We start from the raw sequence: 57,671 nt of genomic DNA, 5'->3' as shown, positions 1-57,671 counted from the left end.
ATGGCAGGCATTATTGCTGAAAGCCGCCGCAGTAGGTGATTTCAGCATCTTTGAAAATTAGCTTTTCGTTAAACGGACGCCATTGATGGCTTTATTTATCAACACTTCATTACCATGAACTTAATCAGTTTCGCATTAAAAAAACCTATTACCATCCTGGTACTAGTTGCCGGCCTGTTCTTCTTCGGGATTAAAGCAGTCAATACGATTAAGATTGACATCTTCCCGAAGCTGGACATGCCGGTAATTTATGTGTCGCATCCTTTTGGGGGATATACTCCCAAACAAATGGAATCCTTCTTTGCTAAACAATACATCAATATATTCCTGTTTGTAAATGGCGTTAAAAGTATAGAAACAAAAAATATCCAGGGTCTTACGCTGATGAAGATCAACTTTTACCCTGGTACCAACATGGCGCAGGCAGCTGCGGAAGTGAGTGCCTTTTCCAACAGGATACAGGCCATTTTCCCACCTGGTTCCAACCCGCCGTTTATTATCCGTTTCGATGCCTCCACCTTGCCGGTAGGCCAGCTGGTATTGAGCAGTAATAAACGCAGTAATAACGAATTGCTGGATATGGCAAACGTGTATGTGCGTTCTTCCTTTACTTCCATTCCTGGCCTGATAGGTTCCACTCCATTCGGCGGTAATATGCGTACCGTGGTGATCAAGGCCGATCCTGAGCTGCTCCGTCAGCATAATATGACACCGGATCAACTGGTGGAAGCCATGCGGCTTAATAACCAAACGGCTCCTTCCGGTAACGTGCGTATCGGGAATAATAATTACATCACACCGGCTAATACCACGATCCGTAACGTAAAAGATTTTGAAAACATTCCCTTATTTAAGGGAGATGTACAAAATCTTTACCTGAGAGATGTAGCTACGGTAGAAGACGGGGCGGATGTTACCGCAGGTTATGCGCTGGTAAACGGCCGTCGCTCGGTATACCTGAGCATCGCCAAAGGCGCCGATGCCTCTACCTGGGAAGTAGTGCAGAACCTGAAAAAATCATTGCCGAAGATGCAGGCGCAGCTGCCGGAAGATGTGAAGCTGAGCTATGAATTTGACCAGTCGACCTACGTGATCAACTCCGTAAAAAGTTTGCTCACGGAAGGCACCATCGGCGCGATCCTTACGGGCTTAATGGTGTTATTATTCCTGGGTGATCCGCGCGGGGCGATGATTGTGATCCTTACCATTCCTACCTCCATTATTTCAGCTGTGCTTTTCCTGAGCCTGTTCGGGCAAACCATCAATATCATGACGCTGAGCGGATTGGCGCTGGCCATTGGTATCCTGGTAGATGAAAGTACGGTGACCATAGAAAATATACACCAGCACCTGGATATGGGAAAACCCAAAGCGCTGGCTATCTGGGATGCCTGCCAGGAGATTGCTTTCCCGAAATTGCTGATCCTGTTTTGTATCCTTGCGGTATTTGCGCCGGCCTTTACCATGGGCGGTATCCCGGGATCACTGTTCCTGCCGCTGGCTTTGGCTATAGGATTCAGCATGATCATCTCTTATTTCCTGGCACAAACATTTGTGCCTATCATGGCTAACTGGGTGATGAAAGTAAAGCATCACAAGAAAGCAGATGGCGGCGAGATGACAGATGCAGAAGAATTTGCGGCTGCTGGTCTTTCCGGTGAAAAAGATACCTGGGAACAAAAGAAAGTATTGATAGAGCGCGGCGACTTTAACGGCAATGGTAAGCTTAGTCGCTTCGAACGCCTGAGAAACCGCTACCTGCGCTTTATCAAAAGGATGATGCCTTACCGGAAGCCTATTGTGATTGGCTACCTGGTGGTGGTTTGTGGCATCGTGGTATTGCTGCTTGCCAACATTGGCCGTGATGTACTGCCAAAGGTGAATGGCAGCCAGTTCCAGGTGAGGATGAGAGTGCCGGATGGTACCCGTATTGAACGCACGGAACAGCAAACCATCAAATTGCTGGATGGTATTAACCAGATTGTGGGAAAGGAAAATGTGTCCATTACTTCCGCCTACATAGGTATGCACCCGCAGTTGTTTTCCACGGCACCTATCTTCCTGTGGATGGCGGGCCCGCATGAAGCCGTATTGCAGGTGTCGCTCAGCGAACATTATCATACTAACCTGGATGAGTTAAAGGATAAGATCAGGGAGAAGGCAAAGGTGATTGATCCAACGATAAAACTTTCTTTTGAGCCGATAGAGTTAACGGATAAGATCCTTAGCCAGGGGTCGCCCACGCCGGTGGAAGTGCGGTTTGCGGGCCGCGACCGGAAACTGAGCGAGCAATATGCGCAGAAGCTGATTACTGAATTAAATAAGCTGCCTTATCTCCGCGATGTACAGTTAGGGCAGTCCATTAAATATCCGGCTATCAACGTAAATATAGACCGTATCCGGGCTGCACAGCTGGGAGTAGATATGAACGATATATCCCGTTCCCTGGTGGCTTCTACTTCTTCTTCCAGGTTAACGGAAAAGAATATATGGGTAGATGAAAAAGCCGGTTTAAGTTATAACGTACAGGTGCAGGTGCCGGAAAGTAAGATGAACAGCAAAGAACAGATCGGTGAAATTCCGTTGCTGAGGAATAATTCCCGTCCGTTGCTGAGTGATGTGGCTACTATGTCGGTAGATACCACTTACGGCGAGGTAGATAACCTCGGCGCCATGCCCACACTAACGGTAACGGCTAACCTGAATAATACCGATCTGGGTACGGCTGCAGTGGATGTAAAGAAAGCGATTGCCGGACTGGGTACGCTGCCGCGCGGACTGAATGTAGACCTGATTGGGTTAAGCAATACGCTCACGGACACGCTGGATAGTTTGCAGAGTGGTTTGCTGGTGGCGATTGTAGTGATCTTCCTGATGCTGGCGGCCAACTTCCAGTCGTTCAAAGTATCTGCCGTAGTATTGGCTACGGTGCCGGCGGTGTTGCTGGGATCCCTGGTGTTGCTGATGCTATGCCGTTCTACGCTGAACCTGCAATCTTACATGGGTATGATCATGTCGGTGGGAGTATCTATTTCCAACGCCGTATTGCTGATCACGAATGCAGAGCAGTTGCGGAAGCATAACGGCGATGCGCTGTTATCTGCTACAGAAGCGGCGGCATTGCGTTTACGGCCTATCTTAATGACAGCCCTCGCGATGGTGGTAGGTATGATTCCTATGGCCAGCGGTTTGGGTGAAGCCGGCGATCAGTCGTCCCCATTGGGAAGGGCGGTAGTAGGCGGACTGATAGCGTCCACTTTTGCGGCACTGTTTATTTTGCCCCTGGCGTTTGCATGGGGACAGGGTAAAGCAGGTACACAGAGCGTATCACTGCATCCAAGAGATGAAGAAAGTATTCACTATATCCCATCAGACGAAAAAGCCTGACCATTATCTAATTCTAATAAAATATACTATATGAACAGCGGTTTCCGTATTACATTTCCTTTATTGTCAGCGATGGTGATCATCGCAGGACTGTACAGTTGCAGTACCTCCGGCGCCAAAGAGGGAAAAGACACATCCGCCATTGCAGCAGCGCCCACTGTTGAAGTTTTCTCCCTGACACAGGGCAGCTTGTCTTCTTCTATACAAATTCCCGGAGAGCTGATTGCTTTCCAGCAGGTAGATCTTTATGCCAAAGTGAGCAGTTTTATTAAAAAGATGAGTGTGGATGTGGGCAGTGAAGTATCTGCCGGTCAGTTGCTGGCTACCATGGAAGCCCCGGAAATCAATTCGCAGCTCTCCGGCGCTGAATCCAGGTTAAAGTCGCAGGAAGCGATCTATTTGTCCAGCAAAGCCACCTACGACCGCCTGCTGGAAACCAGCAAAACCCCGGGTACCGTGTCACAGAATGACCTGGACCTGGCCTTTGCCCGGCAGAAATCCGACCTGGCCCAGCTCGACGCTGCCAAAGCCGCGCACCGTGAAGTAGGGGATAACCGCAACTACCTCGAGATACGCGCGCCTTTCAGCGGGGTGATCACTGCGCGTAACGTAAGCGCCGGCGCCTATGTGGGACCTTCCGGAAAAGGTTCTGAAATGCCCATCTTCACCTTACAGGAACAAAAGAAACTCAGGTTAGTGGTAAGCGTGCCGGAAGCCTATACCAGTTATCTCACCAACCAGAGCGAAGTGGCTTTTAAAGTACGATCCCTGAACAATAAGGAATTTAAAGGAAAAGTGATCCGCCTCGCCGGTGCGCTGGACCGCAAACTCCGTTCCCAGCATATTGAAATTGACGTAGCCAATAATGATAAAACGTTATTGCCCGGTATGGTGGCAGAAGTAGCCATTCCACTCACCGGTAATGCCAACAATTTCCTGGTGCCTTCCTCTGCCGTCCTCAATTCCACCACCGGTGTATACGTGGTGAAAATACAGGATAAAAAGACGAAATGGGTACCGGTAACTACCGGTCGCAGTGAAAACGGTAAAACCGAAGTGTTTGGAGAGCTGAACGCCGGCGATACCCTGGTGGCTACCGCCACAGAAGAAGTACGGAACGATGCACCCGCCCCTAATGTAAAAGTTAAGTAGATAGATAGTGGATGAAAGAGAAAAGTCATTCCCGCAAGGGGGTGGCTTTTTTTATTTAGCCAGGAGGTAGATTAACAAAAAAAAGCATTCTAATGTCTTATCTTCATTAAGATAATCCCTTCATCATTAAACCCCCAAAAACCTCATGGAAGCACATAATCTGGAAAGTTCTGTTCCCCAAGCCCGGCCTATCTGGCAAAAAATTATTAATGCTATCGGTGGTAATCAAAAGTTTTTCTGGACTACATTCTGGTTACTCGTGGCCTTTTTAATCCTGCTCACGCCTTTGTTCTATGCCAACCTGGTTGGTAAACTGTATCTTGCGCCGGCCTTTCTCTGGGCATTTGCCTTTCTAATGATAGGCGCAGTTACGGGTTTTATTTTTGGTGTGCCTACTATTATTACCAGCGGCCTGCCTACTGCTGCTGATGCGCAGCAACGAACGCTGACAGACAATAAAAAGGCCGAAAAAATAGTACAGGCGAATACTAATCTCACACAAATATCGGATTGGCTAACCAAAGTGATCATCGGAGCGGGGTTGGTTGAGTTGTCGAAAATACCAGGTTTTATCGAGAACGTATCAATAAAAATGGCTAAGGGAATGATGGTGCCTGGTGTAGTAAATAGCGAGGCATTTGCAGCAGTTTTCTCCGGCGCTATTATGGTACTTTTCTTAAGTTTTGGATTCATCTGCGGTTACCTGGTTATGCGGATTGTATTGACCGAAATTTTTAGTGATTAACTTAAAGCACCTGCTTAATTGAAAGCTATAAATAATTAATTATCATTTATTAAGATTGGGGAGATAAAGCAGTGATATCTGCTTTATCTCCCCAAATCATTTAAATAAAAATCAAAAAAGTAAATCCGGCAAATCAGCATAATCGGCGTAATCAGTGAGAAAGACAACCTCCGCTGAATTTTTCCCGATTGCGTAAATCAAATTCCGTATCCGTCTGCCTCAGCATATCACATGCCCCGAACTTTGCGGCTGCAAATTTTAGGGAACCAGACAATGGACAAAGCTATGATAAGGGAATTTTTAAAAAGAACAGCATGGTGTTTACTGTTCCTGACAACAATTGTATCCGGCACTTTATCCGCCGAGGAAATAGACAACGGTGGCAGTATAAAGGGACTCGTCACCACATCAGATAACAAGCCGGCGCCGGGAGTGGTAGTAGTTTTGAAAGGCACTAAGAAAACAACCCTCACAGACGATAACGGTACTTATTTACTTCGCAATATCACCCCGGGAAATTATACTATCCAGGTATCACTCACAGGATATGAAACCAGCAGTCAGCAGGTAACTGTTGAAAAAGATAAAGCTATTACTGTGGATCTTCAGCTGAATATTTCCGAGAAGAACCTGAATGAAGTAGAGGTGACTGCCTCCCGGAACAAGTATACCAAAAGAAGCAGCGAATATGTGGCAAAACTGCCCTTAAAGAATATTGAAAATCCGCAGGTATACAGCGTTATTTCCAGCGAGCTGATCAAAGACCAGGTGGTAACCCGTTATGAGGATGCGCTGAACAATGCGCCCGGTATCAGCAAATTATGGTCCTCCACCGGTCGCGATGGCGATGGCGCTGGTTATTACTCGCTTCGTGGCTTCGCGGTGCAGCCTACGCTGGTAAACGGCCTGCCCGGCTTAACCAACGGCGGCCTGGATGTAGCCAACGTAGAAAGGATTGAAGTAGTGAAAGGCCCTTCCGGTACGTTGTACGGCAGCTCCGTAATTTCTTACGGCGGTTTGATCAACACCGTTACTAAAAAACCTTATGACCACTTCGGCGGAGAAATCAGCTATACCGGCGGCAGCTATGGCCTCAACCGCCTGACGGCTGATATCAATACCCCGCTGGATAAAGATAATAAAGTGTTGTTGCGCGTAACTGGTGCTTATCACGATGAAAACAGTTTCCAGGATGCGGGCTTCGTGAAGAAACGCTTCATTGCGCCGTCGCTTACCTACCGTGCGAGCGACCGCCTTACGCTGATGCTGAATACCGAATTCCTTTCTTCAGAAAGTACCAACCCTACCATGCTGTTCCTCGACCGTGGTACTGCCTTGTTTGCAAAGAACCTGCAGGAGCTGGGCTATGATAACAAACGCTCTTATACCAGCAATAACCTCAGCATTAAAACGCCTACCTCCAGTGTGCAGGCACAGGCGATCTATAAATTATCCGATACCTGGACCTCGCAAACCATTGTGTCAAGAGGAACCGCCAAATCAGACGGATACTATTCCTACCTGTATGAAGGCTCTGCAGCTATGCCGGGCTTCCCCAATATTTCGCCTACTTTTGCCAGGTATATCAGCTATCAGAACGGTAGTACCAACACTACTGATATCCAGCAAAACTTTACGGGCGACTTTAAGATCGGGCAGTTCCGTAACAGACTCGTAGCGGGCCTGGATTATTTCAGCCGTAAAACACAGGGCAACAGTACCGGGTATGTGATGAATGGACTGATAGATATGGCCGGTAACGACAACGGCATCCTTTCAAGGCAGCACACCGACTCACTGCTGAACGCTACCTCAGTGGATAATTCTAACCTTACACAGGAAACATACAGCGCTTATGTGTCGGATGTATTCAACATTCTGCCCAGCTTATCGGTAATGGCCAGTTTGCGGGTAGACCATTTTAAAAATGGGGGTCTTACTGCCGGCACCAATGAGAAATACGAACAAACTGCCCTGTCGCCTAAGTTCGGTATCGTGTACCAGCCTATCCTGAATACATTGTCTGTTTTCGCCAACTATATGAATGGTTTCACCAACAGCGCACCAAGACAACGTCCCAGCGATAATGTATGGCAAACTTTCCGTCCTGAGCAAGCCAATCAAATGGAAGGTGGTGTGAAAGTAAACCTGTTGGGTGGTATGATCACAGGTTCTGTGAGCTATTATGATATCAAAGTGAAAGATATCATTATGCAAATAGGCGGTGGTCCTACAGCCAGCTTTACACAAGGCGGCGAAAGAACCAGCCGCGGCGTGGAAGCAGAGGTAGTGGCTAACCCGGTAGCGGGTTTGAATATCACCGGAGGCTATAGCTACAACGACAGCAAGTTCGTTAAAACAGATAATAAAGATTACGAAGGCAGACGTCCCGAAGAAGCCGGACCTAAAAACCTGGCGAACCTCTGGGTTACGTACAAATTCCAGGATGGTCCGGTGAAAGGCTTTGGTATCGGATTCGGCGGCAACTATGCCAGCGAAAACATGATCCTGAACAGGCTTACCACAGGCGTATTCACGTTGCCATCCTACACCGTGTTAAATGGTTCCCTGTTTTATAACACCAACAAATTTAATGTAGCCTTCAAACTCGATAACATCGGTAATAAAGAATACTACAAAGGCTGGAGCACTATTGAGCCTCAAATGCCAAGACGTTTTTCCGGAAACGTAACGTTTAAGTTCTAAAGCCAATTCTAAATAAGAAAAGGAGAGGGTGTCCGGAAGGGCATCCTCTTTTTTGCGTGGTTACCAACAAAATTTTCCCGATTGCGTAAACTTTTCCCTTTTCGTCGCCGGACCTTTGCGGAAGTTTTAATCAACCAGTTTAATGTAGATGAACAGATTTCTATTATTTATAGGTACCCTTTTGTGTTCAGCAGCAGCATACGCGCAGAACGGCACCATCCATGGTACGGTAACCACCAGCGACGGCCATCCGGCTATTAATGTTACCATCAGCGTAGAGCGCACCAAACTAGGTAGCATCAGCAACGAAAAAGGTGAATACTCCATCAAAAATATTAAACCGGGTAACTGGACGCTGCGCATCACCTCTGTTGGCTCCGCTACCCAGTTAAAAGAAGTGACTGTAGCCCCCGGACAAACGCAGCAACTGAACTTCACCCTCAACGAAAGCGCTGCCCAGTTGAGCGAAGTAACGGTTTCGTCACGCAACATGAACCGGGAAAGCAGGGCAGTGGCTAAGATGCCGCTCAAAAACCTGGAGAATCCCCAGGTATATAATGCTGTTTCCACCGAGATCATGAAGCAACAAGGCATTACTACCTACGACGATGTAATGCGCAATGTTCCGGGGATCTTCCAAACGTGGCAGTCGACCGGGAGAGCCGGCGACGGCGCTTCTTATTTCGCCCTCCGTGGTTTCGATGCACAGCCATCACTGATCAACGGCCTCCCTGGTCTTACCAGCGGCAACCTTGATCCCGCTGATGTGGAAGAAGTGCAGGTGATGAAAGGCCCTTCCGGCACGCTTTTCGGCGGCAGTTTTTATAGTTACGGCGGTATGATCAATACCATCACCAAAAAACCTTACTATGGCTTCGGTGGTGAAGTGGGCTACAGCGTCGGCAGCTTCGGCCTCAACCGGGTTACGGCAGACGTAAATACCCTTCTCAGCAAAAAGCAAAAGATCGCCATGCGGCTCAATGCGGCCTATACTTCCGAAAACTCTTTCCAAAACGCAGGCTTCCGGAAAAGCTTCTTTATTGCGCCGTCTTTCTCCTACGAAGTAAATGACCGTCTCTCGTTCCAGGTGATGGCCGAAATACTCCAGGAAAAAAGAGCTGTACCACCGGTGTTCTTTCACTCCGATCGTGCTGCTCCACTCGATTTCAAAAATATCGACGAGCTTAATCTCAACGTGAAGGAATCATTCACCAGCAACGAACTTACTATTAAAAATCCCCGGATAAACTTCCAGGCGCAAATGCTGTATAAGCTTTCCGGCAAATGGACTTCCCAGACCGTTGTTTCCGGTGGCAGGGTACAATCCGACGGTGTGTATACCTATATGTGGGACCAGGACCCGGGGGATAAATGGTTTGGCCAGGATTTTCACATTGAAGATCAAACCACCAAAACCATCGATATACAACAAAACTTCAACGGCGATTTCAAGATTGGCGGACTGCGTAACCGCCTGCTGATCGGGGTTGATTACTTCCGCCGCAACGTGGTGGATAAAGGGTCGGGCTGGGCAACCGGCAGGAACGTAAGTCCGCAGGGCGACGTTACCGACTATACAGACCCGTCTAACGAAGAAGTACATCCTGCGGTGCCCCTTACAAAAGATGCGGTATATGCACTGCTCGCAGGCACCGAAGGCAGCAACACGAATGTTACCAACAGCATCTACAGCGCTTATGTATCCGATGTACTGAATATTACGCCGGCGTTCATTGCGATGGTAAGTCTCCGGGCCGACTACTTCGATTCCAAAGGCGATAAAAACGCCACTGATGATGACGGCTACAGCCAGTTTGCCTTATCGCCTAAGTTAGGATTGGTATACCAGGTGGTACCAGATAAGGTATCCGTTTTCGGTAGCTATATGAACGGCTTCTTCAACGTATCTCCGTCTTCTGTTTATGATACAGATGGAAATTACCAGCGCACGCAATCGTTCAAGCCGGAACATGCCAACCAGTTCGAGTTTGGAGTGAAAACAGACATCTTCGCAGATAAATTGTACGCCACGTTATCGGTATATGATATTAAAGTAGGCAACAAAGTGGTGCCCGATAGCAAAAACCCGATGAACTCTACCCAGGGTGGTAAATTCGGCAGCAGGGGATTTGAAATAGATCTGAACGCCCACCCTTTACAACAACTGAACATCATTGCCGGCTACAGCTACAACCATACAAAAGTACTGGAAGGGAATAAGGATGATTTCTACAGTGAGCCAGGCAGAGCACCAGGAGGACAAGGACCACAGAACCTCGCCAACCTCTGGGCCACCTACCGGTTTGCCAGCGGAACGCTGAAGAACCTGGGCATCGGCGCCGGAGGCAACTATGCCAGCCGGTACAAAGTGATAGACAACAGCAAAACAGGCGCGTTCTACTTACCAAGTTATGCGCTGCTGAACGCCGGCGTCTTTTACAATGCAAAACATTTCAGGGTATCCTTCAACGTGAATAACATCACCAACACCGTTTACTACACGGGCTACTGGTCCGTAAACCCTCAAAAGCCGCGGAACTTCGCGGGTAGTGTTGCCCTCAAATTCTAGGCGGAGATTGTCGCGGAGGTTGTCTGAAGCACTGATTACGCTGATTTTACTGATTTACTTTTTTTGATTTTTATAGGATTTAAAGATAATGGGAGATGAAAGCAAAGTTTGCCTTCTGTCTCCCATTATTTTTTAGTAGAAATCAAAAAGTAAAATCAAAAAGTAAAATCAAAAAAAGTAAATCAGTAAAATCAGCGTAATCAGTGCTTCAGACAACCTCCGCTACAATCTTCGCTCCGTGGTATCGGCCGGTGGCGCCTTATCTTCGGCTTCTACGAGCCATTGGGTGAATTTGTATTTTGGGAGTATTTCGCTCAGTTTTTTCTTCAGCCACTTGGAAACTATTTCAAAAACAATAAAGCCGATCACGATGGAGATGGTCCATTCCATGGTGTTGTAGGTGTGTTTGTCTACCACAGTTTTATGGGCGGTGAGGCCCCATAAGTTCCGGATGCTGCGGGTGGTGAAATAATGGGATACCAGGCGGGTAGAGGCCATTCCGATCACAAATCCTAAAAAGTTGCCCACGTAATTATTGTAAATGTATTCCAGGAATTTTCTGATAAGCTTAATTTTCATGTAAGGGATCTTTGCCTGCAAACTAATATCAAAATGCGGGTAATATTTCTTTTCTGATAAATATTTTTCCGGAATGTTAAAATGATGCAGTTGCCGCCGGGGTATCTTTGCGAAAATTTTCGCATCCAACCATGAAGAAATTGCTATACTGCCTGATATTATTACTGCCACTGTACGCATTCTCCAATACAGAAACTGATTTAGGGACTATAAAAGGAATAATAACTACCAGCGATAACCAAACTGCGGCATCGGTAACCGTGGTGATAAAAGGAACATCGAAGAGCGCTATTACAGGACCAGATGGCACTTTCACCATTCACCGCGTACCTGCGGGCGCCTGGCAGCTGGAAATTTCGCTGATTGGATACCAGACGCTTACACAAAACGTAACCGTGGAAAAGGGCCGTACAACAGACGTATCGCTGCGGTTGGAATTGTCTGATACGCAGCTGCGGGAAATTGTTGTTAATACGAACCGTAACAGGTTTGTTGATAAGAATACGGACCAGGTAGCACGGCTTCCGCTGAAGAACCTCGAAAATCCGCAGGTATACCAAACGGTAGGCAAAGCCCTGATGCAGGAGCAACTGATCACGGAGCGTACAGACATTTACCGGAATATTCCCGGCGCAGTGCCTAATTTCGCCGTAGGCGGTTCCCAGGGCATGACTATACGCGGTTTTTCCAATGCCACGGGTATGCGGAATGGAATGGTGACCAGTGCGATTGTGCCTTTGAACCCGGCTATCCTGGAAAGCGTAGAAGTAATCAAAGGACCTTCCGGTACCTTGTTTGGCAGTAACCGCAACATCACCTTCGGCGGACTTTATAACTACGTCACCAAAAAACCATATGATCATTTTGGCGGAAACGTGAGCTTTACCGGCGGTAGCTTTGAGTTTGCACGCTTTACCGCTGATATCAACACCCCGTTGAATGACGAGCACACCATGCTGTTCAGGCTCAATGCTGCCGGTCAAACAGAAGGCTCTTTCCAGGATCAGGGATATGCTAAAAATTATACGATTGCGCCGAGTTTCTCTTACCAGGTGAATGACCGGTTGAAGTTCCTGGTAGATGTGGACATCACCAGGGGCAACTTCGCCACCGGCACCTATGCGGTAAACGATTTCAAAAATGTGACAGCCAGGAGTTTTAAAGATCTTAAAATTGGGTATAAGCGGTCGTATATCAATAACGGCGCGGATATCAGTAATGGGATCAATAATATACAAGGCAGGATAGAATACAAAATATCAAATGCCTGGACTTCCCAAACCAATTACCTGTTTTCAGAAGGCTTCTATAAACATTTTTACTGGACCAACATGACCCTGCTTACCGATTCTACTATGGCGCGCAGCGTCAGGAATCAAAAGCCGGAAACTTTTGGGAACATTCAGCTGCAACAGAATTTCGTGGGCGATTTCAACATCGCGTCGTTGCGGAACCGGCTGGTGATTGGTATCGACTATAACTATAATTATAATAGCCTGAACCGCGTTACGGTCAACTATGACGTTGTTAATATCAATCAGCCTGTGAAAGAACTGAATGCTGGTTTGATTGATGACCTGTCTTATCAGAAAGGATTTTCAGCTACCCGTACCAAATCCAACAGCTACAGCGTGTATGCTTCTGATGTACTCAATATCACCCCGGCGCTGATGGCTATGCTGAGCCTGCGTGTGGACCGGTTTACCACCAGCGGTACTTACACCGTTGCCACAGGAAAATATGCCGGTGATTATAACCAGACTTCCTTGTCGCCCAAGCTGGGTATCGTATACCAGGTCGTAAAAGACAAGGTATCATTGTTTGCCAATTATATGAACGGTTTTGTAAATCTGGCGCCGCTTGTGCAGCCGGACAATACGATCCTGAACCTGAAGCCCCAGAAAGGCGACCAGTGGGAAGGTGGTGTAAAGGTGGAGCTGCTGGACAACAAATTAAGCGGTTCCGCCAGTTATTATAACATTGACGTAACCAATGTTACCCGGACGGAGATCGTGGACGGTAAAACTTTTATGTTCCAGGATGGTACGCAACGCAGCAAGGGATATGAGCTGGAACTGGCCGCCAATCCCGTAACAGGACTGAACATTGTTGCTGGTTATGCCCATAACGAGAACAGGTATACGAAAGCGTCTCCTGCTTTGCAGAATAAGCTGATCGCAGGCAGCCCTAAAGAGGTAGCCAACATCTGGGTAAGTTATCATATGCATTCTGGAAAGATGAAGGGGTTGGGCTTTGGCGCCGGTGGGAATTATGTCAGTGACTCCTGGTTTGAATCCAGCAACACTTTCCTTTTGCCGGGATATACCCTGTTGAGTGCTTCTGTATTTTATGATCAACCGAAATACCGGCTGGCACTGAAAGGCAATAATCTCTTAAATGAAAAGTACTGGGATACCAATGGTATTGCGCAAAAGCCGGTGAACATCCTGGCAAGCGTAACTTTAAAGTTCTAAAAAAAAGCAGGTTGCCGGAAGAGATACTTCCGGCAACCTGCATCAATAAATGTACATGATCAGCTGTTAACCGTGCTGATCACGCCTCTGAAAAACCCGGCCGATTCGGCAATGCCCGGCAACGGATCACTCATATCTTTTTCAAACTCCAGGCTGCATACGCCCGCGTAATTGATTTTCTCCAGTGCCGTTACCAGCTTTTTGAAATCAATGGCGCCGCGGCCCAGTTCGATGGCTTTGCCATCTTTGACTGCCGCTGAAATATCTTTAATATGCAGATCGAAGATCCTGTTTTTATAGGCCAGGATGGCTTTGGACGGTTCTTCTCCGGCGCGGGCGGCATGACCTATATCCAGGCAGAGGCCCAGGCGGGCATCCCTGTTTTTAATAAGGTCGTAGGCGTTTTTAGGGCCGGGATAGAGCTTGTCTTCCGGACCGTGATTGTGTACCGCCAGGCGGATATTATATTCTTTGATCTTTTTTTCAGTATAATCCAGCAGTTCGGGATTGGGCACGCCTACAATCAAGGGAACGCCTACACGTTTAGCGTAATCGAATGCTTCATCTACTGCTTTTTCTGTTTTCATGTAGATAACGCCTACTGCATATACGTTAATACCAGCCGCAGAAAATTTACCCAGTACTTCCTTTATTTTTTCCGGAGAACTGTTTAAGGGAAGATGAATATCTTTTACAGAGATGTTTTTGATATTCACCCGGTTCATCATGGCGATGGCCTGGTCGAGGTCAAATTTGGCAAAGGTGTAACCCGCCATCCCGATGGGCAGCAGCGCTTTCTTTGCCGGGCCGGCAGCAGTGGCGGCAACGGTGAAGGGCGCCATAGTAGTGGCTGCCATGCCGAGCGCTGTCTGAAGCAGGAAATTTCTTCTTGATGACATATGTAGATTGTTTACGTGGTTTTTAGCAAAATGTAGTGGCCCGAAAAATGTGCTCCGGCGGTATCATGGGCTAAGATCTCTAAAAAACTTTGTTTTTTTTAGTGTTTTTTCTGAAAGTGCCTGGTGATTCCCCAAACAAAATGACCAACAAAAATTAACTGTGTTGCCAAAAAAAGCAGGATCAGCCAACGGTAAATAAGTTCAGCGGTTTGTATGTAGTGTATTGCCTGCCCGACCGAAGCGGGGGAGTCGTTCTGCCCGGTATTTTTATACAAATTATCATAGTGGTGAACAATTACGGTAACAGACAATAATAGCAGTAAGGTTAGCAATATGTGCGTCCATGTTAGCGCCCGGTTTGGGAGGAAGCGCATTAAACCGGCATATAGCCCGGCGGCGACTATAAAGCAAAAAGAGATCAGCCAGTAAATCAGGTAGGTGGATATAATGAGCATGGTATCGTGCACGTGGATGTCCGTCATTTGATGGCGGATAAAAAAGGAATAGATGATCAGCACAATGGCAGTTAACAGGAACAACAGGTAAGGGCGTTGTTGAAGAGATAGTATCAATCTTTTCATCATGACGATATTAATATTATAAATATACGGATTCCCTGCATATGTTCAGGCACGTTAATTGCGGCGCCCGAAGCGCACCTAAGCACCTGTTCATGAAGAGATTAGTTTTACTATGGATGGCATTGTTTTACGGCTTAAGCTCCAGCGCCCAGTTCAGCGACTCGGTGCATTACTACGTTAAATACGCTTCCACGGGATCGGTGAATATGACTAACGATGGTAATTCGTACCTGCTCAATAATAATGTAGGCTTTAAGATCAGTAAAAAGAGAATGAATCTGAACATGGGCGCCAGCTATGTGTATGGAAAGCAGGACCACGACATCACCAATAATGACGTTTCTACCGCACTGGATTTTAATATTTACCGGGGAGAAAAGAAGGTGTATTTCTGGGGACTGGCCAACTACGATAAAAGTTATTCCTTAAAGATCAACGATCGCTTCCAGGGCGGCGGCGGCGCAGCTTACGACGTTATTAAACGTAAGAACGCCACGCTCAACCTGAGTGATGGGCTCCTGTTTGAAAACAGCGACCTTATTCTGCACGATACGATCCCTGATGTGTATCATACCTTCCGGAATTCCTTCCGGGTATATTATAAATGGGTGATCAAGGATGTTATTGTGCTGGAAGGCTCCAATTTTTTGCAAAACTCCCTGTCCCACGGCAACGACTATATCATTAAATGCAATAATGCCCTTTCCGTGAAACTCCGTTCCTGGCTGGCCATCACGGCGGCCATGACCTATAATAAGCTAAACCGTACCGACCGCGAAAACCTGTTGATGAATTATGGTCTCACTATAGAGAAATATTTCTAGCCGGGTTTGGTTAAACAGTTCCCGGCAGGAAGCATATTTTATCTTATTTTGGTAGGGAATTGGCACTATGGAGCGTTTATTCCAAACAGTTATCTTACTGGGGGTAGTCCAGGGTTTTATTGCAGGCGGACTACTGTTTTTCTCCACCAGGAAACGGGTGGCGAACCGCTTTTTAGCAGGGTTGATCTTCCTGCTCAGTATGGCCAGTTTTTGTTTGTGCGGTTCCTATTATCACTGGTTCGACGTTCCGCTGCTCAATTTGCTGTCGCAATTACTACCGCTCATTGTGATAATGCCCGTGGGGCCGCTGATGTATTTTTACATACAATCTTTTTGTGATCCGGAATTTACGCTCACACGGCAACGGCGGAGGCATTTCTGGCCGGTGGTCATCGACCTCGGAGCGCCCGTTGCAGCTATCGTATTTGTGGCAGGTGTGTTAACAGGTGTATTGAAGAATAACCCGCAGCCGTGGGGCATCTTTATAGATACTTACAATGTATATTCAGATATTCCACGATGGATATCGCTGGCCATTTATACGGGGTTGTCTTTTAAATTCCTGGCGGTATATAAAAGCAATCGCCCGGCTGACGCCGGCCTGCGCTGGCTGCAGCAGCTCACCTGGCTGTTTGCCGGCTTCCTCACTATCTGGCTGGTATACCTGGTGCCGTATATTATTCCCCGTTATACCGACGTGATACTCGATAAATTTGACTGGTATCCTATTTATGTACCTGTTACTATCCTGATTTACTGGCTGGGTATTAAGGGATATATTATTTCTTACCAGGAAATGGTAACGGCTAAGAAAGCTGAAACGATATTGCCGGAATCGACTACCACGCCTGCAGTATTGTTGCTGAAAAAAGCGATGGAAGAAGACCGGTTATTTCTGAATGCGGCCCTTACGCTGCAAATGGTGGCCAAACATACCGGTTTACCGCCAAAAACTATTTCGGCGGTATTGAACCAGCATCTTCATAAAAATTTTAATGAGTATGTAAACGGCTACCGTATTAACCTGTTCAAAGAAAAATTGTTACAGGAGGATGCTGACCAATTAACTTTCGCTGGCATTGCATATGATTGCGGATTTTCTTCACCTGCTACTTTCCAGCGGGTGTTTAAGCAATTCACGGGCATGTCGCCCTCCGAATTCCGGAAAAGTGCGCATGAAGCACAAAAAGCGGTGCTTTAATTTGTCTCAAATCCGGATATGAGTAGGTGAGAATGCTGTAAACAGGGAGCTTTGCCATTAAAAAATAACCCGGATGGCATCTCGCTCAACTTTTTCGTTCTACGCATTTTTGATGATCGTTTTTTTATTATTGGGTTGCCGCACTACCCGGCCGGCACAAAAGGTTGCAGCGGTCACCTCCCGTGATACCGTGTGGAGTGCTGCAGCAATATCCCGTTTTGAAAAGAAACTGGAACATCTCCGGGAAAAATACCATATCCCTGGGTTGTCGGTGGGCGTGGTAAATGAACAAAAGCTGGTATGGAAAAAAGGCTTTGGCTACGCCGACCTGGAGCAACAAACGGCGCCGGATGAAAATACCGTTTACCAGGTGGCTTCGGTTACCAAAACGTTTGGTTCCATTATTCTCATGCAGCAGGTACAGGCCGGGAAGGTAAGCCTGGATGATCCTATCGGCAAATACGGAATCAACCTGGGCGCCCGCTGGGGTAGTGATCCACGGATCAAAATAAAGCACCTGCTTACCCATACCGCGATGGGCAACATGTTTAACAGCTATAAGCCTGGTTATGTGTTCCGCTATAACGGCAATTGGTATAATCAACTGGGGAAGGTAATTGCGCAATCGTCGGGGCATAGTTTCGGTGAGTTGCTGATGGAGCAGATCATTACGCCGTTGTCGCTGGAAAATACAGTACCGAGTACAGACGACAGCCTGAACTTCACGTTAACCGGTTATGATAAAGCGGCATTCATGCAGCGGGTAGCGAGGCCGTACGACTGGAAGCACCAGCAGTGGCAGCCTGTTACTTTTTCGTATGGTTTTGGCCCGGCGGCGGGTATAATGAGCAATGTGGCCGACCTGGCGGTTTATTCTACTGCTATTGATAAGAAAATGTTCCTGGCAGACAGCACCTGGGAGAAAGTGTTCACGCCTTATGTTACCCCCAAAGGTAAAACCATCCAGTATGGACTGGGATGGTATGTAAAGTATTACAAAGGCATAAAAGTGGTGTGGCATACCGGCTGGTGGACCGGCTATTCAGCCCTGTTTGTGAAGATTCCGGAGAGGGATCTGACATTTATTGTACTGGCCAATTCCCAGGATCTGAGCCGGCCTTTCTATCACATTGTGAAACCTTTGCCGGGGATCGGGATGTTTAATCCTTTCCGGCGCAATCTGAACAAAACACTGCGGGCTTCCGCATTTGGGGAAGCTTTCCTGGATCAGTTCCTGGAGTGAATCCGGGTTAATGTGCGCCCGGATCGGGCTCAAAGTCCAGTGATACAGAGTTCATGCAAAACCTTTTGTGCGTAGGAGGGGGGCCGTCGTCAAAGATATGCCCGAGGTGCGAGCCGCAACGTTCGCAGATCACTTCCGTCCTTTGCATGCCAAAGGAATTATCTTCCTTGTAGATCACGCTGTTGGCTTTGAGTGGTTCAAAAAAACTGGGCCAGCCGCAGGTGCTGGCAAATTTGGCATCTGACCTGAACAAAGGATTGCCGCAAACCGCACAATAGTAACTGCCTTTCACCTCGGAATCCCAGTATTTGCCCGTAAATGCCCGTTCAGTGGCATTTTCCCTGGCGACGGCGTAGAGGTCGGACGGCAATATTTTTTTCCATTCTGCATTAGTAATATGCAGTTTCCGTGTATCCGTTCTGGAGTAGTAAGGATTTTTCACTGGCGCTTGTTTATTGTCGCTGTTCTGGCTATGGCAGGCAATCTGTGTAGCCAGGATCAGTGTTAAAAGAAATATTATTCTCATCTCGCTAAAAAATACTGGTGAATAATACAATAACCCAAAATTACCGCTTTAAATCCGTAATAAAGACGGCTATCCTGTTAGTCGGATGAGCCGCCTTTTCCTTACACAGTCTTTAAAATAAATGTGCCAATACCTTTTCCATTGCTGTTTGCAGCCGGGTGCGGAGAGGCGCCAGCCCGCGGTAGCCCTGGAGGTGCAGTGCAGGGTCAAAGTAGCTTACTGCCGTGGTGTTTTCACCGGTTTCCCGCAATACCAGTTTAAGGGGCGCCTCTATCACTGCTTCGGGGTCATTTTCGAGCAACGACTGCATATATACCGGGTGGAAAAACAACAGCTGGCGGACGGGCGCGGTGGTGATGCCATGACTGGCCAGTATGGCCTGGGGGTTAATTTCGTGCAGCAGCAGGAAGCCGCTGCTGGTAATGGCTTCCCTGGCGCTCCCCAACAACTCGTTAAAAGGTTTGTGGACGGTAACGGTGATGTTATTCGTTTTCATGAACAGCGGGTTTTAGAGGCGTTACCACTTCAGGCCAGTCGACTTCCGTGCCGGCTACTACGTTGAGATAGTTGGTGAAGATATTTCTTACCACGTTGGCAATGATTTCCAGGATGGCGCCATCGGTGTAACCGGCCGCGCGGAGTGTGCTGACATTGGCTTCCGACAGGCTTTGGGGGGTGGCGAGCAGCTGCCGGGCGAACTGCATGGCGGCATCCGTTTTTTCGTCAGCCGCTTTCATTTCCCGCGCATCGCGGATGTCTGCTGCTGTTAAGCCGGTACGGGCGCCGAGGTAGCTGTGGGCCGACAGGCAATAGCTGCACCCGTTATATTCCGCGGCGGCGAGGGCAATCCTTTCCGCCAGGGCGTTGCCGATACTTCCTTTGCGGAGTGCGTTGCTGAATTGTACGTAGGCTTCGAGTACGGCGGGCGATTGGGCCATCACGCCGTACATGTTGGGAATGCGGCCCAGTGAGCGGGCTACCTGTTCCAGTACCGGCTTTGCCTCCGGTGCGGCCGTTGCTGCTGATAAGACAGGAATTGTATTCATGAGAATATGTATTTAGTTATAGACAAATTTGTCTATAACAGGGTGTAAAAATAGCCCTGATCCCAGGGCGATGATAAATATTATGGCTGGCCTATCAGCAACCGGACGGTTTTCTTCGCCGTTTTCACCGGCCAAAGCTCCCGGTATACTTTACTTTCCACAATAGCACCTTCAAACAGGAGGTAAACCGTATCTGCCTGTGCAGCTGTTTGTCCTGGTACAGCCACTAACAACTGATGCAGGTACTTCCGCAGTTTGCGCTTGTGTTCCAACACCTGTAGCCGCATCTCCGGCTGGCTGTCGCCGATTTCCGCGAGCATGTTTATAAAGCGGCAGCCTTTAAAATCCTGTTGTGGCAGCTGCTGCTCCAGAAAATCGAATACGGCGAGAAGTCTTTCCACCGGTGTCTTTTTTTTCTCCACCATGGCGGTAATCCCGGCAAACCAGGCCGTTCTGGCTTCTTTCAGGTAGGCCAGTCCGAGTTCTTCTTTGGAGCCAAAATGGCTGTACAGGCTGGCTTTGGCTACGCCGGCTTCTTCCAGTACCTGGTTAATGCCGGTGGAGTTATATCCCTGTTCGTAAAACAACCGCGCTGCGGTAGCCAGTATTTTTTCTTTCGGATTCCCTGGTCGTGCCATAATGATACAAAGTTAGTGCATCTTTTTAATAATAGACAAATTTGTCTATTATACATTTTCCCTGTTTTTTTTCGGGAGATAATTATCTTAGAGGATATCTTCATGCTTAAATCCTCATCACATTGCTACGTAAAATATTTTTTACCTTCGTTATTATGTTTTTCGGCGGCCTTGCTACACATGCGCAGCAGTACTATCTCTTTGTAGGAAGTTACAATCACAACAAGGAGAAAGATGGCGTATACCTGTTCAGGTTTAACGATCAGACCGGTACATTACAACAGGTATCTGCCACGAAAGGCATTCTCAATCCTTCTTTTCTTACGTTATCGCCTGACGGGAAATATATTTACGCCTGCTCGGAGGCGCAAACGCCAAATGTAGGTGGTGTAAGCAGTTTTGCTTTCGACAGTGTTAAAGAAACGGTGACACTGGTGGACCGGCAGGACAGCGGCGGCGATAATCCCGCCTATGTGGGAGTAGATCCAACGGGCAAATGGCTTATCTGCGCCAATTACAGCGGTGGCAGTCTTTCCATTTTCCCGCTCACCGGCGGCGGACATATAGCGCCCGCCAAACAAACCATTGCTTTTAAAGACAGCAGTGTTGTACGTAGCCGGCAACTGAGCTCGCATATCCACGCGGCGGTTTTTTCTCCTGACGGTAAATATGCTTTTTTCCCGGACCTCGGTGCAGATAAGATCCATGCCTATCAATTGGCACCGGAAGCGGCTGAGCCGCTGCAGCCGGCCAGTCCGCCGTTTGCCCGTACCACTCCCGGCAGCGGTCCCCGGCATATCACGTTTCATCCCCGGCTGCCAATGGCTTATTGTATTGAAGAAATCAGCGGCACCGTTGCGGCATACCAGTACCACGCCGGTAAACTGGATAGCTTCCAACGGGTAGATGCCCGCCTGGAAAAAAAACAGGCCGATTATGGCAGCGCTGATATCCATATCTCCCCCGATGGCCGCTTCCTGTATGCTTCTACCAGGGAAGATGCCAACAGTATATTTATCTATTCCATTAACCAGCGGAACGGACGACTGAAACAAATAGGCGTTGAATCCACGCAGGGTAAACATCCCCGGAATTTTGTGATCGATCCTACGGGCAGGTTTTTACTGGTAGCCAACCAGAAAACGGGGAATATTGTTGTTTTTAAAAGGGATCAGAAAAGCGGGCTGCTAAAGAAAACAGGTGTGGAAGTAACGTTGCCTAATCCATCGTCTTTGCAGATCAGGGCTTACGCCAGATAATAAGGATCAGCATAAGCAACAAGAGATATAATACCCACTTTACTATTTTGTAGGTATTCGTTTTGAAGAAGATATTCTTCTTAATAGTGCCGGTATCATCAAAACGTTCAGTGATCCTGGAAAGCTCGCCGTGGGTGAGCTTTCCCCATAGTTCCCCTGTATCGTTTAACAATTTCAGGGTGGTGACATAAAACATCACCGGAAAGGAACTGCCCGGGAAACGTTTCCTGGTCATCACCGCGGTTGCCACCAGTTCCACGGGTAAGGTACCAATGGCAAGCAGCAACACCGGAATGGTCCAATAGGGTGCAGTAAACAGCAACACCAATGTTATTCCAACGCAAAGCAATATTGTTTCGGGCGTATTCGGCAAATTGCGGTAGGTATAAGGTGGATTTTTTTTACCCAAACGGCTGTTGCCAAGGCCATACCGGTAAGGACGTTTGTAGTTAGCGCGGCCATCATCCCACCAGGGATGCGTAACAGCCGCTTCCGGCAGTGATCTGAAATTCCGTTTGTTGTTATTGTCGCGTACATGCAGGAAGAAATCCACATCTTCACCGCCGCCGGCTTTTGGATAGTCGGTAGAAAAGCGCACATCGCCCACTGCACTTCTTTTTACCATTATATTCGCCGTTGCGCCCCAGGTAAAGGAGGGCTTATTCGCTGCCACAGAAAAGATATTTACATTGCCGTTAACGATAAGCGCCATGGCAAAATCACTGGGTGGTGGCGGCAAATGGATAAGGCCAATGAACCCGGTTTCATCCGGATATGCGGCGGCAGCAGCGGCATACCTGAACAGGAGGTCATCTGTTACCGTTACATCATCGTCCAGGAACAGGATCCAGTCGCCTTTTGAAACGGTTATACCACGGTTCCGGGTACCGGAAGCACCCAGATTTTTTTCATTGATATAAAGAAACACCTGGTCGTTGTCTGCCAGTTCCCGGATACTTTCGGCAGGTACTATATTGGGGTTATCTGCCATCAGGTAAAACTTAATGACAACATTATCCGGCCTCGGCAGGCGAAGCACCGGGAGCACATATTTTTCCTCCAGCCGGAAGGAAGGCATTACAACATCTATGGTGAGTTTCATACTTAACAGATAACAGTAGATAAATCGGGCTACATTCCTTACGGCGCCCAGAGGTCTTCTTCCCGCAGCAGCTTTTTCCTGTAACGTTTCAGCAGCATACGCACATACATCCACCAGCCCATTCCCCTGCGGATCAGTTGTAATTTATCTTTTAAAAATTGTGTGTCTTTATTGCCGGAGGAAAATCCCGTCATGTTATACAGTACAATGGTAACAGGATAATGCTGCTTCTTAAAGGTGCGGTCGCCCCAAACAAGGAGGTTAAGGGCATAATCAGCCAGCACTTTGTATTGCAGGTCGTAGGAATATTTCCGGAAAACGCTTTTCGGGTAGATAATGGATTGATGGTTCATACAATACTTGGCGAGCCGGTATTCACTGAAGCTGCCCTGTAAAAGCGGATATTCAACGGGGCCATTTGTATTGAACCCGGTGCTGTTGCCATAGTAAATGGTGTGATCATCGCTGAGATGTGCCGAGAGTTCACTGAAGCCTGGCAGGAGGCGGTCGTCGCTGCCCAGAAAATATAACCAGTTTCCGCCTGCCATCCGGATGCCCTTATTGAGTGCATCATAGATGCCCTTATCCGGTTCACTCACCCATTTCAACATTTCCAGGCCGGATTCTTTTACGATAGTCAGGGTATCATCTGTGCTGCCTCCGTCTACAATCACCACCTCGATTCCTTTCACAGTCTGTTCCTTCACAGATTGCAGGCATTCTCTGAGGTGCTGACCGGCATTATATGTCGCTATAATTATGCTGATCAATACATCACCGGGTCGTTCATTCATTCGATATACTAGTTGATTACCGGGGCTAAAATTAGGGCTATTTGTTTGTTTTTTTATTTGGTTATTTGGATATTTTGTTGTGATAGCCCGGCATGATGTAACGCCATATCCAAATAACCAAATATTTAAAACAGGGGAATGTTTACTGGTTTACCCTGAACTTTTCAGTAGCCCCGATAGTAGTACGATTGCAGGTCATAGGCTGTGTGCCGCCTTCGCTGGAAACATACTTACCGTTGCTGCCTTTCAGGGAAATGGTGCCATCGCTGTTGCTGATCCAATCGAACTGCTCCCAGGGACCAATAGCGGTACGGTTGCAGTTCATGGCCTGGGTTCCGTTCTCTGAGCATACATAGAAGCCACTGTTTACCAGGGCCACTTTGCCGCTGCCGGCGCTTACCACGGAGAAATGTTCCCATCCCTGCGCCGTGGTGCGGTTGGCGTTCATGGGCTGGGCGCCGTTTTCACTGCACACGTACAGGTTATTGGCGCTTTTGAGGGTAATGGTTTGTCCGACCGGCGCGCCGCCGCCTCCGCCCACTACCGGCGCAGTAGGGCGGGTGGCAGTCAGGCCGATTTGGCCTTTCAGCATTTTACCCCCGTCGCCGGTCAAACGCAGGTAGTAATCGGCGGAGCAAACCACGCCATCTTCATCCAGGGTTACGAAGTTGGAACCTGCGGGAATGAAGGAGGTGTTTTCCGCTGTTTTGGCGATCTGGTTGCCTTCATTGTATTCGTCGAACATAGAAATGTAAATACCCTGGGCGCCTGCCCGTACCATGTTGTAAAACTGGCGCCACATGAAGTCGCCATGTGCACGCTGGTGTTCCTGCAAATCGCCCGGCAGTACGCAGGGCTGATAGTCGATACCATTGTTGTTGCAATAAGCCTGGTCGGGCGTGTTTACATTGGTATAAAAATTATCTACATCAGCGATATTGCCGATCCTGCCTACCATCCACGGTGAAATCATATTCAGCGCGCTGTAGGTGGCGAGGAAGCCGGGTCTGGAATCGCTGGTTTCGGTACGCCAATGCGTAGGTACACCGCCGATTACATAGCAGCCCTGGTTTTTGAACCAGTTGATCACATCCAGGCATACCGCGGCAGACCAGGGGTGATTGGAATCGTTGAAGCCAAAGCCCCAGATACACACCACCGGTTTGCCGTTTTGTTTGGCGTAAGCGGAGGAGGAGGTGTAGGCCGACATTTTAGTAGTCCAGTCGGTTTTGATTTCCGACTGCATGTTAGTCCAGCCGCTCACATCATACATGATGTAGAACTTGCGGCCATAGTTTTCCGCGGCAGTTTTCACTTTTGCGGTAATGGCGTCGCGTACGGGTCCTTCGCTGCCATTAGGGTTAAAACGTTGCAGTGCGGCGGCGTCGATACCGTTTTGCTGCATCCACAGAAAGTGGGTGTTTACGGTTTGGTCGTTGAAAGAAGAGAACAGTTTCGCGGGTTGACCATTTCCCAGGTTGGCCCAGGCGGTTTGATAGGTGCTGCTGTAATCCCTTACATCGGGCCAGGACTTAATGCCATTATTCGTGGAAGAAGGCGATGCGCCCCAGTTCTGCGTCCAATGCCACCAGGCATTGATAGGGGAGCCATCGCCATTGGCGGCAAACCAGCCCTGGTAGCCTACCGTAATTTTGCCGACTACGTCGCCTACAGGAGAGCCCAGCGCGTTGACGCCTGATTTTTTGCCATCGAGCGACTGGAGTGAATTGACGGCTTCTTTTTTGGAGCAGCCAACAGACAATGCAACAAGGGTTGCGAAGAGAAGATGCAACTTGTTTTTCATGTGTGGAACAATTGATGATGATTAGGAATTACTATCGGATTTGCTACCGTGGTTTTCTTAGAATAATGCCGGGCTACAGATAATGAAACGTGGAAGTTTCCTGGTGCAATTAAGGGGAGAGGCACTAATCAGTGCATTAATAAAGGGCTAATAAATCAATTAGGGCTGATTTTTTTTACCCGGAGCCGTAATGCGGTCTCCGGGTAGCGGATATAAATCGAGATCTACTGGCGCTGATCAGGGAAACCCGGCGTGTAATTCGTTAACGGTGTTAAAAATGTAATCCGGTAATGCAGCTTGTAATTCCTGCGTACTGCCGTAACCGTAGCCCACTGCAATGGCGGGTAAACGGTTTTTCTGTGCGCCTATAATATCGTGTTTACGGTCGCCCACCATAATGGTGTCGCCGGCGCTCAGTTGTTGTTCGGACATTACATAGCGGATCAGTTCCGCCTTATCTGACCGGGTACCATCCAGTTCGCTGCCATACACTGCCGTAAAATAAGGCTCCAGGTTAAAGTGCCGGATCACGATATCCGCAAATACCTGTGGCTTGGAAGTGGCAACAAACAGCCGCCGTCCCTGTGACCGCAGCGCAGTGAGTAATTCCGGGATACCTGCATATTGTTCATTTTCATAAATACCGGTTTCTTTGAAATATTCCCGGTAAGCGCCCACGGCCTCCCAGGCCTGTGATTCGCTAAAGCCATAATAATCGATGAACGATTGCTGCAGCGGGGGACCAATAAACGGCACGAGCTTTTGCAGGTCCGGTTCGAAGATGCCTGCCTTTGCCAACGCATACTGAACAGATTTCGTTATACCGGTTTTAGGATCTGTCAACGTACCATCGAGGTCAAATAAAATATTGCTGTATTTCATAACAACCGCAATATAATTAAAAAGAGGACGTTGAATAAGTTGGCGTTATTTCTTAGCTTACAACTGAATACAACTGTCACATGAATGATTTCTTCCGGAACTCCCTGTCCGCTATTACCGTTATTTTCTTACTGGCAGGATGCACCAAAAGTGAATCCCAAACCATTATTGCCACCGGTTACAGTGATGTGGACCAGGTGCTGAGCGATTCTGTGCCTGTGGCTTTCGCCGGTAAGTGTTATGCAGTGATTCATGAAAATGGGAAAACGGTATATGCCAAAGGATTTGGAGGTTATACCGGGAGTACCAGGCAGCTTATCGCCTCCTGTTCCAAATGGTTATCTGCGGCGGTGATCATGAGCCTGGTGGACGAAGGAAAAATAAAGCTCACTGACAGTGTGGGAAAATACCTGCCCGTTTTTACTACTTATCATAAGGGAGATATCACCATTGCGCAACTCTTCTCCCATACATCCGGTTTCCCCGGAAATTCTTCCCAGGGATATGAATCCAATGTATTGATTACGCTTACACAGGCGGCAGATGGGATAGCGCGGAATGTAGCGCTGTTGAATCCGCCGGGTACTACCTTTTATTATGGCGGCGTAAGTATGCAGGTAGCCGGCCGTATCTGTGAAGTGGCATCCGGTAAAAGCTGGAAGGACCTCGCTGCCGATAAGATATTTACGCCCTGCGGCATGACCAATACTGATTTTGGTCTTACTGCCAATCCGCAGATTGGCGGCGGCGCCCGGAGTACACCGGACGACTATATCCGCTTTCTCGACATGATCATGAACAAAGGCGTGGCTGCAAACGGCGCCCGTGTGCTCAGCGAAGCAGCGGTAACAGCGATGGAGGAAAGTCAGACTGCCCACGCTACCGTTACCTATTCCCCTTATCCCGCGGTACTGCTAAATACAAAAGATTTCTATGGCACCGGCAACTGGCGGGATGTAACCGGTCCGGGTGGGGCATTAATTGAAAACAGCAGCCCCGGCGCCTTTGGGAGCCACCCCTGGGTAAACCGCGATAAAAAGCGTACGGGTTTCATCTTCACTTTTATTGCCGCCAATGGCTACCTTTCCACCATGCCCACCTGTTTAAAGATCCGCGCGCTGGTGAGGAATAAATAACGCACTCATTTTACCCGTCTGAAAGTATGTAAATACTATATTAAGTCAATATAGTGTCTGTTTTAGTCAATTTTCAGGGAGCACGGTTACCCCGTTGCCGTTAATTTTGATGGCATACAAATTCCACGGAAGAATCATATACCTATGATCTGCCGCAGTCGGAGATTATTAATAGCAAGCGGGGACACAGCCTGCTACATCAAAAACGTTATCCGAAAAACATGAGTCAGCAACTTTTTTCTTTCAGGCGTATTGTAATTGCCGGCATCGTGTTGATGGCCGGTTTTCGGCCATCAACCGCTGAAGCGCAGCAGCGGCCTTTACGGCTCTGGTATAACAAGCCGGCAAAGGTTTGGGAGGAAACGGTACCACTTGGGAATGGACGCCTGGGTATGATGCCGGACGGCGGTATCGCCCGGGAGAAGATCGTTTTAAATGATATCACGCTCTGGTCCGGCGCGCCCCAGGACGCCAACAATTACGAGGCGTACAAACAACTGCCTGCTATCCGGCAGCTGCTGGCTGAGGGTAAGAATAACGAGGCGCAGGCGCTGATGGATAAATCATTTGTGTGTACCGGCAAAGGCTCCGGGGATGTGCCTTTCGGATGTTTCCAGATGCTGGGCGAGTTATCGCTGCAGTTCAGTTATCCTGCAGCGGATACCCCTGCCCGTTATGAAAGGGCTTTATCATTGAATGAGGCCATTGCCACTACAGCTTATACCATTAACGGGGTCGCCTATACGCGCGAATATTTTACAGACTTTAACGGCGATGTAGGCGTGATCCGCCTAACAGCTGGTAAAGGCGGACAGCTGAATATGCGGGTAGCTATCAGTCGCCCGGAAAGAGCCACCATCGGCACAGAAGGGCAGGAGCTGCAAATGTCCGGCGAATTAAAAAGTGGTACTGCCAACCCTGGTATGAAATACCTGACCAGGGTACGGGCAAAATTAAAAGATGGCCGGCTGCTAACGGACAGGGATACACTGGTTATAAAAGATGCCACAGAAGTGATCCTGTATGTATCCACTGCGACCGATTTCAGAAATGCCGGTTACCGGGAACAAACCAAACAATTGCTGGCTGCGGCCATGCGTAAAGGTTATGGGCAGCAGAAGCAACAGCATATCGCTGCTTTTCAGCGTTTATTCAACCGCGTTAGCATGGAATTGGGCGGCGCCAGTGCGGAGCAGGTGCCTACCGATCAGCGGCTCATCAATTTTCACAAAGCGCCGGCGGCGGACAACGGGTTGCCTGTATTGTTTTACCAATATGGCCGTTACCTGAGCATCAGCAGTACCCGCGTAGGTTTGCTGCCACCTAATTTACAGGGGCTGTGGGCCAACCAGATCCAGACGCCCTGGAATGGTGACTACCACCTCGATGTAAATGTGCAGATGAACCACTGGCCGGTGGAAGTGAGCAACCTGCCGGAGCTGAACCTGCCACTGGCGGAGCTGGTACACGGATTGGTGAAACCCGGCGAAAGAACTGCCAAAGCCTATTATAATGCAGAAGGATGGGTGGCGCATGTGATCACCAATATATGGGGCTTCACGGAACCGGGAGAAAGCGCTTCCTGGGGTGTTACCAAATCCGGGTCGGGGTGGTTGTGTAATAATCTTTGGGAGCATTATACTTTTACCAATGATAAAAAATACCTGGAAGATATATACCCGGTGTTGAAGGGCTCTGCGGAATTTTACAGCAGCATGCTGATAAAAGATGATAAAACAGGATGGCTTGTTACTTCGCCCTCTTCTTCTCCTGAAAATTCTTTTTATCTGCCCAACGGCCAAACTGCCAGTATCTGCAACGGTCCTACTATTGATAACCAGATTATCCGCGAGCTGTTCATGAATGTGATCACCGCTGCCCGGACACTCGGGAAGGATGCGGCCTTTACCAACACGCTGACAGAGAAATTAAAACAGCTGCCGCCTGCGGGCAGGGTGGGGAAAGACGGACGATTAATGGAGTGGCTGGAAGAGTACAAGGAGACAGAACCCACGCACCGTCACATTTCACATTTGTATGGATTGTACCCGGCTTCGCTGATTACACTGGAAGCCACGCCGGAACTGGCCGAAGCCTGCAAAAAAACGCTGGAAGTGAGAGGCGACGACGGCCCCAGCTGGTCCATTGCCTATAAGTTATTATTTTGGGCAAGACTGCACGATGGCAACCGCGCGTTTAAATTGTTTGCAGGACTGATCAAACCCACTTATAATACAGACATTAACTATGGCGCGGGTGGCGGCATTTATGCCAACCTGTTTTCCGCGGGTCCTCCATTTCAGATTGATGGTAACTTCGGCGGTGCAGCAGGACTGGCTGAAATGCTGCTGCAAAGTCATGCCGGCTTTATAGACCTGTTGCCTGCTTTACCCGATGCGTGGAAGGCTTCCGGTACGGTAACGGGACTGAAAGCACGCGGTAATTATACGGTAGATATGACCTGGAAAAACGGCCTGGTTACCAATTACAAGATCCGCGGCGCCGCCACGCATAAAGTAAAAGTAAAGATCAACGGGGTCATAAAAGAGATACAACCAGTGAAAATATGATCAGGAAAATAACAGGATTTATATTAAGTATAGTCGTTACCGTTAGTATACAGGCGCAGGATAAATTTATCACACGTTACGGTCGCCTTGACAACGTAAGGTATCACATCAAAACAGATAAAAGAGCTACCGTTACTTTCCTGGGCGGTTCTATCACCAATATGGAAGGCTGGCGTACGAAGGTGTGCGACTACCTTACGGCGGCGTATCCGGCAACTGATTTCCGTTTCATCAATGCAGGTGTTCCATCGCTGGGCAGCTTGCCGCATGCATTCCGGTTTGAACAAGATGTGCTGGGCAAGGGGAAGACCGACCTGCTATTCCTGGAAGCGGCGGTAAACGACCGGGTGAATGGTACCAATGAAGTAACGCAGCGCCGTGCTATGGAAGGGATCATCCGTCATGCGCTGAAAGCGAATCCGCAGGTGAATATTGTACTGATGGCTTTTGTTGATGAGGATAAGATGGCCGACTATCACGCCGGTAAAGTGCCGGTAGAAGTGCAGGTGCATGAAGATCTTGCCAAAAAATACCACCTGCCGTTTATCAATCTTGCCAAAGAAATTACGACCCGCATTGATGCCCGTGAGTTTACCTGGAAAGATGATTTTAAAGACCTGCATCCTGCTCCTTTTGGTCAGCAGTTATATTTTAACGCTATAAAACGTTTGCTGGAAGAAGATTTCAGCGCACCGGCGCCGGAACGTTTATTATCCGTGAAACTGCCCCGCGCTGCGGATCCGCTCAATTATGAAAACGGCGCCTATGGCGATATTCATGACGCCGTTCATCAGAATGGCTTTCGCATTACTGCTTCCTGGGAGCCATCTGATAACGTAGGTACCCGCCCGGGATTTGTGAAAGTGCCGATGCTTGTGTCGGACACGGCGCGCGCCAGTGTTGACTATCCTTTCACCGGGAGGACTATTGGCATCAGCATTGTTTCCGGTCCGGATGCAGGTGTAATCAGCTATCGTATCGATGGCGGTGCTGTTCAGCAAAAGGATCTGCGCACGCAGTGGAGTAAAAACCTGTACCTGCCGTGGTACCTTATATTGGGCGATAACCTGAAGCCGGGCAGGCATATACTTAGTTTGCAAAAAGAAGGGGATGCTACTGTTTGCCGCGTGGTGTATTTCCTGGTGAACAAATAAGTTAATCCAGCGAAGTAACTTCTCTCTTGTATTCTCTCGGGGTTTTTCCTTTAATTTTTTTGAAGAAGCGGTTAAAGTGCGTGGTATTCCTGTACCCGCACTTATTGGACAATTCCACCATCGACATTTCTTTTTCCTGCAGCAGTCTGCAGGCGTAGCCGATTCTTAGTTCATTTACAAAATGGGTAAATGATTTCTGTGTGCGGCTTTTAAAGAAGCGGCAGAAGGAGTGCACATTGATGCCAGCTACAGCCGCTATTTCCGATAGCGGGATATCTCTTTTGAAGTGACGGAAAATATATTTGAAGATATCATCCATCCTCGACTGGTCTTTATCGTTGTACAGGTTTACATAGTTGGTGCCGGCCAGGAGTTTATATTCTTTGGTGGCCATCATCTTTTGCATCAGGGTCATAAAGGAGATGGTTTGCAGCAAATCCTGCTGTTCCAGCATCTGCCGCATTAATGCCAGTATTTCCGCTTTAGCTTTGCCATGAAACTGGATGCCCCGCTGCGCCTTTTTTAGCCAGGTTTTAACGGTGCTGGTATTGGCAAAGGGACTAAGATGCTCTACCAGCAGGTCCGGTGAAATATACAATGCCAGCGACCTTGCCTGCAGTTTATCTTTTCCTTCAAAATACTTTTGTTCATTATGCCATACGTGAGGGGTACCGGAGCCTACGAATATCAGTTCCCCGCTTTCAAAGTAGCTGATATTGTCGCCAATGATACGGCGGCCGGCGCTTTCCACTACATATACCAGCTGGCATTCGTGATGGAAATGAAACTCCGTGGAAAAATACGGTTGCGTAATTTCCTTGATCAGGTATACCTTTTGTTCGAGGGCTTTATCGCCCGGTATGGCAAAAAGAGGCTTCATATTATCCATCTAAAATAGGTAAATTCAGTAAATAAGTCAAAATAGTGTTGATTTAAGTCAATTTCACCGGGATGACCTACCTTATCCCTGCTTACTTTTGAATTATCCACGGAAAATGAAAAATGATGATACTGCAAGATAAAATAGTGCTGATTACCGGCGGCGCATCGGGCATTGGAGAGACTTGTGCGCAGGTTTATGCAAAACAGGGTGCGACTGTAGCGGTGATTGATAAAGACGCAGCAGCATTGCAGCGTTTGAAGGAGTTGATGGGAGCGCCGCATATTTTCATCCGGGCAGATCTTAACAGCGGTGCTGCTATAGAGCTGGCCATTCACAACGTATTACAAACGTTCGGCGTACTGCATGCCATTCACAATAATGCGGGCATTGCCAGTCCCTCGAAACCTTTACATGATACCACCGACGAAGAATGGGAACAGGTAATGAATGTAAATGTGCGGGGTATCTACTATACCACGCGGTATGGCATTGCTGCGCTGAAAGCGTCCCGTGGCTGCATCCTTAACACCAGCAGTATGGTAGGGGACATCGGCCAGGAAAACCACGCAGCCTATGCGGGCAGTAAAGGAGCGGTGAATGCCCTTACCAAAGCAATGGCGCTCGACTATGCCGCAGATGGCATCCGGGTAAATGCAGTGGCCCCGGCAGGCGTATGGACGCCAATGTTGCGCCGGTGGAGCAGCGAACAGCCGGAGCCGGCGCGTATAGAGCAGTATCTTGATGGCATCCACGCGTTGGGATATTGCCCTGAAGCAGATGAGATCGCCGACGTGTGTGCGTTCCTGTTATCTGAGCAGGCGCGGTTTATTACCGGTTGCATAATGCCGGTAAGCGGCGGGGCAGAACTTGGATATAAGCATACCTTATAAAATAAAGTGAACAATGAAAAAATTAGCTACTTTCTGTTTGTTGTTGCTGGCATTCCAGGGCAAAGCCCAGACAAATGCACAGCTGGATCCCAAGATACTGACCAGCAAAAAAGTTATGGACCAGTTTATGGACCTGCGCTTTGGCCTGTTTATCCACTGGGGACCTGTAACCCTGCGGGGTACGGAAATAGGCTGGTCGCGCCATAGCAAGGTGCCGGCTGCAGATTATGACACCTTGTACCGCCAGTTTAATCCCGTGAAATTTAATGCAGAGGAATGGGTAAAAACGGCCAGCGAGGCAGGTATGAAATACCTGACCATTACTGCCAAGCATCATGATGGCTTCTGTTTATGGCCATCTGCCTATACCGACTATAATATTACCGCTACCCCGTTTAAGAAAGATGTAGTAGGGCTGCTGGCAAAAGCATGCAAGAAGTATAATGTAAAGTTCTGTATTTATTACTCGGTGATCGACTGGCACCATCCGGAATACCCGATAGACAACCCCGATGATACAACGGGGAAGGGTATACGTAAAAACGCACGCATGGATCAGTATGTGGTGTATATGAAGCACCAGCTGAAAGAACTGGTAGAGGGCTACGATCCTTATATGCTGTGGTTTGATGGTCCCTGGGAAAGTGTGTGGACGCCGGAGATGGCGCTGGATGTATATGCTTATCTCAAAACGCTGAAGAAAGATCTTATCATTAATAACCGCCTTGGGAAAGCATTTTCCGGCACCGGTGCATCGGGTACTGCTACCTTCCTGGGTGATTTTGATACGCCGGAGCAGCGCATCGGCGACCTGGACATGAACACGCCCTGGGAAACCTGTATGACCATTTGTGAGCAATGGGCCTGGAAGCCGGATGATAAAATGAAGTCGCTGCAAACCTGTATTCAAACACTGGCAAAGGTAGCCGGTGGTAACGGCAACTTATTATTCAATGTAGGTCCCCGCTCCGATGGCGCCATAGAACCTGCACAGGTAGCACGTTTGAAGGAAATGGGCGATTGGCTCCGTAAGTATGGCGCTGCTATTTATAATACGCATGGCGGTCCTTACAATCCCAACAGTAAGTATGCGGCTACGCGGAGTGGCAATAAAGTATACCTGCATGTTTTTGATGCGGCACAGCAAACCATTGAAGTTCCGGCTATGCCGGGTGTGAAAATTACTAAAGCATACCTGCTGAAAGGCGCTGCAGTGAAGCTGACTACAGCTGCCGATCAGTTCACGATAACACTGCCTGCTGTATTACCCGATGCCAATGACAACGTGGTGGTATTGGAAACGGATAAGCCGGCGCTGAGTGTTGCACCCATAAAATGAAAAAAATAAAATGATCAGTAAGATAGTTGTAAAAGATGCCCGGTTCCCTTTAACAGGTGGCGCCGGCAGTGATGCCATACATCAGAATCCCGTATACTCGTACACGGTAGCCTGTTTATACGACGATAAAGGTAATTGTGGTACCGGCCTGGCTTTCACCCTGGGAGCGGGTAACGAGCTGGTATGCGCTGCTGCGCGGTTCTACGGCGAAAAACTCGTAGGAAAGGAACTGCCGGAAGTGATGGCTTCGTTCGGCGATTGGTTTAAACAACGTTCCGATGAGCAGCAATTCCGCTGGCTGGGCCCTCACAAAGGAGTGGTGCACCTGGCGCTCGCTGCGGTAACCAATGCGTGCTACGACCTGTGGGCCAAACAGCAGCAGGTGCCGTTATGGAAATTGTTGCTGGATCTTACGCCGGAACAGCTGGTGAACACGCTGGACCTGTCCTACCTGGAAGAAGTATTGTCCCGCGAAGAAGCGATCCGGATGTTAACGGAGATGCAGGCTTCCAGGGGCGCGCGGGAAGGCGTGCTGCGCACGGGTTATCCCGCCTACGATACCTCTGCCGGGTGGTTTAATTATCCGGATGATCAGCTGGAGGCGAATTGCAAACGTGCATTGGACAATGGCTTCCGGGCATTGAAATTAAAGGTAGGGGCAAAAGACCCGGAAACGGATATACGAAGAGCGCATATTGTAAGAAATGCCGTTGGCGATGAGATCAAAGTGATGGTGGATGCCAATCAGCAATGGAATCTGCCGCAGGCAATTGCTATTGGTAAAAGACTAACCGATATTAATCCTTACTGGATAGAGGAGCCCACGCACCCGGATGATATCCTTGCGCATAAAACGCTGGCGGATGCATTGAACCCCGTGAAACTGGCGTTAGGAGAACATGTACCCAATAAAGTGATCTTCAAAAATTACCTGCAAACAGGCAGTGCCGGGTTTATACAGGTAGATGCAGTAAGGGTAGGGGGTGTGAGTGAATTTATTACGGTAAGCCTGTTGTGTAAAAAGTTTGGAGTGCCGGTGGTGCCGCACGTGGGAGATATGGGACAGCTGCATCAGCATCTTGTATTGTTCAATCATATCGGGATGGGACATGAGGCGTTATTCCTGGAGCATATACCGCACCTGCGTAAGCATTTTGTTCATCCGGCACTTATTACAGACGGCTTTTACCAGACGCCTGAAACACCGGGCAGCAGTTGTGATCTGCTTTCCCTTAATACATTTCCCGGATGATCGCTACTACCGATATTATCATCAGCATCTGCTATGTGGCCTTTATTGTGGGGCTGGGCTTCTGGGCCGGGTTATCCGGCAAGAAGAATGATTCCGCGGCGGGAGAATATTTCCTGGCAGGAAAATCATTGCGCTGGCCTATGATAGGCATGGCTTTATTTGCTACCAATATTTCCTGTTTGCACCTGGTAAGTCTTGCCCAGAGCGGCTTTGATACAGGGTTGCTGGCGGGTAACTTTGAATGGATGGCCGCCTTTACGTTGATATTGCTGGCTCTTTTCTTTATTCCGTTTTACATCCGTTCAGGGGTGGCTACATTGCCGGATTTCCTGGAGCGGCGTTACAACAGGGCGTGTCGCGACTGGCTGGCGATTGTTTCTGTAGTGTCGGCGATTGTGATTCATATTGCGTTTTCGTTCCTGGCCGGAGGTATTGTGCTGGAAACGTTGTTTGGCATAAACATGTTTACCAGCATTATTCTCATTGCGCTGGTAACAGGCGCGTACACGATCGTAGGCGGGCTCCGGGCGGTGGTGGTAACGGAGTCCGTGCAAACGGTGGTGTTACTGGCCGGCGCAGTGATCATCACGGTATTGTCGTGGTGGAAGGTAGGCGGCTGGCAGCCGGTAGTGCAGGTATTGCAGGAAGGCCACCAGATGGATAAATTGTCGATGTTGCACCCGGCGGGCGATCCGAATGGATTGCCCTGGTATGCGGTATTCCTGGGTTACCCGGTTATTGGCATCTGGTACTGGTGTGCCGATCAAACGATTGTGCAGCGGGTACTGGGTGCGAAGGACGAGCATCATGCACGTACTGGCGCGTTGTTTTGTGGCTTTATAAAAGTGTTACCTGTTTTCATTTTCATTCTCCCCGGGTTGCTGGCGTATGTGCTGTTCAAACAGGGGCACCTGGACCTGGAAGTATTGCGGCAGGCGGATGGGCAGCTGCATACGAAAGGCATTTATTCCGTTATGATTACGCGGCTGGTGCCTACCGGGCTGGTAGGTGTGCTGGTAGCGGCATTACTGTCGGGCCTGATGAGCCAGATTTCCGGTGCGCTGAATTCTATTGCCACGCTGGTGAGTTATGATCTGTACAAGCGGAACCGTCCGCAGGCAACCGACCGGCAGCTCGTGAAAACAGGCCGTATTGCGGCGGTTTTAGCCCTGTTTCTATCCATCGGGCTACTACCATTACTGAACAGGTATGAGAGCCTTTTTAACGGCATTAACGACGTTATATCGCATATTGCGCCGCCTATCACCTGCGTGTTCCTGTTGGGGGTGTTCTGGAAAAAAGCCTCTTCCCTTTCGGCGCAATATACTTTGTGGATAGGATCGGCGTTGGGAGCGGGGGTATATCTTACGGGTAAACTTTATCCTATTAACATACCGCCGCTGATGGTGGCTTTTTACCTGTTCGTGGTTTGTGTGGTACTGCAGGTGGTATTGTCATTTGTATTCCCTGTGCAGCATACCGCTGAAAGCAATCGCCTTTACTGGGAAAGCCCGTTGGCGCCCTTGCGGGTAAAAGGGTGGCCGGGTCTTGCCAATTACAAAGTATTATCCACGGTGTTGCTGCTGCTGATGGCAGTGCTGTACTGGTTTTTCAGGTAGTATTTAATGCCCGAATTGTTTTTGCAGATCCATTTGCAGGAACCATAGTTCCTCCACCGGCACGGCTTTTTTACTCGCGTTGTCCATGTCTTTTCCTTCTTTTGTAAACAGGAATGGCACAAAGCTGAATGCCTGGTTGCCGTTCAGGGCTGCTATGTCTTCACGCCAGCCTTTCCAGCGGAAGGCTTCATAGAAACCATTAATGTCGCCGGAGCAGCAGAAGGAAATAAAATCGCTGTAACTGATCTCCATATTTTCCCATTCCAATGTATCGGGGGCAAAGTAAAACACGCTGCCAATACCTTCCTGTGCGGCAATGCCACCGGCATTGATGGCGAAGAAGCCGCCTACCACATCATCTGCTATTAATAAAAAGCCCGGTTGCTCACCTGAATGCGTATACGATTTTCCATCATTCCAGGCAGGCAATGTACGATCCAGTTTATTATGACCGGAGCCGAGTACCCGTATCCATCCATGATCTATGAGTAGTCCGCCGGTTTCATAGATGATGGCGCCCATCGGGGAGCGGGTGGTTACCTGGGTTTGATATAAAGCCTGCTCTGCGCGGGCGTTATCTTTAGGGAGAATTTCTATATGGTTGTTGCCATCTTTGATCCATTCCTTTACCAGGTCCCAGCCTGGTTCTTTTGTATTTATCAGTTCATTAACAGGTTTCATTTGCGCAAATTAAATAAAAAAACGCGGGTGCAATGCTGCACCCGGTTTTCAAAAAATATCAAACCTGTTTATATCTCTCCCTTCTTCAGTTGCTGCACGGCATAATCCACTGCTCTCGCCGTCAGCGCCATGTAGGTGAGCGACGGGTTCTGCGTGGAGGTAGAGGTCATGCATGCGCCATCGGTTACAAACACGTTGATACATGCGTGCATCTGGTTCCATTTATTCAGCATGGATGTTTTCGGATCGTTGCCCATACGTACGCCGCCCATTTCGTGAATATCCAGTCCGGGCGCCTGTTTGGAGTCGCCGGTATGTATATTGGTAAAACCTGCTTTGGTAAACATTTCGGTCATCTGTTCAAAGAAATCCTTCAGCATTTTTTCATCATTATCGTCGTAGTCTACGTTGATATTGATTTGCGGGATGCCCCATTCATCTTTCTTTTGGGTGTCCAGCGTAACGGTGCTGATTTCTTTGGGGATGGTTTCGCCCATCATGTGGGAGCCAACGTACCAGGGGCCCGTTTCGCTGTTAAAGAGCTGGTCTTTCAGTGTTTTACCAAAGCCGTTGGTATTGGTATGCGAGCCTCTGCCGGTGGAGAAGCCTGCTGCGTAGCCACGCAGGAAATCTGTTTCCTGTTTGTGTACATTACGGAAGCGGGGTAGGTACGCGCTGGTAGGGCTGCGGCCATCGGTGGTAGAGTCTTTGAATCCGTCGTATTGTCCGCTGATATGACCGCGGTAATTATGAAAGGCGAAATATTTTCCCAGCACGCCGCTATCGTTGCCGAGGCCATTCGGGAAGCGGTGGGAGGTGGAGTTCAGCAGCACCGCGTTGGTATTTACGGCAGCGGCGTTTACGAAAATTACTTTTGCGTAATACTCCATCATTTCTTTGGTGTTGGTATCCACTACCCGTACGCCGGTGGCTTTTCCTTTTTGTTCATCGTAGATGATGGAATGCACTACAGAAAAAGGGCGGAGTGTAAGGTTCCCGGTTTTTTCTGCCCAGGGAATAGTGGAGGAGTTGCTGCTGAAATAGCCGCCAAACGGGCATCCACGCTGGCAAAGATCCCTTTTCTGGCATTGTCCCCTGCCCTGGTCCAGGTGGATCTGCTGTGGTTGCGTTAAGTGGGCGCAACGGGCATAGATCACGTGCCTGTCTTTATAATTATCTTTTACAAAGTCCTTAAAATAATTCTCTACGCAGGAAAGCTCCAGTGGTGGAAGGAATTCTCCATCGGGGAGGTGGGGAAGGCCATCTTTGTTTCCGGAGATGCCTACAAATTTTTCCACGTAGCTATACCAGGGGGCAATGTCTTTGTAGCGGATAGGCCAATCGGTGGCGAAGCCGTCGCGGGCGGGGCCTTCAAAGTCGAAGTCGCTCCAGCGTTGTGTTTGCCGGGCCCACATCAGTGATTTACCGCCTACCTGGTATCCCCTGATCCAGTCGAACGGTTTGGGTTGACCATAAGGATGGTCGGTATCCTTCACAAAGAAATGCATGGCATCTTCTTTATAGGCGTAGCAGCGGCTGATTACGGGGTTGGCGGCCTGAATGGCTTCCGGTACCTGGCCGCGGTGGGGAAATTCCCAGGGGAACTGGCTGGTAGTGGGATAGTCTTTTAAGTGTTTCACATCACGGCCTCTTTCCAGCACCAGTGTTTTTAAACCTTTTTCTGTGAATTCTTTTGCTGCCCATCCGCCGCTGATGCCGGAGCCAATAACAATGGCATCGAACGTACGGTTTTGCAGGCTGGTATTATCTTTACTCATACAATTAATAGTTAGGCAAGCTTCCGGGTAATGGGTTTCAGCGGTACGCAACCGTGGTATCGTGCGGGTACCAGTTCGTAGATATCTACTTTGGTAAGGAAATATTTAGAGCTGGTGTATGCCTCAATGGTAAGACGTTTGGTAGCGCGGTAAAAAAAAGCGGCATCGTCCTTATCATCTTTAGCGGCCTCAAAGGCACTAAGGAGGGACTCGCGTTGTGCCGGCGTGCTTTCCAGGAAGGTATGCCCATTTAATTTCCGGGAGGCCTGTTCAAATGCTTTCATGCCGCTGAGCCATTTCTGCTGGTCTTCCTTTTTATAGCAGTCGTCCATCATAATGAGGGTAAAGAGATGGGCGGACAGTTCTTTGGCGCCTGGCGTGGTGGTGGCGGGAATGATTGTTTCCACGAGTTCGGCCAGCATTTTTTCCTGGTCGCCGTCTACCGAAATGTTCTTTAATGTTAATGATGTTCTGCTGGTATGTTGTAAACAGGCAGGCAATATGGCCATACCGGCTGAAACATACAGCAGCTGCTTGAGCGCAGCTCTTCTTGTCACTGCCATTGATTGGAATTTATTGTAATAAAACGGGAATTGGTCTGCATTATTTTAAATCTTACACGCTGCAAAATCCTTATTTCCGGCGGCTTGGGCTGGAAATAAGGACTCAATATAAAGGAATCCGGGAGTTTTTACAAGGTTTTGTGGCAACCGGTACGGCTAGTTTCTTTTTTTTATGGCGTCGATGACGGCGCCCACGATCACAAAGGCAAAGCTGCTGAACGGAACGGTTACCAAAGCGGCCATCAGGTATTGCGCATCTTTGGAGTTCCATGCTTTCGCATAGGAAAAGATATAGAAGACAAGGGGATGTACAATCATGTACAGGAGTACCATCAGGAGGATGATTTTCCCGCTGACAATAGCCTCGTTGGGAGGGGTGGATGAACGGATGAGTATTAAAGCGGGTATTAATATTAAAAGAAAGATGACCGCCAGTACCAGGATGGTGAGCAATTGAACGTGATGATCTGATACGCCGCCTGCGATACGGGCCACCATTTTTTCCACCGGGTAGCCGGGAAGCACTGCCAGGGCAGGCGCTATTACGGTGGCGACCAGCATCAGTGAGATGGCGGTAAACAAGGCCCCGATCACGAGGCCCTTTCTATTGGGATTTATCTTCATAAATACAGGTTACTGATTTTTATTTCACCCCTTTTTCAGGATTCCAGTTGCCACGCAATTTACGGATATAAATAATCTGGCCAATATGATAGGCGTTGTGTGTGTTGATATTGGCGATGGTAGCGTATTGTGATGCGAGTTTTTTTTCATCGGCCTGCTCAATAGCCGTTTCCCAGGCGGTGAGCACACTGTCGATCCGCTTCACGGAAGCTTCCCATTGCGCCGGTGTTGCGGGGGAAAAGGTTTCGTCGTTATTACCGTTGAAAGCTGACTTTTCTTTCCCTTTGAATTTCTCCAGCAGTTCCAGGTCCCAGAAAATGAGATGGTTTACCAGTTGTGCAATGGAGTGGTTACCGGAGCTGTCTTTCCAATTGGCCTGTTCGGAAGTGAGTCCTTCTACTGCGGTGTTGGCTGTTACAAACCATTGTGCGTGGGCCTTGTCGTGCGTAGTACGCAGCTGGTCCAGCAGGATGGATTTAATGGTAGCCGTTTGACTGTAGCTGAAAAATGAAATTAACAGGAACGGGAGTACGAAAATAATTCTCATAGCGGGTATATTTGGGTGTTAGATATTTGGAGATGTATCAAATATAATGACTTTGTAACGGAAATGCGGAAACGGAAAAAATAACCGGATGAAGCAAAATATTATCTTTATTCATCCATCTAAAATGCAAACGCCTATGCAGCTGATTGCGCTTGACCCTGGTCATTTCCACGCTTCGCTGGTACATCAGCAGATGTACCCGGAAATAGATGACGTGATCCGGGTATATGCACCGGACGGACCGGAAGTAAAACAATACCTGCACCGGATAGCTGCCTTTAATGAGCAGTACAGCCCGGCGGTGCGCTGGCGCACGGAGGTATACGCCGGTAGCGACTATCTGCAGAAGATGCTGCTGTGTGATCCGGGGAGTATTGTGGTGCTGGCAGGTAATAACCGTTTGAAGCCTGCCTATATCAGCCATGCCGTGCGCGCCGGTATGCATGTGCTGGCCGACAAACCTATGGCGATTGATGTGGAGGGTTTCGATTCCCTGCAATCATCATTTGCGATGGCTGCTGCGAACAAGGTGCAGTTGTATGATATCATGACAGAGCGTTACGACATCCATAACGTGTTACAAAGGGAGCTGTTGCAATTACCGGAACTGTTTGGAACACTGCAGGAGGGCAGCTTCGGGGACCCTGCTGTGATCAAAAAAAGCGTACATCACTTTAAGAAGACGGTAGCCGGGAAAACACTGATCCGGCCATCCTGGTATATGGATGTAAAGCAGCAGGGAGAAGGAATTACAGATGTGACCACGCACCTGGTAGACCTGGTGCAGTGGACCTGTTTTCCCGGGCAGGTACTGGATTATAAAAAAGATATTCATATAGATACCGCCATTACGTGGTCCACCGGGATGAGCCTGCCGCAGTACAGCGCCATTACAGGAGAGCAGCAGTTTACGCCTGACCTGGAGGAAATTGCCGATGCCGGCGGCCTGCTGGAGGTGTATGCCAACGGGGCCTTTGATTATACGATACGTGGGGTACATGCGCGTATTTCCGTTCAGTGGGATTATGAAGCGCCTGCAGGTACCGGCGATACCCATTATTCACTGCTGCGTGGCAGCAAGGCCGAGCTGATGATACTGCAGGACAAGGAACAACAGTACAAACCGGTGTTATATATCCATCCGTTATCAGCAGATACCGTGCAAATGAAAACGGCATTCCGCACGCTGGAACAAAAGTATCCCGGCATCGGGTTAAAGGAAAGCGCGTATGGCTGGGAAGTGGTGATACCGGAGGAATTGGTAAAGGGGCATGAACGGTTATTTGCCAAAGTGATGCAGCAATTCCTGGTATACGTGAAATCCGGGCAGATGCCGGCCTGGGAAGTGCAGGGGATGCTGGCGAAATATTATACCACCACACAGGCGCTGTTGGTGGCCAGGCGTTTGCTCGCTTCGACCGGATAAAAAATTGTATACTTGAGGGTTATAAGGGGCGAGACGACGGGCGTATCCGAACCTGACTGATGATTTCGTAAAAACGTTCCTGGCGCAGGAGCGTAATAAAAACTACTGTTACATGCTTAAAGAAAGAATCCGGCAATTAGCCAGCGGACTGCTGGAGGAGGCAACGGCCAACCGTCGCCACCTGCATACGAATCCAGAACTTTCCTACCGGGAGTACCAGACGGCGCTTTTTATTGAGGAGAAGCTCCGCGCCCTGGATATTCCATTTGAAAGGATGGCTGATACCGGGATTGTTGCTTTACTGCAGGGAGGGGCAGGGCCGTCGGACAAGGTGGTGGCCTTGCGGGCGGATATAGACGCCCTGCCCATCATTGAGCTGAATAATGTGCCTTACCGTTCGCAGAACGAGGGGGTGATGCACGCCTGCGGGCATGATGTGCATACTTCTTCCCTGTTGGGCGTGGCGGGTATCCTGAGCCGGATGAAGGACGAGTTTTCCGGTACGGTGAAGTTTATATTCCAGCCGGCGGAAGAGGTAATCCCCGGTGGGGCCAGTTTGATGATCAAGGCAGGGGTACTGGAAAATCCCCGGCCGCATCATATCCTGGGGCAGCATGTGATGCCGGAGCTGCCGGTGGGCAAGGTGGGCTTCCGTTCCGGGCGCTATATGGCCAGCAATGATGAAATTTCCATTACGGTGAAAGGGAAAGGCGGTCATGGTGCGATGCCGCACCTGGGTATTGACCCGGTGGTGATTGCCTGTCATATGGTGATAGCGCTGCAGCAGATTGTGAGCCGCCGTGCCAACCCGTTGCTGCCATCGGTGTTGTCTTTTGGTAAAATGCACGCCAACGGGGCCAGTAATGTGATCCCGGATGAAGTGAAGCTGGAGGGTACTTTCCGGTCGCTGGACGAAACCTGGCGTAGTGCGGCCCATGATAAGATTAAAAAGATGGCCATCTCCATAGCAGAAAGTATGGAAGGCTCCTGTGATATTAAAATAGAAAGAGGATATCCTGTGCTGATCAACGAAGATAAACTGACGGCTGCCAGCAAGGCATACGCCGTTGACTACCTGGGTGAAGCGCAGGTGGAGGACCTGGACATCTGGATGGCGGCAGAGGATTTTGCTTCCTATTCACAGGTGGCGGATGCCTGTTTTTACAGGTTGGGGGTACGCAATGAAAACAGGGGTATTATATCCGGTTTGCATACGGCCACCTTTGATGCCGATGAAAAAGCGCTGGAAACCGGTGCTGGCCTGATGTCTTACCTCGCGCTGAAAACTTTGGGCAACTAATGGAAGCGTTGGGAACACCTTTATTATTTTGTTAACTGCCGGTTAACAACGGCTGATTTGTTGCATTCACGGGCAATAATTATGCGTTCACGAAATAAGGTAGGCAACTAACGACCATGAATATATCTTTGCATTAGGTTTTTCATAGGATATGGTTAAAATATTAAAGGGGAGGTAGTCTTGCCACCCCTTTTTTTTATGCATACAGCGGAAGTTGTCTTTCTCAGGAGTAAAGTGACTAAGCTGATTGCGGGGATTTTATTTTTTTTGTTTGGGAGATAAATTTACTTCGTTTAGCCCTATACGTTATCAGCATAGTAACCTGCGTATTTATAATAATCCTTCAGCGTAAAATAATGGCTGCAAATATATATTTCATTTGCATTATGAAAGCAAATAAAATGTTATTTATCTTCGCGCCCTATGTTGGCATTTTCAAATTCGATTGATATTATCATTCCTTCTTTCCGGTTGGATGAACAGTATCTGCTACCCCTGATCCATTTGCCGAAACCTGGTGGCTGGAAATTCACCTATTATGTGGTGGTAGACAATCCGCAGGTGCAGCCGGGTAAGGAAATACTCCGTTTATCGGGGGAGGGGGCGATTCACCTGTTTATTAACCCGGAGAACCTGGGTGCTGCGGAAAGCCGGAATAAGGGTATCAATGCAGGCAGTGGCGAGTGGATGTTGTTTCTGGATGATGATATTGTGGCGGAGCAGGATTTACTTTTTCAATACGTGAAGGCGATTGAAGGCCACCGGGAGGCGATTGGATTTATTGGGTTAACAGATTTCCCGGCTCCCATGAATACTTTTACCAGGGCGTTGATGGCGGCAGGGTTAACGACTATTTTTACGATTGCCAACAGGAAGGAAGAATTTATGTGGGGCGTAACGGCAAATATGATGTATAACCGTGCCGCCATGCAGGAGTTACGGTTTTCGTCCGTTTTTCCGAAAAGCGGCGGTGGAGAAGATGTGGATCTGCCGGCGCAGATCTGTTTGCGGAATAATGCACGTTTTATTTGTATAAAAGAAGCAAGGGTAACACATCCCTGGTGGAACGACGGGCAGCCGCACTATAAACGCTTTGAGCGTTACGGCGTAGGCACGGCGTTGTTGTTGCCGCGGTTTAAAAAGTTTACCTGGTATGCGTTTCCTAATCCTGTAGAAGGAATGGTGCTGGCATTGCTTTGCGCGCCTTTATTTTTCATGTTTCTCAGCTGGCAGAAATGGCTGATCTTTTTAGCGGCTATTCCGTTAATTGACATGGGTATTAATTATATAAGGGCTGCCGGTATGGGTTACCGGGAATTGAAAGTAGCCTATTACATGACCTTGCTGCGGTGCAGTACAGAGTGGGGCATGTTTAAAACCGTGATAGGGCAGGGGAAGCCCGATTATTTTATGAAGCGTATCAATGTTGATTTTACGCGCCCCCGTCATTTCCGTACCAACCGGTGGCGGATCACCAAGCTGGTCATCTATCTTATATTACTGTCGTTCTTATATTACTGTCGTTATTGATCTTTATAAAATAATTTGTTCCCATCAGCATTTACTTACGGGATTGTTCGTACCAACGAACCATTTTGCCGAGGATATCATTGATCACTTCCATCGGAAGATCTTCTGAGGGGTTGAGCGGGAGGATCTTCATGCGGGCGCGTTTATCCTGTTGCAGCTGGGGATGCGGGATATTTTTACCTTCCACAATGCCGAGATAGGGATGTTTATTTTCTTTCTGGATCCAGAGATAACAGCACATTTTACCATTGTAACAAAAGAAGGGCATGCGGTACTTCCAGGCTTCTGTAATATGGGGATTGTATTGCCGGATATAAGCGCGTAGCGCCAGCAGACAGCCTTTGGCCGGTTCCGGCTGTGATTCATACCAAATGTCGATATCGCGGATCATAATACCCTGAAAGTAGGCAATTGCTAACAGCAGAATGCTTTTTTTGTTATCTTTCTTTTCAAGTTACTGCCTGCACATTAAACATTTTTGAATGAAGAAGGTACTGGTGCCACTACCTGATTATGGTTTCGATCCTACGGAAGCGGCAATACCTTGGTTGTTGCTGACAGCAAAGGGATACGACGTGCAATTTGCCACGCCGGGTGGTTACAGCGGGATGGCGGATCTCCGGGTACTGAGGGGAGAACAGCTGGGTATATGGAAATGGTTGCTGCAGGCGCGTGAGGATGCGGTGATGGCCTATCACCGGATGTCGAACAGTGAATCTTTTTGTACGCCTTTAAAGTATACGCAAATCCGTGCGGAACATTATGACGCCCTTTTGCTGCCCGGCGGGCATGACAAGAAGATGAAGGCGTATATTGAATCTTCCCTGTTACAGGAGGTGGTAGCCCATTTTTTTACGGCGCAGAAGCCGGTGGCGGCTATTTGTCATGGTGTGGTGCTGGCTGCACGAAGCAAAGATCCGCGAACAGGGTTATCCGTTTTACATTCCTATAAAACCACGGCCTTACTGGCCAGCCAGGAGCGCATGGCGTATCATCTTACCCGGTGGTGGTTAAAGGACTATTATCTCACGTATCCGGTTACCGTGCAGGCGGAAGTGACAGCGGCGCTGGGTGATCCGGCGCAGTTCCTTTCCGGTCCCCTGCCTTTGAGCCTGGATGATGCGCGACATCCGGAGCGGGGTTTTACAGTGCGGGACCGGAATTACCTGTCGGCCCGCTGGCCGGGCGATGCGTACCGTTTTTCGGCCGAATTTATCCATATGCTGGAGCATGCTTAACGGGGGGAAGTGCTTACCTAAAGTATATCGCCCCGTTTCCGTGGGCCGCAATGCTGTAAATTTGTACCCATGAATAAGCATGGATTAAGACGGCCGTTGTCGGTTTTGGACCTGGCACCGGTAACAGAAGGAAGTACGCCTGCAGATGCATTCCGGAATAGCCTGCGGCTGGCACAACACGTAGAAAAGTTGGGATATAAGCGTTTCTGGATGGCTGAGCACCACAATATGGTGAGTGTGGCCAGTTCGGCTACGGCTGTATTGCTGGGATATATAGCCGGCGGCACTCATACGATCCGGGTAGGTTCAGGTGGTATTATGCTGCCTAATCATGCGCCGCTGGTAGTGGCCGAGCAGTTTGGCACTCTGGCCTCCCTGTATCCCGACCGGATAGACCTGGGGCTTGGAAGGGCGCCGGGTACCGACCAGGTTACAGCGCGGGCATTGCGCCGCGACCGGCTTGGGGCTGGTCATGATTTCCCTGAGCAGGTACAGGAATTACAACAGTATTTATCGTTCGACAACCATACCAGTGCCGTGAGGGCGATACCTGGCGAGGGCCTTGATATCCCGATCTGGATACTGGGTTCCAGCACCGACAGCGCTTACCTGGCTGCCGCAATGGGTTTGCCCTATGCGTTTGCCAGTCATTTTGCACCCGCACAGCTACATGCAGCATTAAAAATATACCGGCAGCAATTTAAGCCTTCTGAATTTTTATCGGCTCCTTATACGATGGCGTGTGTGAATGTGATAGCCGCGGATACGGATGCAGAAGCCAACCGGCTGGCCACTTCGTTTTACCAGTTGTTCCTGGGAATTATCCGTGGTAAGCTGCGGAGGCTTGGACCGCCAATAGACAGTATGGAAGGGGTGTGGACGGAATATGAGGCGGCGCATGCACAGCAGATGCTGAGTTGTTCTTTTATTGGCAGTGCTGCTACTGTGCAAACAGGCCTGCAGCGTTTTCTTGAAGAGACGCAGGTAGATGAGCTGATGGCTACCGCTCACATTTACGACCAGGACACACGGCTTCGGTCGTACGAATTATTGAAGGGAATAGCTGATAATTTATAAGTTAAGTAATGAACAAAAATAATAATGGCGCTGTTTTTGACAGCGCCATTTGTGTTTACAGGCTGGTGAAGGCCGGAAGGGTGTATGCAGGGCAGCTTTTTATTGTATCTTTATGTAATGGGTTGTCAGGTGGCAACTTAAAAAACGATCTATGGTTCAAACAATGCGAACAGTTATAACCGGTACTGGTAGCTTTATTCCTGCCAACAAAAAACTAAATAACGATTTTTTGCAACAGGAATTCTACAGTGACCGGCAGGAGAGAATCCCTTCTGAGGCGGCAGACATTATCCGCAAATTTGAGGAGGTTACGGGGATTTCTGAACGCAGGTATGCAGATGTAGATATGAACGCCACGGAGATGGCGGTAGCAGCGGCAACAGCGGCTATTAAAGATGCGGGAGTGGACCCGGAAACGCTGGATCAGATTATCCTGGCGCATAATTTCGGAAACGTTTTAACAGGCACTATTCAGTCGGATGCGGTGCCATCACTGGCTTCCAGGGTGAAGCAGGCATTGGGCATCCGTAATCCTTCCTGTATACCTTACGATATTTTGTTTGGTTGTCCGGGCTGGATCCAGGGTTTAATCCAGGCGGATGCATTCTTTAAAGCGGGGCTGGCGAAGAGGTGCCTGGTGATAGGTACTGAAACCCTGAGCAGGGTGATTGACCGCTACGACCGTGACAGCATGATTTTCAGCGATGGTGCGGGAGCGGTGATTGTAGAGGCTTTCAAAGATACGGAGGGCACGGCGGGGATTATTAGTGCGAGTGCACAGTCGTACGCGATGGACGAGCTCAATTATATTTATATGGGCAAGTCGTACGCACCGGAAGCGGATAACAGTGTCCGTTATATCAAGATGCTGGGCCGCAAAGTATATGAGTTTGCGCTGAAGCATGTACCGGAAGCGATGAAGGCCTGTTTGGATGCGGGTGGCGTAAACATTGCAGATGTAAAAAAGATCTTTATACACCAGGCCAATGAGAAGATGGATATTGCCATCATCAAAGCTTTCTACTTATTATACGGTATTAAAGACATACCGGTGGACATTATGCCTATGAATATCCACGAGTTGGGCAACAGTTCTGTAGCCACGGTTCCTACGTTATTTGACATGGTACGTAAGGGGCATATTGCCAACCAGGCGGTACATGCCGGCGAGGTGATCCTGTTTGCTTCTGTGGGAGCGGGCATGAACATCAATGCGATTTGTTACCGGGTGTAGTTATCGTATAAGCGTTACCGTACCTTTTCTGCTGAAACGGCGGCCGGTGTAATCCACGCCCTGCACCATCCATATATAGGTGGCTGCGGGGGCGGGGCGCCCCTGCCAGTTGCCGTCCCATCCACCCGGCAGATCGGCGCTGCGGAATATCTCCTGGCCCCAGCGGTTCCATATACAGAAGAAATCCAGTTTGGGTACGCCCGCGGCGATGACGCGGAAAATATCGTTGCGCCCGTCGTTGTTGGGCGTAAATGCGTTAGGTACATAGAATTCCGGTCCTTCATAAACTTTTACATTCACTTCATCCTGATCCGTGCATCCTTCCGGGGAGGTGAGGGTGAGACGATAGGTCTGATCTTTTTGCAGTATGGCAACGGGATTGGGTATATAGGGGTCATTGAGGCCGGTGGTGGGCGACCAGGCGTAGCGGATACGCGGATTGAGCCATTCAGCCTGTAGTTGCAGGGGCTGGCCGCTGGCTACGATAGTATCTTTCCCCGCCTGTGCGAATACGGAAGTAACCCTGACAGGCACTTCCACTTCAGGAGAGACGCAGCCATCCCTGCTGATGGCGTATAGCCGTAAGGGATAGTAGCCCGTATCTGCAAAGCGGAAGGTGCCTTGTTGTTGTTGCAGGGTGTTACCATTGCCGAGATCCCAGTGCCACTGACTGATAGGTGTAGCCGGCGTGAGGTTAACGCCTTCAAGACTGGTGGGAACACCGAGGCATACGTCTTCGCCTCTGCCGCTTACCTGCGGAGTGTTGCTGACGAGGACAGATTTAGTAGCGCTGCTGCCGCAGCCCTGCGCCGAGGTGACCGAAAGTTGTATCTGGCGGGTACCGGGCGTAGTGTAGGGAGCCGTTGGCTGCTGACCGGCGGAGGTAGTGCCATCGCCCCAGTTCCATTCCCATTTTTGGAGTGATCCTACGGTAATGGTCGTACGATCTTCCATCTGCATTTTGGCATTGAGACAAAGGGGATCGGGGCCGAAGTCCACTACCGGGTACGCACCTACGGTGAAGGGGGCTTTTAAAGTATCAGACCGGCAGCCGCTGTTATCTTCAATCACCAGTTTTACTTCGTAGTGACCGGCCGCAGGATAAACGTGAGCAGGCGGCAGAGGCGCGGTCGAAAGGGTTCCATCTCCCAAATCCCACCACCAACGGGTGACGGACCCGAAAGAACTGGAATTATCCCTGAACTGGATGGGAGTGCCATCGCAGAAGATCTGTTGGGGATTGAAATTAAATTCCGGGCGGAGGGCGGCGCAAAATTCCTGTTTATTGCTGCTGCCGCCGGTAGATCCGGCAAAGCCCCAGAACACGCTGGGATCTCCGCTGAAAATATCATTTACAATGTCTTTGTCGAGTGTAAGGCGCAGCTCATCATCCACGCTTATTTCCATGTGTTGCGCCACCGCGTCCCACCGGATGCGGAAAAGGTGCCAGTTACAATCTTCAATATTATCGCTGTTAGCCAGTACGGTTACCGGTGCGGTTAGATTGCCGGTGGGATCGTTGTGATCTGTGATGCCGTTCATTTGTATGGCAATATGATCATAAGGAGGGTCATTTTCATCCGTGTTCTGCCAGGTATCAATGATGATCCCAAGTGAGGGTGAAATGCCTTTAAAACCAATGCCCTGGCCGGTAGCGCCGAGATTAGTGCCTTTGGTTTGCAGGATGAAGCCAATGCCATCTGCACCGGTTGCATCTTTACAACCCAGGTTTACATCAAATACATAATTAAACGACTGATTCAGGTTGATCTTATTTTTATTCCATACGGTGCCGCTGGTGGCTTGCTGGTCCGGTGTGAGCACATAGCAGTTGCAGGTGCGCTGGGTAGCTGCGCCATTGAGTATGTATGGCAATGGCGTTTGACCCGTAACCGGGGAACTTTTAAGAAGCAGGAAACCGGTGATCAGGCATAGTATTCTTTTCATGTCAGGAAGCCGGGCAGCGGGACAGATTGCCGGTAACAAGTTACATTCTTAGCGATTAACATCAAAGCAGAATTATTGGGCCGTATTGGATTTGCCGTGGTCAAAAGTCAGCCGCCAGGGGTGCATAGTTTGCCCGGTTTTAAGTAATTTGCGCTGATATGGATATAAGCGTTAACAAATACATCAGTGAAACGGGCTTTTGCAGTCGCCGCGAAGCTGATAAATATATTGAACAAGGGCGTGTGACGATCAACGACAACATCGCCTCCAAAGGCAATCGCGTTAAGGATGGCGACGTGGTAGAAGTAGACGGTGAGCCGCTCAAAAAGAAGAAGGCCACCGTGTACATTGCCCTCAACAAGCCCAAAGGGATTACCTGTACCACTGACCTCAAGGATAAAACCAATATCATCGACTACGTGAACTTCCCCTCCCGCATATTCCCGATCGGGCGGCTGGATAAACGTTCTGAAGGACTGATATTCCTCACCAACGACGGCGATATCGTAAATAAAATCCTGAGAGCCGGCAACCAGCATGAGAAAGAATATATCGTTACCGTTGACAAACCCATAGACATTGAGTTCCTCAAAAATATGCGTAACGGCGTGCGCATCCTTGGTGTGATGACGCAGAAATGCTTTGTGCAACAGGAAGGCGCCAACCGTTTCCGGATCATTTTAACGCAAGGGCTTAACCGGCAGATACGCCGCATGTGCGAAGCATTGGGATATGATGTAGTGGCGCTGAAGCGGACGCGGATTATGAATATGACGCTGAAAGACCTGGCACAGGGCAGCTGGCGGTATTTTACGAAGGAGGAAGTGAATAACCTGAATGCACTGGTAGCGAATAGTAAGAAGACTGCAGGGAATGATGCAGATGGGATGGATGAGTGATGCTATTGTTCTCACCTATTGTGTAACATCACAAAATCAGCATGCGAAGGCGTGCCATTTGACTATCAGACTGACCCGTAAAAACAATTGAAGCATGGAGTTGACGTTATCAAACAGGGATTTTTGTATTTATCTGCTTACACAATTTCCATTTGCTGTTGATGAGGAAAAGGAAATGATGTTGTCTGATTATATAATGGAACATCCCGGAATGCCGTCAGAGGATTGGATAGAAGAGTTAAGCGGCAAGACAGGCAAAGACGGACAGGAAACCGAACCCTGGAATGGTTATACGTACGTACATCAGATCAATCCCCAGGTGACCTTCTATGCAGAATTTCATCCTTACAACACGGTTTATTTTTTTAATGACATCTACCTGGGCAATACCGGTGGCCATTTTCACCTTTCGTTGTTAAGCTGGCAGGAGTTCAAACAAATTGTAGCTAAAGATAAATATGAGCGTTCTCCGCTGTTTTTACTCCTGCTTCCGCTTACCATCGGGCGTAACAGGGAAACGTCAGAAATCGAGCATGCTATCCTGGAGGAGTTGAGAAATACATCACTGGCGTTTACGGAAGAACAACTGCAGGAGGTCGTGAAGTTCATCTGCAGGCATGTGGTTTTTAAAGAAGAAGAAAAGAATATATTGACGCACAGGGAGGGAATCGGATTGGTAACTAACCGGAACCATTCGGAAAGAAATCATCAGCATACAGACGAAGAACTGGTAAGTATAAACGAAATTATCAGATTGGCAACAGGTAAAAATTAATCGAAATAATACATGATTATTGTTTGTGTACTCCTCTTTTTTTTAGGACTAACCGGTATCACCATATTTACTTTGAAAAGGATCAAACCAGCCATTACTGTTCCGGAGGTCATCCTGGCGAACGTTTATGTCTTTTCCCTGATATCGCTGTTCATCGGTTTCCTGATCCACAGTAACGAATATTATACCGCCATAGACCCGGTTGATGATCAATGTTATATTCCGCTGGGCGGGAAGCACATCATCACCCTGACCTTTTACTTTATTGCCTTCAATATTTCTTTGTTGCTGTTGTGGTTGAAAGGCAATAAATTGCCACCACTGGCCAAAGTGCTGTCGCTGGGTTTCCTGGTAACAGGTATCGTGATCAATTTGCTGATTTTATGGCAGGTATCGAAACATAATACGGCCAGCATCGATATGTATGACAAATCCGGACATGTTTATCTTTTTGTATTTGCACCGGCAGTGGCGATATTGATTGCCGTCCTGCTTATACTTCAGGTAGTGAGAACGCACATGGCTACGGCCAATGAACGTGTTTATTCCAATAAGTTCCTGAACAAATTGAATATTTTCCTTGGGAAAAAAAGCAATTTAACATTGTGGTCTATTATCCTGATACTTCCGTTATTGCTGGTTATTACAGCGGTGCTTACTTTGTTTGGCCAGGATACCGATTCATTGATCAAAGCTTTCACAGAAACCACCACCTGGCGGCTTTCCCAGCAGATGCATCCGCCGGTGTTGGACCATAAGGGGCATTATCTGTGTACAGTTGCAGTATCCGGAGATCCAAAAATCGTGAAGCCCCTCCGGTTGGGTAACAGGAATGGAAGAACGATTATCGTGAACCGGCAGTTGCTGATCGCAAATGCCTTTGAGGAAATGGTGCAGGATTTTTCTCCGGGGTTACACCGGGTGATACGGCGTAACTATGATAAGTACGGATATAATTTATCCAGGAAAATCAATAACGAGCAGATGGCCAATTTAACTTACCGGCTAATGAAACCTTTGGAATGGATCTTTCTGATTTGTTTATATCTTTTATGTCAGCAACCAGAACAACGGATTAACAGGCAGTACAATGGTTCAGTATCGCCAGGAAATTGAAAAACAAAAAACAGGAAGATGAAACCAGCGGAGAAATACCAGAAGAATAGGAATATCATTATAGCGATCACCCTCTTTTTGATGAACTTAAGTTGTCAATCTCAGAACAGCCCAACATACTGGGAAATGACTAAGATCTACCGGGAAGACAAAACTCCTTTTACAGGGATGACGGTTGAAGGTATGCAGGAAGTGCTTGATTATAATTTCCACTTCATCAGAAAAGGTGATAGCCTGTATTTTGAGCTGCCTTCCACATTTAAGATAGACATCCGGAGTTTTAAACAGCTTTCGCAACTCCATATCGCTGACAGGGAGTATTATGAAATGTATGATCATGCTTTCAGCGATGATGTTTTCCAGATTAAATTCAGGGATAATGCGACTATCTCCAACGCCAAAAACACCATCATGGAGTTTTCCCGGATATCGAAAGAAGAATTTGAAGAGGATATCAATAAGGAGATTGCCCGACAAAAAGAAGTGAAGGCGAAAATCAATACGCTGAAAAATCAATTAAGCACAGCCCCACAGATTATCTTGCATCAGGTTGAAAAATTACCGGTCAAAAACCAGGTTATACAGGACGACAAAGGAAATCCTATCACTTTAGAGATCCCGCGCGGGATTGAACTCAAAGTATCCGGACATGTTAAAACCCAGCAGTTCGGGCCTATCAAAATCGGCACATTTACGACGAACGCTAAAATATACGACCTGGTACATCCCCAAAAGAATTATGGACTAAAGCAACTCACTATCTGGCTCTCTACAGACCCTGCAGATTTCGACCTGGCGGGCTATAAACTGGAAAGCCCCGACAGGGTTATATTCAAAGAAGATGCAAACAGTGTAACCGGGTATGAGCTTGACTATGATCCTAAAGACGGGAAAGCTATCATCCGCTCTGTTTTCTGTCTCAAATACAAAAAAGTGGGCCAGACCCATGTTTTTATTTATGCGGATGTATACCGGTCGCAATTCAGCGGTAATTTCGACCGTATGGCGGAGATGAACGAAATATTGAATTTTAATTACCAGCTTTCCGAGAACATCACCATTAAATAGCTTTATTCCCCCGAAAATCTTCCAAAAAATAGTCGTAACTTCTTTTCACGGACCCGGACCGCGAAGAGATACTGAGGGTCCAAAACCTATAAAAACTCATCGGGCTATTTATGAAAATCAAAGCATATGGAATTAAAGGGAAAGGTGGAAAACCGGAACCATTTTTTTATGAAAGAAATGTTGGTGACAATGAGGTGAGCGTCAAAATTATTTATTGTGCTATTGCAAGAGGAGATATCCAGTTCATAAGTGATGATTGGGGCGATACGAAATTCCCACTTGTTCCTGGGCATGAAATTGTGGGAATTGTAGCAGCAACCGGGGCAAATGTAGCTACATTGAAAGTTGGAGATCGCGTTGGGATCGGTTATCAGCAGGAAGCTTGTTTTGACTGTGAGTATTGCAAAGCAGGGAAAGAACAATTTTGTGAGCGGCAAAAAGTAATTGGTGTGCATTGCTATGGTGGTTTGGCGGAGCATATTGTTGTTGATAACAGGTTCGCATATAAACTTCCGCCGGCACTTCACTCGGTGAATTCAGTTCCATTGCTATCATCTGGCCTTGCTGTATATACAGGAATTACAAGAGCGCAGTTGCCAGCCAATTCTACCGTTGGTGTATTGGGCGCTGGTGGTCTTGGTTACCTGGCTATCCAGTTTTTAAATAAAATGGGACACCAGGTGTATGTATTTTCTCATTCTCCTGAAAAAAAGGAGATGATTAATCAGTTGGGAGCGGAGTTTATACTAAGCTCAAACGCCAATAATCTTACAACGATCGGGAAGAAATTTGATTTTATTATCTCGACACTAAATGTACAATATGATCTGAATGATTTTTTGAAGATCCTTACGCCACAGGGGAAGTTTTGCGTGGTAGCCGCGCCTTTGGAAAAGCAACCCGTTAACCTTGGCTTGCTATACGATTATGCTCAGCGAACTATTTTTGGAAATTATGTAGGTAGTTGCAAGGACATGACAGACATGTTTGATTTCGCAATAAAGCATAACATTGAGAGCGCGGTGGAGGTTATGCCGTTCTCTGAAATGAACGAAGCGATAGAAAAGGTTAGAGCAGGAAAAGGCAACATTCAGTTAGTATTGAAAAACGACGAATAAGATGAATTCACAGGAAAAAGTACTGCACTGTTACGACCAGGTAGCCGGCGACTATGCGGCGCAGCGCTGGGACGAACTGACTCACAAGCATTTTGACCGGTTGCTATTGAAGGAATTTGCAGCTGTTAACAAAGATAAAGGACCCTGTGCAGACTTTGGCTGTGGACCCGGGCAAACAACAAAATTTCTGTACGACAACGGCATGCACGACGTCACCGGCATTGACTTGTCGCCGGCGATGATTAGTACTGCCCGGGAGCTTTCTCCCCATATTAAATATGAAACAGGAGACTTATTGGATATCGCTTATCCCTCAGGATTTCTGGCAAGTGCCGTTGCATTTTATGCGATAGTACATTTTAATAATGACCAGGTAAGGAAGTGTTTCGACGAAATAAACAGGGTATTGAAAACGGGAGGAGATTTTTTATTTTCCTTTCACGCAGGAGAGGAGATTGTCCATTTTGACAAAGCGCATGATAAAGAAATTGATGTTGATTTGTTCTTCTTTAAATCAGATGATATCATTGCATTACTTCATGAGACGGGTTTTAATATCATTGATGCCATAGAGAGGCGCCCGTATGATGAGGTGGAATATGCAAGCAGGCGGGCTTATATCTGGGCGCAGAAAAAATAATGTTAGAAAGTATTTTGGAACAGTGGTCGTGCTTATTTCGAATAATTCCTGATCTAATTAAAGTATCAACATGTCTTCAAGACGAATTGAATTAGCTATTACTTCCTCTCACTCCGGCGGAAAGTCCGCCATTTGCTTTGAAAACTGACCCGATAGTTCCCCTCCCTGGCTAACAGCCCATTCTGCCATTGCATAGAGCACCGGTCTTAATGCCCTGCCTGACGCCGACAGTTCGTAGGTAACATACGGTGGTACAACGGGTCTTGGCTCCCGCAAGATTAACCCGTCATTTTCCAATTGTTTAAGGTGCTGTATCAGCACCTTTTCTGTAACTGCCGGTATTGATCTTTTCAGCTCGCTGTAGCGCTTTTTTCCCGGCAGAAGACTGAACAGGATGATGGGCTTCCAATATCCGCCAATCTTTTCCATTACAAAGGTTACCGGGCAAGCGACAAACGCATTGCTCTTGTTTTCCTGGATGACCGATGTTTCTTTTATTGCTGTCATATTATTTGATACTTACCATTGGGTAAGTACTTGTATAAAGGTAAGTACAAGTTTAGTTTTGTACAAGAATTTTAAAACAAATAAAAAATGAAAGCAACAGTAACAGGTTCCCTGGGAAATATCAGTCGTGTTCTCATAGAAAGATTGGTGGCAAGTGGTCACGAAATAAAAGTGATAAGCTCAGATTCCAGGAAGGCAAAGGAAATAGAAAAGCTGGGCGCCGTACCATTGACCGGCTCTTTAACGGATGCGGAATTTGTTTCCCGGTCGTTCGAAGACGCGGATGCGGTATATACCATGGTGCCCCCTGATTTTTCCGTCCCGGACTATTATGAATTTGCGGACCAGA

The 57,671-nt window shown here is 48.2% G+C and carries 51 protein-coding genes (2 of these 51 cut by a window edge); 31 read left to right on the top strand and 20 right to left on the bottom strand.

What is annotated here, in order from left to right:
• The 6 genes from ACLHR0_RS15560 to ACLHR0_RS15535 form a co-directional block, all read left to right on the top strand.
• Positions 1-61: the end of a TolC family protein gene (locus ACLHR0_RS15560; protein ID WP_429048990.1), read on the top strand. 1,322 nt of this gene lie to the left of the window's left edge; 61 of the gene's 1,383 nt are visible here — the last part of the coding sequence; the start codon falls outside the window, past its left edge; its stop codon occupies positions 59-61.
• Positions 62-114: 53 nt separating this feature from the next.
• A complete protein-coding gene (locus ACLHR0_RS15555) occupies positions 115-3,387 on the top strand; it encodes an efflux RND transporter permease subunit (RefSeq protein WP_429063938.1) in 3,273 nt (1,090 codons plus the stop codon).
• 30 nt (positions 3,388-3,417) lie between these two features.
• Positions 3,418-4,539, top strand: coding sequence for an efflux RND transporter periplasmic adaptor subunit (locus tag ACLHR0_RS15550; RefSeq protein WP_370912075.1), 1,122 nt, complete (start codon positions 3,418-3,420; stop codon positions 4,537-4,539).
• A 145-nt stretch (positions 4,540-4,684) separates the two neighbouring features.
• A complete protein-coding gene (locus ACLHR0_RS15545) occupies positions 4,685-5,284 on the top strand; it encodes a hypothetical protein (protein ID WP_436487734.1) in 600 nt (199 codons plus the stop codon).
• A gap of 285 nt (positions 5,285-5,569) precedes the next feature.
• The gene (locus tag ACLHR0_RS15540) at positions 5,570-7,990 is read left to right on the top strand and encodes a TonB-dependent siderophore receptor (protein ID WP_436487732.1); all 2,421 of its coding nucleotides are present in this window, start codon (positions 5,570-5,572) and stop codon (positions 7,988-7,990) included.
• A 148-nt stretch (positions 7,991-8,138) separates the two neighbouring features.
• A complete protein-coding gene (locus ACLHR0_RS15535) occupies positions 8,139-10,559 on the top strand; it encodes a TonB-dependent siderophore receptor (protein ID WP_436487730.1) in 2,421 nt (806 codons plus the stop codon).
• Positions 10,560-10,781: 222 nt separating this feature from the next.
• Here the strand turns inward: ACLHR0_RS15535 and ACLHR0_RS15530 are convergent, their stop codons facing one another.
• Positions 10,782-11,138, bottom strand: coding sequence for a hypothetical protein (locus tag ACLHR0_RS15530; RefSeq protein ID WP_436487728.1), 357 nt, complete (start codon positions 11,136-11,138; stop codon positions 10,782-10,784).
• Between the two features lie 131 nt (positions 11,139-11,269).
• Between ACLHR0_RS15530 and ACLHR0_RS15525 the strand changes: the two genes are divergently transcribed.
• The gene (locus ACLHR0_RS15525; protein ID WP_436487726.1) at positions 11,270-13,612 is read left to right on the top strand and encodes a TonB-dependent siderophore receptor; all 2,343 of its coding nucleotides are present in this window, start codon (positions 11,270-11,272) and stop codon (positions 13,610-13,612) included.
• 59 nt (positions 13,613-13,671) lie between these two features.
• On the opposite strand, the gene ACLHR0_RS15520 is transcribed toward ACLHR0_RS15525, so the two are convergent.
• Positions 13,672-14,511 (bottom strand): sugar phosphate isomerase/epimerase family protein, encoded by an 840-nt coding sequence (locus tag ACLHR0_RS15520; RefSeq protein ID WP_429063942.1) that lies wholly within the window; start codon positions 14,509-14,511, stop codon positions 13,672-13,674.
• A gap of 98 nt (positions 14,512-14,609) precedes the next feature.
• The gene (locus ACLHR0_RS15515; RefSeq protein WP_436487724.1) at positions 14,610-15,095 is read right to left on the bottom strand and encodes a hypothetical protein; all 486 of its coding nucleotides are present in this window, start codon (positions 15,093-15,095) and stop codon (positions 14,610-14,612) included.
• Positions 15,096-15,184: 89 nt separating this feature from the next.
• Between ACLHR0_RS15515 and ACLHR0_RS15510 the strand changes: the two genes are divergently transcribed.
• From ACLHR0_RS15510 to ACLHR0_RS15500, 3 genes are all read left to right on the top strand, one after another.
• Positions 15,185-15,916 (top strand): DUF481 domain-containing protein, encoded by a 732-nt coding sequence (locus tag ACLHR0_RS15510; RefSeq protein ID WP_436487722.1) that lies wholly within the window; start codon positions 15,185-15,187, stop codon positions 15,914-15,916.
• Between the two features lie 67 nt (positions 15,917-15,983).
• Positions 15,984-17,117 carry a helix-turn-helix domain-containing protein gene (locus ACLHR0_RS15505; protein ID WP_436487720.1) on the top strand — a complete coding sequence of 378 codons (1,134 nt, stop codon included), beginning with the start codon at positions 15,984-15,986 and terminating at the stop codon, positions 17,115-17,117.
• Between the two features lie 73 nt (positions 17,118-17,190).
• A complete protein-coding gene (locus tag ACLHR0_RS15500) occupies positions 17,191-18,360 on the top strand; it encodes a serine hydrolase domain-containing protein (RefSeq protein ID WP_436487718.1) in 1,170 nt (389 codons plus the stop codon).
• 7 nt (positions 18,361-18,367) lie between these two features.
• Here the strand turns inward: ACLHR0_RS15500 and msrB are convergent, their stop codons facing one another.
• The 4 genes from msrB to ACLHR0_RS15480 form a co-directional block, all read right to left on the bottom strand.
• Positions 18,368-18,886: a peptide-methionine (R)-S-oxide reductase MsrB gene (gene msrB, locus ACLHR0_RS15495; protein WP_370912085.1), complete on the bottom strand. Its 519-nt coding sequence runs from the start codon at positions 18,884-18,886 to the stop codon at positions 18,368-18,370.
• 112 nt (positions 18,887-18,998) lie between these two features.
• The gene (locus ACLHR0_RS15490; RefSeq protein WP_436487716.1) at positions 18,999-19,382 is read right to left on the bottom strand and encodes a DUF302 domain-containing protein; all 384 of its coding nucleotides are present in this window, start codon (positions 19,380-19,382) and stop codon (positions 18,999-19,001) included.
• Positions 19,369-19,932, bottom strand: a complete 564-nt coding sequence (locus tag ACLHR0_RS15485) for a carboxymuconolactone decarboxylase family protein (protein WP_436487715.1) — start codon at positions 19,930-19,932, stop codon at positions 19,369-19,371. Before ACLHR0_RS15485 ends, ACLHR0_RS15490 begins: the two co-directional genes overlap by 14 nt.
• 80 nt (positions 19,933-20,012) lie before the next feature.
• Positions 20,013-20,570 carry a TetR/AcrR family transcriptional regulator gene (locus ACLHR0_RS15480; RefSeq protein WP_436487713.1) on the bottom strand — a complete coding sequence of 186 codons (558 nt, stop codon included), beginning with the start codon at positions 20,568-20,570 and terminating at the stop codon, positions 20,013-20,015.
• 122 nt (positions 20,571-20,692) lie between these two features.
• Between ACLHR0_RS15480 and ACLHR0_RS15475 the strand changes: the two genes are divergently transcribed.
• Positions 20,693-21,829: a lactonase family protein gene (locus ACLHR0_RS15475; protein WP_436487711.1), complete on the top strand. Its 1,137-nt coding sequence runs from the start codon at positions 20,693-20,695 to the stop codon at positions 21,827-21,829.
• Here the strand turns inward: ACLHR0_RS15475 and ACLHR0_RS15470 are convergent.
• The 4 genes from ACLHR0_RS15470 to ACLHR0_RS15455 all read right to left on the bottom strand — a co-directional run bounded on the left by ACLHR0_RS15470 (position 21,810) and on the right by ACLHR0_RS15455 (position 26,411).
• Positions 21,810-22,931, bottom strand: coding sequence for a glycosyltransferase (locus tag ACLHR0_RS15470; protein WP_436487709.1), 1,122 nt, complete (start codon positions 22,929-22,931; stop codon positions 21,810-21,812). The genes ACLHR0_RS15475 and ACLHR0_RS15470 overlap by 20 nt on opposite strands.
• 38 nt (positions 22,932-22,969) lie before the next feature.
• Positions 22,970-23,725 (bottom strand): glycosyltransferase family 2 protein, encoded by a 756-nt coding sequence (locus tag ACLHR0_RS15465; RefSeq protein ID WP_436487706.1) that lies wholly within the window; start codon positions 23,723-23,725, stop codon positions 22,970-22,972.
• 142 nt (positions 23,726-23,867) lie between these two features.
• Positions 23,868-25,529, bottom strand: a complete 1,662-nt coding sequence (locus tag ACLHR0_RS15460; protein ID WP_436487705.1) for a lectin — start codon at positions 25,527-25,529, stop codon at positions 23,868-23,870.
• Positions 25,530-25,766: 237 nt separating this feature from the next.
• A complete protein-coding gene (locus tag ACLHR0_RS15455; RefSeq protein ID WP_370912093.1) occupies positions 25,767-26,411 on the bottom strand; it encodes an HAD family hydrolase in 645 nt (214 codons plus the stop codon).
• An 80-nt stretch (positions 26,412-26,491) separates the two neighbouring features.
• Between ACLHR0_RS15455 and ACLHR0_RS15450 the strand changes: the two genes are divergently transcribed.
• From ACLHR0_RS15450 to ACLHR0_RS15440, 3 genes are all read left to right on the top strand, one after another.
• Complete coding sequence (locus ACLHR0_RS15450; protein ID WP_436487703.1) at positions 26,492-27,547, top strand: serine hydrolase domain-containing protein; 1,056 nt, start codon at positions 26,492-26,494, stop codon at positions 27,545-27,547.
• A 221-nt stretch (positions 27,548-27,768) separates the two neighbouring features.
• A complete protein-coding gene (locus ACLHR0_RS15445; protein WP_436487701.1) occupies positions 27,769-30,117 on the top strand; it encodes a glycoside hydrolase family 95 protein in 2,349 nt (782 codons plus the stop codon).
• Positions 30,114-31,271, top strand: coding sequence for an SGNH/GDSL hydrolase family protein (locus ACLHR0_RS15440; protein ID WP_436487699.1), 1,158 nt, complete (start codon positions 30,114-30,116; stop codon positions 31,269-31,271). Before ACLHR0_RS15445 ends, ACLHR0_RS15440 begins: the two co-directional genes overlap by 4 nt.
• A 1-nt stretch (position 31,272) precedes the next feature.
• Here ACLHR0_RS15440 and ACLHR0_RS15435 read toward each other — a convergent pair whose 3' ends face one another.
• Positions 31,273-32,151, bottom strand: coding sequence for an AraC family transcriptional regulator (locus tag ACLHR0_RS15435; protein WP_429048943.1), 879 nt, complete (start codon positions 32,149-32,151; stop codon positions 31,273-31,275).
• A gap of 122 nt (positions 32,152-32,273) precedes the next feature.
• Between ACLHR0_RS15435 and ACLHR0_RS15430 the strand changes: the two genes are divergently transcribed.
• Genes ACLHR0_RS15430 through ACLHR0_RS15415 form a run of 4 tightly spaced genes read left to right on the top strand, consistent with a single transcriptional unit; the run spans position 32,274 to position 37,254 of the window.
• Positions 32,274-33,044, top strand: a complete 771-nt coding sequence (locus ACLHR0_RS15430; protein ID WP_436487696.1) for an SDR family NAD(P)-dependent oxidoreductase — start codon at positions 32,274-32,276, stop codon at positions 33,042-33,044.
• A 13-nt stretch (positions 33,045-33,057) separates the two neighbouring features.
• On the top strand, positions 33,058-34,383 hold the full coding sequence (locus tag ACLHR0_RS15425; RefSeq protein WP_436487694.1) for an alpha-L-fucosidase: 1,326 nt from the start codon (positions 33,058-33,060) through the stop codon (positions 34,381-34,383).
• A 10-nt stretch (positions 34,384-34,393) separates the two neighbouring features.
• Positions 34,394-35,635: an enolase C-terminal domain-like protein gene (locus ACLHR0_RS15420; protein ID WP_436487692.1), complete on the top strand. Its 1,242-nt coding sequence runs from the start codon at positions 34,394-34,396 to the stop codon at positions 35,633-35,635.
• Complete coding sequence (locus ACLHR0_RS15415; protein ID WP_436487690.1) at positions 35,632-37,254, top strand: sodium:solute symporter; 1,623 nt, start codon at positions 35,632-35,634, stop codon at positions 37,252-37,254. The genes ACLHR0_RS15420 and ACLHR0_RS15415 overlap by 4 nt, the downstream gene beginning before the upstream one ends.
• A gap of 3 nt (positions 37,255-37,257) precedes the next feature.
• Here the strand turns inward: ACLHR0_RS15415 and ACLHR0_RS15410 are convergent, their stop codons facing one another.
• The 5 genes from ACLHR0_RS15410 to ACLHR0_RS15390 all read right to left on the bottom strand — a co-directional run bounded on the left by ACLHR0_RS15410 (position 37,258) and on the right by ACLHR0_RS15390 (position 41,447).
• Positions 37,258-37,935 (bottom strand): DUF2625 domain-containing protein, encoded by a 678-nt coding sequence (locus tag ACLHR0_RS15410; RefSeq protein ID WP_436487688.1) that lies wholly within the window; start codon positions 37,933-37,935, stop codon positions 37,258-37,260.
• 68 nt (positions 37,936-38,003) lie between these two features.
• Positions 38,004-39,713, bottom strand: coding sequence for a GMC oxidoreductase (locus ACLHR0_RS15405; protein WP_436487686.1), 1,710 nt, complete (start codon positions 39,711-39,713; stop codon positions 38,004-38,006).
• A gap of 11 nt (positions 39,714-39,724) precedes the next feature.
• The gene (locus tag ACLHR0_RS15400; RefSeq protein ID WP_370912105.1) at positions 39,725-40,276 is read right to left on the bottom strand and encodes a gluconate 2-dehydrogenase subunit 3 family protein; all 552 of its coding nucleotides are present in this window, start codon (positions 40,274-40,276) and stop codon (positions 39,725-39,727) included.
• 156 nt (positions 40,277-40,432) lie between these two features.
• Entirely contained in the window at positions 40,433-40,900 is a 468-nt protein-coding gene (locus ACLHR0_RS15395) for a hypothetical protein (protein ID WP_436487683.1), read from the bottom strand.
• A 19-nt stretch (positions 40,901-40,919) separates the two neighbouring features.
• A complete protein-coding gene (locus ACLHR0_RS15390) occupies positions 40,920-41,447 on the bottom strand; it encodes a DinB family protein (protein WP_370912107.1) in 528 nt (175 codons plus the stop codon).
• Positions 41,448-41,535: 88 nt separating this feature from the next.
• On the opposite strand from ACLHR0_RS15390, the gene ACLHR0_RS15385 reads away from it, so the two are divergent.
• The 3 genes from ACLHR0_RS15385 (at position 41,536) to ACLHR0_RS15375 (ending at position 45,703) form a co-directional block, all read left to right on the top strand.
• A complete protein-coding gene (locus tag ACLHR0_RS15385) occupies positions 41,536-42,873 on the top strand; it encodes a putative oxidoreductase C-terminal domain-containing protein (RefSeq protein ID WP_436487681.1) in 1,338 nt (445 codons plus the stop codon).
• 112 nt (positions 42,874-42,985) lie between these two features.
• Positions 42,986-44,173 (top strand): M20 metallopeptidase family protein, encoded by a 1,188-nt coding sequence (locus tag ACLHR0_RS15380; RefSeq protein WP_436487679.1) that lies wholly within the window; start codon positions 42,986-42,988, stop codon positions 44,171-44,173.
• Positions 44,174-44,596: 423 nt separating this feature from the next.
• On the top strand, positions 44,597-45,703 hold the full coding sequence (locus tag ACLHR0_RS15375; RefSeq protein WP_436487677.1) for a glycosyltransferase family 2 protein: 1,107 nt from the start codon (positions 44,597-44,599) through the stop codon (positions 45,701-45,703).
• 31 nt (positions 45,704-45,734) lie between these two features.
• On the opposite strand, the gene ACLHR0_RS15370 is transcribed toward ACLHR0_RS15375, so the two are convergent.
• On the bottom strand, positions 45,735-46,094 hold the full coding sequence (locus tag ACLHR0_RS15370) for a DUF1801 domain-containing protein (RefSeq protein WP_370912111.1): 360 nt from the start codon (positions 46,092-46,094) through the stop codon (positions 45,735-45,737).
• A 91-nt stretch (positions 46,095-46,185) separates the two neighbouring features.
• On the opposite strand from ACLHR0_RS15370, the gene ACLHR0_RS15365 reads away from it, so the two are divergent.
• The 3 genes from ACLHR0_RS15365 (at position 46,186) to ACLHR0_RS15355 (ending at position 49,252) form a co-directional block, all read left to right on the top strand.
• Complete coding sequence (locus ACLHR0_RS15365) at positions 46,186-46,941, top strand: type 1 glutamine amidotransferase domain-containing protein (RefSeq protein ID WP_436487675.1); 756 nt, start codon at positions 46,186-46,188, stop codon at positions 46,939-46,941.
• Between the two features lie 69 nt (positions 46,942-47,010).
• Positions 47,011-48,018 (top strand): LLM class flavin-dependent oxidoreductase, encoded by a 1,008-nt coding sequence (locus ACLHR0_RS15360; protein WP_370912113.1) that lies wholly within the window; start codon positions 47,011-47,013, stop codon positions 48,016-48,018.
• Positions 48,019-48,181: 163 nt separating this feature from the next.
• The gene (locus ACLHR0_RS15355; RefSeq protein ID WP_429063966.1) at positions 48,182-49,252 is read left to right on the top strand and encodes a 3-oxoacyl-ACP synthase III family protein; all 1,071 of its coding nucleotides are present in this window, start codon (positions 48,182-48,184) and stop codon (positions 49,250-49,252) included.
• Here ACLHR0_RS15355 and ACLHR0_RS15350 read toward each other — a convergent pair whose 3' ends face one another.
• Positions 49,253-51,199, bottom strand: coding sequence for a lectin-like domain-containing protein (locus ACLHR0_RS15350; protein ID WP_436487672.1), 1,947 nt, complete (start codon positions 51,197-51,199; stop codon positions 49,253-49,255). It lies immediately after the preceding gene.
• A gap of 158 nt (positions 51,200-51,357) precedes the next feature.
• Between ACLHR0_RS15350 and rluF the strand changes: the two genes are divergently transcribed.
• The 6 genes from rluF (at position 51,358) to ACLHR0_RS15320 (ending at position 56,815) form a co-directional block, all read left to right on the top strand.
• Positions 51,358-52,098: a 23S rRNA pseudouridine(2604) synthase RluF gene (gene rluF / locus ACLHR0_RS15345; protein ID WP_370912116.1), complete on the top strand. Its 741-nt coding sequence runs from the start codon at positions 51,358-51,360 to the stop codon at positions 52,096-52,098.
• A 94-nt stretch (positions 52,099-52,192) separates the two neighbouring features.
• Positions 52,193-52,873, top strand: coding sequence for an Imm19 family immunity protein (locus tag ACLHR0_RS15340; protein WP_436487670.1), 681 nt, complete (start codon positions 52,193-52,195; stop codon positions 52,871-52,873).
• A 12-nt stretch (positions 52,874-52,885) separates the two neighbouring features.
• Positions 52,886-53,989: a DUF6688 domain-containing protein gene (locus ACLHR0_RS15335; RefSeq protein ID WP_436487668.1), complete on the top strand. Its 1,104-nt coding sequence runs from the start codon at positions 52,886-52,888 to the stop codon at positions 53,987-53,989.
• Positions 53,990-54,115: 126 nt separating this feature from the next.
• Positions 54,116-55,057 carry a hypothetical protein gene (locus ACLHR0_RS15330; RefSeq protein WP_436487666.1) on the top strand — a complete coding sequence of 314 codons (942 nt, stop codon included), beginning with the start codon at positions 54,116-54,118 and terminating at the stop codon, positions 55,055-55,057.
• A 110-nt stretch (positions 55,058-55,167) separates the two neighbouring features.
• Entirely contained in the window at positions 55,168-56,175 is a 1,008-nt protein-coding gene (locus ACLHR0_RS15325) for an NAD(P)-dependent alcohol dehydrogenase (protein ID WP_436487664.1), read from the top strand.
• A gap of 1 nt (position 56,176) precedes the next feature.
• Positions 56,177-56,815: a class I SAM-dependent methyltransferase gene (locus tag ACLHR0_RS15320; RefSeq protein WP_436487663.1), complete on the top strand. Its 639-nt coding sequence runs from the start codon at positions 56,177-56,179 to the stop codon at positions 56,813-56,815.
• 108 nt (positions 56,816-56,923) lie between these two features.
• Here ACLHR0_RS15320 and ACLHR0_RS15315 read toward each other — a convergent pair whose 3' ends face one another.
• Complete coding sequence (locus tag ACLHR0_RS15315; RefSeq protein WP_436487661.1) at positions 56,924-57,322, bottom strand: winged helix-turn-helix transcriptional regulator; 399 nt, start codon at positions 57,320-57,322, stop codon at positions 56,924-56,926.
• 87 nt (positions 57,323-57,409) lie between these two features.
• Between ACLHR0_RS15315 and ACLHR0_RS15310 the strand changes: the two genes are divergently transcribed.
• On the top strand, positions 57,410-57,671 hold the 5' portion of the coding sequence (locus ACLHR0_RS15310) for an NAD(P)H-binding protein (protein WP_436487659.1). It continues 626 nt past the right edge of the window; 262 of the gene's 888 nt are visible here — the first part of the coding sequence; its start codon is at positions 57,410-57,412; its stop codon lies off the right edge, out of view.

Origin of the sequence: Chitinophaga sp. ARDCPP14 (genome assembly GCF_051362515.1) — a bacterium.
Lineage (GTDB): Bacteria > Bacteroidota > Bacteroidia > Chitinophagales > Chitinophagaceae > Chitinophaga.
This window is presented reverse-complemented; position numbering and strand designations above follow the sequence as displayed.

Coding starts and splice junctions, on each gene's coding strand:
- ACLHR0_RS15555 (WP_429063938.1), top strand. CDS start 115: ATGAACTTAATCAGTTTCGCATTAAAAAAACCTATTACCATCCTGGTA.
- ACLHR0_RS15550 (WP_370912075.1), top strand. CDS start 3,418: ATGAACAGCGGTTTCCGTATTACATTTCCTTTATTGTCAGCGATGGTG.
- ACLHR0_RS15545 (WP_436487734.1), top strand. CDS start 4,685: ATGGAAGCACATAATCTGGAAAGTTCTGTTCCCCAAGCCCGGCCTATC.
- ACLHR0_RS15540 (WP_436487732.1), top strand. CDS start 5,570: ATGATAAGGGAATTTTTAAAAAGAACAGCATGGTGTTTACTGTTCCTG.
- ACLHR0_RS15535 (WP_436487730.1), top strand. CDS start 8,139: ATGAACAGATTTCTATTATTTATAGGTACCCTTTTGTGTTCAGCAGCA.
- ACLHR0_RS15530 (WP_436487728.1), bottom strand. CDS start 11,138: ATGAAAATTAAGCTTATCAGAAAATTCCTGGAATACATTTACAATAAT.
- ACLHR0_RS15525 (WP_436487726.1), top strand. CDS start 11,270: ATGAAGAAATTGCTATACTGCCTGATATTATTACTGCCACTGTACGCA.
- ACLHR0_RS15520 (WP_429063942.1), bottom strand. CDS start 14,511: ATGTCATCAAGAAGAAATTTCCTGCTTCAGACAGCGCTCGGCATGGCA.
- ACLHR0_RS15515 (WP_436487724.1), bottom strand. CDS start 15,095: ATGATGAAAAGATTGATACTATCTCTTCAACAACGCCCTTACCTGTTG.
- ACLHR0_RS15510 (WP_436487722.1), top strand. CDS start 15,185: ATGAAGAGATTAGTTTTACTATGGATGGCATTGTTTTACGGCTTAAGC.
- ACLHR0_RS15505 (WP_436487720.1), top strand. CDS start 15,984: ATGGAGCGTTTATTCCAAACAGTTATCTTACTGGGGGTAGTCCAGGGT.
- ACLHR0_RS15500 (WP_436487718.1), top strand. CDS start 17,191: ATGGCATCTCGCTCAACTTTTTCGTTCTACGCATTTTTGATGATCGTT.
- msrB (WP_370912085.1), bottom strand. CDS start 18,886: ATGAGAATAATATTTCTTTTAACACTGATCCTGGCTACACAGATTGCC.
- ACLHR0_RS15490 (WP_436487716.1), bottom strand. CDS start 19,382: ATGAAAACGAATAACATCACCGTTACCGTCCACAAACCTTTTAACGAG.
- ACLHR0_RS15485 (WP_436487715.1), bottom strand. CDS start 19,932: ATGAATACAATTCCTGTCTTATCAGCAGCAACGGCCGCACCGGAGGCA.
- ACLHR0_RS15480 (WP_436487713.1), bottom strand. CDS start 20,570: ATGGCACGACCAGGGAATCCGAAAGAAAAAATACTGGCTACCGCAGCG.
- ACLHR0_RS15470 (WP_436487709.1), bottom strand. CDS start 22,931: ATGAAACTCACCATAGATGTTGTAATGCCTTCCTTCCGGCTGGAGGAA.
- ACLHR0_RS15465 (WP_436487706.1), bottom strand. CDS start 23,725: ATGAATGAACGACCCGGTGATGTATTGATCAGCATAATTATAGCGACA.
- ACLHR0_RS15460 (WP_436487705.1), bottom strand. CDS start 25,529: ATGAAAAACAAGTTGCATCTTCTCTTCGCAACCCTTGTTGCATTGTCT.
- ACLHR0_RS15455 (WP_370912093.1), bottom strand. CDS start 26,411: ATGAAATACAGCAATATTTTATTTGACCTCGATGGTACGTTGACAGAT.
- ACLHR0_RS15450 (WP_436487703.1), top strand. CDS start 26,492: ATGAATGATTTCTTCCGGAACTCCCTGTCCGCTATTACCGTTATTTTC.
- ACLHR0_RS15445 (WP_436487701.1), top strand. CDS start 27,769: ATGAGTCAGCAACTTTTTTCTTTCAGGCGTATTGTAATTGCCGGCATC.
- ACLHR0_RS15440 (WP_436487699.1), top strand. CDS start 30,114: ATGATCAGGAAAATAACAGGATTTATATTAAGTATAGTCGTTACCGTT.
- ACLHR0_RS15435 (WP_429048943.1), bottom strand. CDS start 32,151: ATGAAGCCTCTTTTTGCCATACCGGGCGATAAAGCCCTCGAACAAAAG.
- ACLHR0_RS15430 (WP_436487696.1), top strand. CDS start 32,274: ATGATGATACTGCAAGATAAAATAGTGCTGATTACCGGCGGCGCATCG.
- ACLHR0_RS15425 (WP_436487694.1), top strand. CDS start 33,058: ATGAAAAAATTAGCTACTTTCTGTTTGTTGTTGCTGGCATTCCAGGGC.
- ACLHR0_RS15420 (WP_436487692.1), top strand. CDS start 34,394: ATGATCAGTAAGATAGTTGTAAAAGATGCCCGGTTCCCTTTAACAGGT.
- ACLHR0_RS15415 (WP_436487690.1), top strand. CDS start 35,632: ATGATCGCTACTACCGATATTATCATCAGCATCTGCTATGTGGCCTTT.
- ACLHR0_RS15410 (WP_436487688.1), bottom strand. CDS start 37,935: ATGAAACCTGTTAATGAACTGATAAATACAAAAGAACCAGGCTGGGAC.
- ACLHR0_RS15405 (WP_436487686.1), bottom strand. CDS start 39,713: ATGAGTAAAGATAATACCAGCCTGCAAAACCGTACGTTCGATGCCATT.
- ACLHR0_RS15400 (WP_370912105.1), bottom strand. CDS start 40,276: ATGGCAGTGACAAGAAGAGCTGCGCTCAAGCAGCTGCTGTATGTTTCA.
- ACLHR0_RS15395 (WP_436487683.1), bottom strand. CDS start 40,900: ATGAAGATAAATCCCAATAGAAAGGGCCTCGTGATCGGGGCCTTGTTT.
- ACLHR0_RS15390 (WP_370912107.1), bottom strand. CDS start 41,447: ATGAGAATTATTTTCGTACTCCCGTTCCTGTTAATTTCATTTTTCAGC.
- ACLHR0_RS15385 (WP_436487681.1), top strand. CDS start 41,536: ATGAAGCAAAATATTATCTTTATTCATCCATCTAAAATGCAAACGCCT.
- ACLHR0_RS15380 (WP_436487679.1), top strand. CDS start 42,986: ATGCTTAAAGAAAGAATCCGGCAATTAGCCAGCGGACTGCTGGAGGAG.
- ACLHR0_RS15375 (WP_436487677.1), top strand. CDS start 44,597: ATGTTGGCATTTTCAAATTCGATTGATATTATCATTCCTTCTTTCCGG.
- ACLHR0_RS15370 (WP_370912111.1), bottom strand. CDS start 46,094: ATGATCCGCGATATCGACATTTGGTATGAATCACAGCCGGAACCGGCC.
- ACLHR0_RS15365 (WP_436487675.1), top strand. CDS start 46,186: ATGAAGAAGGTACTGGTGCCACTACCTGATTATGGTTTCGATCCTACG.
- ACLHR0_RS15360 (WP_370912113.1), top strand. CDS start 47,011: ATGAATAAGCATGGATTAAGACGGCCGTTGTCGGTTTTGGACCTGGCA.
- ACLHR0_RS15355 (WP_429063966.1), top strand. CDS start 48,182: ATGCGAACAGTTATAACCGGTACTGGTAGCTTTATTCCTGCCAACAAA.
- ACLHR0_RS15350 (WP_436487672.1), bottom strand. CDS start 51,199: ATGAAAAGAATACTATGCCTGATCACCGGTTTCCTGCTTCTTAAAAGT.
- rluF (WP_370912116.1), top strand. CDS start 51,358: ATGGATATAAGCGTTAACAAATACATCAGTGAAACGGGCTTTTGCAGT.
- ACLHR0_RS15340 (WP_436487670.1), top strand. CDS start 52,193: ATGGAGTTGACGTTATCAAACAGGGATTTTTGTATTTATCTGCTTACA.
- ACLHR0_RS15335 (WP_436487668.1), top strand. CDS start 52,886: ATGATTATTGTTTGTGTACTCCTCTTTTTTTTAGGACTAACCGGTATC.
- ACLHR0_RS15330 (WP_436487666.1), top strand. CDS start 54,116: ATGACTAAGATCTACCGGGAAGACAAAACTCCTTTTACAGGGATGACG.
- ACLHR0_RS15325 (WP_436487664.1), top strand. CDS start 55,168: ATGAAAATCAAAGCATATGGAATTAAAGGGAAAGGTGGAAAACCGGAA.
- ACLHR0_RS15320 (WP_436487663.1), top strand. CDS start 56,177: ATGAATTCACAGGAAAAAGTACTGCACTGTTACGACCAGGTAGCCGGC.
- ACLHR0_RS15315 (WP_436487661.1), bottom strand. CDS start 57,322: ATGACAGCAATAAAAGAAACATCGGTCATCCAGGAAAACAAGAGCAAT.